Genomic DNA, 57,671 nt, shown 5'->3' with positions numbered 1-57,671 from the left:
GGTCCTAATTCTACTGGTGGAATATCTGCGAATGTACCGCCTTCTTCTTCTAAATCGCGCATACGGTGTGCCAATCGTGAAGCTGCACAAGCCGCGATGCTTCCGACTAGGTCGTCTAAAAATGTATTTACCGATTCGCCTGCTTTTGTATCAAGCTTTTCAATAATACCGATTTTTTGCTTATCCAAATGCCCGAAAGTTGTTACGGCAATACTACCATACGTAAATACTGAGCCTAATGCCAGCGTTTCATCAACACCAAACAGCCCTTCATCTGCCTCGATAATTGCTTGAAGCGGTGCCGACAGCAATCTTTTTTCCGCCAGTTCGTCAAGCTCGATTCCGACTAGTACAGCATGTTGGACTTCACGTTTATTTAATACACGAACAACGGATTGAATACAGTGATCGATTGTTAAACCTTCATTATATGGTGATTGCATCGTAAACACGATTTCAGCAATATCTTCAATTGTTACATGACGACGTTCCAACGCGTCATACGTAGCTTTTGTTACTTCGTCTGAGTGTACACGAATATTTTTATTATGCATAAGAAATCCTCACTTCTGTTTATTTTAAGCACTCATCTCCCCGTATGAACGGGCAGCAATTTATCTGCCTCAAAAGTTTAGGGACAGAGGCAAGTTTTATAGCTTTCTTTATATATTACACCTTTATTTTACTATATGATACAATTTTAGGTACATCAAAATACAGGGGTGACAACATTGGAGAGAGGCACAGTAAAAGATGTTACTTTTTTTAGCAATGCATTAAATGAAGAGTTAGAACTGTTAATTTATATTCCAGCAAATTATTCTCCACTATACGAATATAACATTTTAATTGCATCCGATGGTAAAGATTACTTTCAGCTAGGGGGCATCCCGCGTCTTGCTGATGAACTGATTGATGGCTATTTAATTGAAAATACCATCATTGTTGGCGTACCGTACAAAAACTATGAAGATCGAAAGAGAAAATATATACCGGCAGGAGATCAGTTTGAAGCGTATATGCGGTTTTTGGCACACGAGCTCGTGCCATATTTAGATGATGAATATTCAACTACACAAGTTGGCGGTGGGCGCGCATTAATAGGTGATTCTATGGCTGCAACCATTTCATTAATGACTGCCATCCACTACCCAAATATTTTCGGTAAAGCAGTTTTACAATCACCTTATGTAGATGAGCTTGTATTAGAGGCTGTTAAAGATGCGAAAAATGTCAATATTCTTTCGTTGTATCATATTATCGGCCTCCAGGAAGATCAAGTGGCATTAAAGGATGGTAGCGTCAAAGATCTCTTAACACCGAACCGTGAACTGCATCAATTGTTTGTTCAGCATGGTATTGATACATTCTATGAAGAATTCAATGGAAATCATACATGGACTTATTGGAAACCTGATTTAAAACGTGCATTAATTGAAATTTTCGGATAATACAGTGAGTTGGAAATGTTTATTCACAAATTTTTCTGTTATAATTAAAACAATTACGCCTTGATGTGGCTGTATCTAGATTTTTATTATCATTAATAGTTGTTTAAATCTATGCCATTTACAGGACGTCTCACACTCATATAGGACAGTGCTATATGAAATTATTTATAAAATTTTTAGGGGGTAATGAATTTGAAATATGGTATTGTTGCTTTTCCATCTAAAAAATTACAAGATTTAGCGAACACTTATCGCAAACGCTACGACCCGCACTATGCATTAATCACACCTCACGTAACACTAAAAGATGCGTTTGATGCGGATGAAGCTGAAATCGGAGAAATCTCCAAGCACTTGCAGGAAGTGGCATCAAGGTTTGCACCTTTACAAATTCACGCCTCTCGAATCAGTTCATTTTATCCGACGACGAACGCCATTTATTTCCGAATCGAGCCGACACCTCAATTGGAAAATATTCATAAGTCAATTCAGGAAAAAATCAATTTCGGTGCGCAAAAGCATGTGTTTGCGCCGCATATTACAATTGCGCAAAAAATGAGCGCTTCCGAGCATGATGATATTTACGGTCAGTTGCGTATGGTTGGAGTAGATGAAAAAGATTCAATCGATCGTTTCCACTTGCTTTACCAATTGGAAGACGGCTCATGGACAACTTACGAAACATACAAATTGACTGGAGCTGAGTAATACGTGTTTGATGTAAAATTAGTTGAAACCGGCGAAGATCGCGAACGTGCATTTGCACTGCGCAAAGAAGTGTTCGTCAAAGAGCAAGGGGTTCCACTAAGTCTGGAATTAGATGAGTACGATGAGACAGCCGTTCATTTTTTAGTAAATGAAGGGGAAAACTCAATCGCTACGGCACGGCTTCGGGAAGTCGAACCGAAAATCGGAAAAGTCGAACGTGTTTGCGTATTGAACAACTACCGCGGTAAACGACTTGGCGCATTAATTATGGAAGCTGTTGAACAATATGCAAAAAATGAAGCGTTCGAAAAACTTAAGTTGAATGCCCAAAGCTACGCAATTCCTTTCTATGAGAAACTGGACTATACTGTCACTTCTCCGGAATTTATGGATGCCGGCATTCCACACCGGGCTATGGAAAAGAAAATTTAATTTTTTTAACCTCATAAAAGAAGAAAAAACATCCATTTTCCGCAGGAGAAAATGGATGTTTTTCGTATTGTTACGCCACTTTTAAAGTTCCGAATTACCTCATCATTTTCTCGATTTTCGAAAAATCCAATGACTTGCCGTCCTGAATAATTGATTGGACAATTTTATCTTCAAGCTCACTCGTAATCGGTTTGTTCGCAAGACGGCTTACCTTTTTCACGATTTTCCGAACTTGTTTTTCATCCGAGAAATCTGCATACGTCAATGCATTTGCAAGCGTCATAATTTCATCGAAATCAACGCCGGTTTTGCGCTCCACTTTTTTAAAAAACGAACGGTCCATACTGTTTACTTACCTCCCTTAAATAAATGCGCTACCAACGATAATAAGTAGAATAAAGAGTACGACGATCAATACGAATGTCATACTGTTATTACCGCCATAGCCTGGGGAACAACCATAATCACAACCACCATGTTGCCAACCTTGTTGCTGCCAACCATATCCAGACATACTTATACCCCCCTTTCTATTTTGTAGTGTATGCAAACACACAAAAAAAAGGAGGGTATTCGTCTAGTCTACTTTTCCTTTTGGCTTAAATATTAATGCCGCGATAAAACCAAACAATATTGCCGCACTAATTCCAGAGCTCGTTACCTCGAACATACCTGTCAATAGACCGATCCAGCCGTGCTTTTCAGCTTCAGCCATTGCTCCATGTGTCAATGAGTTCCCAAATGAAGTTATCGGGATTGTCGCACCGGCACCGGCAAAGTTTATTAAGGACTCATATAAATTCAGTCCATCTAAAATTGCTCCTACTACAACTAAAATGGATAATGTATGACCAGGCGTCAACTTTGCAACATCCATTAATAACTGACCAATTAAACAAATTAATCCACCAACGATAAACGCCACTAAAAATGTAAAGCCGATTGTACTCACCCCATCCCGATTTCAATTGCATGTGCTGTGCATGGAATTGTTTCGCCTTGTTGAAATGAAAGCGGAGATAAAAGTGCTCCTGTTGCCACTAATAATACGCGCTTGTATCGACCACTTTTAAATTGCTCCATCATATAGCCACTGTAGACTGCTGCAGAACAACCCGCACCGCTCGCACCTGCCAAAAATGCTGTATCTTCTCCGTAAAATTCTGCTCCGGCATCACGGAATCTTGATAAGTCTTCTTTTTTCACACCGCTTTGGGCAAACATCGCAATTAATATTTTCAATCCGATTTTACCTAAGTCACCGGTCATAATGACATCGTAATCCTTTACTGTTTGCGAACGCTTTTTTAAATGCGCCTGAATCGTATCAAATGCTGCAGGCGCCATTGCCCCACCCATATGAAATGGATCTGTTGCCCCGTAGTCAATTACCTTTCCGATTGTTGCGGCTTCTACATACGGAAGCTTTGGCTGATGCTTACCGACCAATACAAAGCCTGCTGCTGTAACGGTCCACTGAGCAGTTGCAGGCTTTTGACCTCCATAATCTACCGGATAGCGAAATTGGCGTTCCACCGAGTTATGCTGGCTCGATGCACCGGCAATGGAATAATTACTTGCGCCCAGTTCTGTTAATAACGAAGCAATAACTATAGAAGATACCGATGTTGCACAGGCAGAGAAAAGACCGATAAACGAAACCGCAAGTTCCCTTGCTGCAAAATTTGTAGGCGTCATCTGATTTACAAGATCACCGCCCAATAAATAGTCAATATCCAAATTATTTAAGTTCGATTTTTTTAAAATGGTCTGACACGCTTCAGATATAAGCATGGCATTCCCTTTTTCATTTGAAACTTTTTGAAACCGTTCGTCGGCTGATATTTTGTCAAAATACGTTTGAAAAACACTCCGTTTTTCCAAAGGTCCTACTACAACACCTGAAGAAAGTATGGATGGCTTTGACTGAAACACAATTACCACGCTGCAACACCTACCGATACTAGTATTAATTTAATCAAGGTTACAAAAAAGGCCGAGACGACCCCAAATAGAATAACCGAACCAGCAAGCTTGAACATGTTACTGCCGACACCTAATACGAGCCCTTCCGTTTTCCCTTCAATTGCCGCAGACACAACAGCATTCCCGAATCCCGTTACCGGAACTGCACTTCCAGCTCCCGCAAATTGGCCGAGTTTACGATATTGCCCGAACCCTGTCAGGAGCATTGCGAGAAACACCATCGTTGCTACTGTGGGATTACCTACAGTTTTTTCCGTAAAATCAAAAAACATCATATAAAAAAAGGAGATTGCCTGTCCTACACAACAAATTAAACCACCAACTGCAAAGGCTTTTAAACAATTTATCGCAAGAGGCGTTTTCGGTGTAATCTGATCTTTCAGCGAATTATATTGTTGCTCTTTCAAGTTACGTTTCCTCCTTAGCAAGCTTTTTTAATGCATGCAATTCTTTCAGCATTTTTTTCTGGTCTTTTTCTTCCATCAACTTAGTCGATTCCCAAAACATTTTAAAATCCGCGGAAACATTCACTTTACTACCGGAAAATTTATCTTCCAACTTCTTTTTCCAATCTTGTTCAATTTTTTGGCGGTTCCATTTTTCGAACGGCTTCAATTGCATTGCGACAAATAATTCATCTTCAATCACTAAAAGATTCGCCTGCTCTATTGCATCATCTTCCTTTAAAAGCTTTTCTATTTCCTGCTGATTCTGTACATTGTCTGTCAGCGCATAACTTACAACTTTCTCCCTGTCATTGCAGCCTGCAAGAATTAAAAGCAAACTCAATGTCATGATCGCTTTCCACATAGCAATCCCCCCTTTTGTCCATTTTTCTCCAAGTATAACCTCCTGTATTTTGAATTATTCATCGCCCAAAGAAATTTGATGAAACCTGTTCATTCGCCCGATTCTTTTGAAATCCGGGTCATATTATTAGAAAGAGTTAAGTATACCGGAGGTGAAAAAAATTATGGGTTGTGGAAGAGGTAATAATGATGTAGGTGGAAGCGGTGGACATCACCAATCACGTGGCTGTGTTTGTGAGGTTGTCCGCGCGATTTTAGAAATTCAAAATGCAGCAGTACAGGACGAATGCAGTCGTTGTACAACAAACTGTTTCTTAGAACCACTTGGTGGAATTGTTAGTCCATCACGTAACAATGTCGACACACGTGTATTTACTTTATTGAACAAAGATGGATCTCCATTCTTTGCTACATTTACTGCAGAAGGCCCGCCTTGTCCTTGTGTATCAATGTATTTCCGAGTTGAAGATGTATTTGACGGCTGCTGTGCGACATTACGCGTTCTTGTACCGCAAGATGTCAATGGATGTACAGTTGATTTATTGAACGATTATGGAACAGCTATTGATTTCCGTAAAGTTTGTAAAGTGACACAATTTGAGGCATCAGATAGCTGTATCACAGTTGATTTAGATTGCTTCTGTGCTGTTCAGTGTATCGATGACGTTCACCTTGGCATTTGTGACTAATTTAAAAACACATCTCGTGCATAGAGCGCGAGATGCTGTATTTTCTATCATGGAACTACAAAAAGAGGAGCCAAAAACTATGGCTCCTCTTTTTTATAAAGTATGGTTAATCAATACAATCTCATTCGCTTTAATCCAGCGTTTTGTATCATGGCAATTCAATAATACCTGACTGCCGTTGATTTTATCGATTGATCCATGTATTTTTTCACCTGACTGCAAAATAAATACCAGTACCCTCGGCTCCTTCGTAGGCTTCGAAAAATAATGGAGCTGTCGGGCAATTAAAGCATTTTCAATTTTTTCAGCGGCAGGTCGTACATAAATTGATGTACTTTCTTCTTCTAAGTCGATTTGTTTTTCTTGTATATATACAGGACTTGCAATAAAAAGTAATGGGTGAATTTCCACATTCCACATCCTTTTTCATACAATATGCAAAGTCATTTCAAATCGTTCCTTACAGAATCCTGCTAATAAACGTTGATGCGAGACCAAGGTAAATGATAATACTTGTGACGTCATTAAGCGTTGTAATAAATGGTCCTGACGCAACCGCAGGGTCAACACCCAGCTTATGCATTAATATCGGAATAAACGAACCGGCCAGCGTTGCGACAATAATCGAGCAGCAAATCGATGCTCCTACAAGTAGACCAATCATCAGAGAGCCTTTCCAGAAGAAAATGATTCCGACAACTATTGCCCCGCTCACTACCCCCATAATAAGTCCTGTACTTAACTCCCGAATAATCAGCTTGAATTTACTTTTCCCGCCGATATCCCCGGTTGCAATCCCTCGCACAGCTACAGCCAGTGCCTGTGTGCCGCTATTACCGGATGTACCGGAAATAAGCGGAATAAATGTTGCAAGCAAGGCTACTTTATCAAGTGTTGCTTCAAATATCCCCATAAGTCCTGACGTCAGCATTCCTAAAAACAGTAAAATAATAAGCCAAGGCAAACGCTTGCCTGCCGCCCGCAATGGACCGGCATCATTATCATCCATGTCCGCGATACCTGCCAGCTTGGAATAGTCATCTTCTGCCTCTTCTTCAATGACATCGATAATATCATCGACTGTGATAATTCCTTGTAGTTCACGGTTCTCGTTGACAACAGGAATTGCCAATAAATCGTAGTCCTTAATCAGGTTCGCAACATTTTCCTGGTCATCCGTTACTTTTACCGATACGACACGTTCACTCATAATGTCGCGAACATATAAATCACCTTCAGCGACAATCAGTTCCCTTAATGACATGACACCAAGTAGTCGATGTTCCTGATCCACTACAAAAATATAATAAATCGTTTCTGCGGTTTGAGCTTCCTGACGCAGTACACGCATTGCCTCACGAACCGTTGCACTTTCAACGACGGATACATATTCTGTCGTCATAATGGCCCCGGCTGTATATTCTTCATAGCCTAAAAGCTCATTAATTTCATCGACAGTCTCGTCATCCATCATGTCCAAATAATTTTCCCGCTGCTCGGAATCCAGTTCATTGAGGATATCTACCGCATTATCGGTATACATGAAGCCGAACATGGCCGCACCGTACGATGGATCCATCTCGTCTAAGTATGTTTTATATTCATCGTCCTCAATTTCAGTTGTTTCAAAAATGATGGCCATTTCCTGAGGAGACAAGTAACGATAAATAATTTGCCGTATGTCCGGGCCCACCTCTTCGTAAAACTGTGCTTGATCATATGGATGGAGTACAAGGAAATGTTCGCGGAACGCCTCGATATTTTCTTCATCAAGCAGCATTCGCAAAAACGCTTCATCATACTGGACTTCATCATTTTTTTCCTCTATCATGCTTGCCCCCTCCTTTCAACTTTTCATAACGAGTTATTTTATGATTAATAACCCTTTCTCGTCAAGGCTAATTACGTTTTATCCCAGTTTTATCGCCTGTTCTAAAACTGGGTGAATGACTCACGTAAAATCATTCTCAACAGTATATTCCCATTTTCACCAAAAATAAAAGATGCCAATGAAATCTTGGCATCTTACATTAGTTAATCAAACGAGAAATCTCTTCCGGCAGCTTACTTTCGAATTGCACTCTTTCTTTCGTTAACGGATGTTCAAATTCGATGTAGCGGCAATGGAGTGCCTGACGGTCAATGAATGTATGAGTGCCCCCATATAAGTCATCCCCTACTAACGGGTGGCCAATGTAAGCCATATGAACACGTATTTGATGGGTTCTTCCCGTATGGAGTTTCAGACGAATATGTGTCATATTGTTTTTACGAGTCAGCACAGTAACATCCGTGTGGGCAAATTGTCCGTCCGGTCGTACTTCACGTTCAATTATGCTCGTATTCTTCCTTCCGATCGGAGCAATAATCGATTGCTGGGCTTGTTCAATGATACCTTCTGCAACCGCTTCATATTCACGGTGAATTTGTCCCTTTTTTTGCTGTTCACTCATTAAATGATGAATATGACGATGTTTCGCTATAAGCATCAACCCGGATGTATCGCGGTCAAGTCTTGTCACTATATGAACAGTGGAAGCAAGCTGCTGCTGTTCAAAATAGCCATATACAAGATTTGCAAGCGAATTATTCGGATGTTCCCGTGAAGGGATCGAGCTCATGAAGGGCGGTTTGTCGACGAGAAGCACTGCCTCATCTTCATACACAACAGCCAATTCCCCTTGTACCGGAATCAGTCCTTCACTTGCTTCTTCTATCGGGAAAATAATTGTCACAACATCGCCTTCTGCCAAACGATGCCGCACATTTCTTTCTTCTCCGTTAACCAGAAGTTCCCCGCCATCAAATTTAATGGCGGTCAATGCACGCTTTGAAATGCCCCACTGCGCAATTGCATCACGCAAAAGCTCCTCATCAACCTTATTGATAAATTGTAATTGAAATCGTTTATCCATATACCCTCATTCTATTCATTTGAGATAAATGAATCATGCACACGTTCCCAAAACGGGAATGGTCTGAAACGCGCAAAACGCACTTTTTCATTTGCCACATTAAAAGTAATCGATTTTACATCGGTTTCCGTCATGCTAATATGATCGACCGTCATATTGAACTGCTGCTCATGTACGGGTTTTAATACACAGTTATGATGTGCCGGCAATACTAAAGAAGACCCCACTGTCCGGAACACACGGTTATTGATCGATGCCATTTCCGTTATTTGCAAAGCCTGCAATGTCGGATGAATAATCGCCCCGCCCAGTGCTTTATTGTATGCTGTACTGCCCGAAGGTGTCGAAATACATAAACCGTCCCCACGGAATCGCTCAAAATGCTCGCCGTTCAATTCCACATCCATTACAAGCGTTACGTCCGGCGATTTGATCGTTGCTTCATTCAGCGCCAGAAATGTACTGGAATCGGAATGCTGGCGGTGAACCTGCACTTCCAGTAACGGATATTCCACGACATTGTATTCCTTTTTGGCAATCGACAATACTAACTTTTCCAGCTCCGAAGGTTTCCAATCGGCATAAAAGCCTAAATGGCCTGTATGGATTCCGACAAAAGCTGTTTTATCCAGACGGTGCAAATAGCGGTGGAAAGCATGCAATAATGTTCCATCGCCGCCAATCGAAAGAACAATTTCCGGCTCTTGTTCATCAAATTGTAAACCGAAATCAATTAAATAAGATTTTGCGAGCTCCATCAATTCATTTGATTGGTCATCTCTGCGTGATTGGATTGAAAATTTCATTATTTGTCACGCTCCTCTTTGTCAGTTGACTTATGGATAGCTGTATTCGTTGCTTCTTTCACTTCACTGAAATATGCCTGTGCCTCTTGAATTTCACTTCTAATTGAGGACATTTCTTCATCTAATCGGAATGCTGCTTCTGCTGCGCTTTGCAGTCGATTTTTTATTTCTTCAGGGAATATCCCTTTATACTTGTAGTTCATGGAATGCTCAATGGATGCCCAGAAGTTCATCGCCAATGTACGAATTTGAATTTCTGCCACAACAACGATGCGACCTTGAATCGTTTCAACCGGATACTCAATAATCATATGGTGTGAACGATAGCCACTCGGTTTACTGTGTGTAATATAATCTTTTTCCTCAATAACTCTCATATCATTACGCTGGCGTATTAGCTCTGTTACAGTTGCAATATCATCAACGAACTGACACATAATGCGTACACCGGCGATATCTTGCAATTCATTTCCTAAACGCGCAGTCGGTTCGAATGGTATCCCTTTATCAAGCGATTTGTCATATATACTAGCAAGTGGTTTTACACGGCCTGTAACAAATTCAATTGGCGAATTGGCACTCATAATACCAAATTGCGAACGCATCCCTTTTAATTTAATTTTAAGTTCATCCACAGCTTGTCGATATGGACTCAAAAATACTTCCCACTGCCCCAATTTAAAAACCCCCCAACTAGAAATAGTTCATACCTGTCACACTATTTCATCAACACGTTGTTTCAAACAATTATACTTCTTGTAGACGAGAAATACACATTTCACACCTAAATGACGTGAAATGGCTGTTTTTCCTGTGATAAATAAGTTTATTGCTATTTATTTAAGAATTCGGCAAATGCCTTTTCGATATTATCAACAAATTGATCTCCATAGTTGCTGTTGCCTTCAATATTATAAAGCAATCCTTGTAATTCATCAGCAAATTGTTGAAGCGGCAGCAGACCGTCCTCCACTTTCAAGTACGCTTTCTGTTCTGCCAACAGCATTTGCAATAGGTGCGGCCATACATTTTTGGCAAAGCTTATATAACTGTATGCCTCATTTTCTTCTATGATATAAAGAAACGCCTCATTATCCGAATCGACGATCACTTGTCCTGTCGATTGCAATTGGCTAAGTTGTTTCTTTTCATTTAAAATAAAATAGATTTCATTATGTACTACTTCAACATGATTGATTATGTATACGTTTCGCAATGAATTAATCTCCTTTTTCTTTTCATAACCGGAAATTTTCCGATAATAAAATTGATGATTCATCTACCCTTCACATTTTACCATAGGAAACTCGGTTGGTGGAGAAACGTTTGACTTCTATTACCTACCTGATTTAAATGAAAACTATTACAAAAAGGACGATGACAATGACACAGCAAATTGAAATAGAATTTAAGAATATGCTAACAAAATCACAGTATGAACAGCTTCTTGAAACATTCTCCATAAAAAGCGAGCAAATTATTCGCCAGGTTAATCATTACTTTGATACAAAAGAAAACCATTTAAAACAAATTCACAGTGCTCTTCGAATTCGTGTCTTGGAAGATTCGATTGAATTTACGTTAAAAGAGAAAGCTTCCAAGCACCAGCATTTAGAAACGACTGACTATTTAACACGTGAAGAAGCAGATCGCATGCTGGCCGGTGAAGGAGTACCCCCGTACACTGTTAACGAAAGACTCACGCTATTCAATATTCCTGTTGGCGATTTACATTGTTACGGAACATTGACGACCGACCGGGTGGAAATACCATACAAAGGCGGTTTACTCGTATTTGACCATTCTTTCTATTTGCACTGCGACGATTATGAGGTAGAATATGAGACACATGATGAAGCAGTCGGAAAAGAGATTTTTTCCGAATTTTTGGCACATCATGAAATTGAGCCACAGCCTGCACAAAAGAAAATTGTGCGCTTTATGACGGCTCTGAACAATCAGAAAGGCTAGGTGCTGTGATGGATATTTCATCAATGAAAACATTGCTTGAACTTCAGGCAATTCAGAATTTAAATTCATCCAATCAGTCAAGCGCAAGTGTATTACCCTCATCTACGTCGACATTATTTTCCGATTTAATGAGCGACATTTTAGACGGACAATCTTTATCAAGTTCGCTAAACGGACTTGGTGATGTAAGCACTTTCCAACAGTTAACAGAATCCGGACAGACTTCTAATTCGCAGCAGCAAAACACGGCTGCTCAAAACTATATCGCATCATTTTTATTAAATAATTCATCTAACTTGACGAATTTACCGGGCACATTCAACAGCCTTTCAACAAGTAAGGAAACATCAACAATTGAACAGTATATGACGGATTTCACAAGAAAGACCGATGTGGCAAATTTCTTTGCCGGTGCTGAAACTTATCAGGCAGAAATCGCTGCAGCCGCTAAGAAATTTAATATACCTGAAAAACTGATCACTTCTGTTATTAAACAGGAGTCCAACTTCAATGCGTCTGCGACAAGTGCTGCCGGTGCATCCGGTTTGATGCAGCTCATGCCTGCAACAGCACGCTACTTAGGTGTTTCTGACCGCTTTGACCCTGCACAAAATATTATGGGTGGCGCAAAATATATACGCCAGATGCTCGACCAGTTCGATAATAATGTGGAAACAGCGCTTGCTGCCTACAATGCAGGTCCCGGAAATGTAAAAAAATATGGGGGCATCCCGCCTTTTCAGGAAACTCAAAATTATGTTAAAAAAATAATGAATTATATGAATGTGTAAATTTTTTATAAATAACAGTGAACTTGGCGTGTAAATTTGAAAACGATAGCCAAAGGGATTTTAAGAATTGATTGTTTATGTTCCTGAGATGCTCTATTTTGGATTAGCTGGAAAATCGGTGTGGACACCTATTAAATCAACAATTCCACCGCGATGTTAAGAGATGCGGAATGTCTTTCGAATTTTTTGGCAGGGCACTTTATTTGTTAAAATGGCCCTACGTTGCTAGAATGATTGTATCGCCAAAATGAATTTTACATTACTTACATGACATTCATATTTCATATACTGGCAAAGAAAGACACAAAGGAGTATAACTAATGAATCGAAAATATACGATTCCTTATGAGGAACTCGGTGCTGAAAAGCTTTCTGAATTAATTAACGCGTTCTACTCTCGAGTGGCGAAGCATCCTTTATTAATTCCAATTTTTCCTGAAGATCTGACGGAAACAATTCGTAAACAAATACAATTCCAAACGCAGTATCTTGGGGGGCCTAACCTTTTCTCGGAAGAACATGGCCATCCGATGATGCGTGCTCGACATATGCATTTTAAAATTACACCCGATCGTGCCCAGGCATGGCTTGAATGTATGGCAGAAGCGATGGACGAAGTAGGCTTGGACGGGAAATTCCGTGAAGTCTATTATAAGCGTCTTGTTATGACTGCTCACCATATGGTCAACGCCCCAAATGATGAGGAGGGATTTGAGTGAATAATGTCCAACTTTTACAGCAACCTGTAGCACCATCTACATGTAATAAACCGATTGAGCTTTATATTTTTATTGACCCTCTTTGCGAAAAAGCATTATCCCTGCAAACGACAATGCGTAAACTGCAAGTAGAATACGGTCATTACTTTACATGTCGATATGTCCTTAGTACGGAACTCGCTGCCCTAAACAGCATGACGAGCCGGATGAAAGGCTGTGTTTCCGGAGCGGAATTGGATATTACACATCCAGCATTACCTTCAATTGCAATTAAAGCGGCCGAACTTCAAGGAAAGCGTGCAGGTTTCCGCTATTTAAACAAAGTGCAGGAAGTAGCGACACTTAATACGCGCAACATCAATTCACACGCGACACTAATTGAAATCGCACAGCAAGTTAACCTCGATATGGATGAGTTCATGTCCGACTTTGGTTCAAAAGAAGCGGCTCGTGCATTCCAATGCGATTTATACTTAACTCGTGAAATGGAAGTTGAAGAAATTCCAAGCATCGTATTTTTCAACGAGTGCATTGAAGATGAAGGCTTGAAAGTAAGCGGTTCTTATAATTATGAAGTTTACGAGCATATTTTAGCAGAATTGCTAGGAGAAGAATTAATTCGCCAACCGGTTCCCGCATTAGACGAGTTATTCGATCGATTCAGCACCCTTACAACAGCTGAAGTAGCCGAAATCTACTCGATCAATGAACAACTGGCAGAACGCGAATTGAAGAAACGTATGCTTCAGCAAAAAGTGGAACGCATCATGACTGACGAAATTACACTTTGGCGTGCAAAAGAACGCACACCCTACTAAATAAATTATAAAACGCACTTATACAATATTTTCACCAGCTATGCATACAAGCAGGCTGGTTTTTTTATGTTTTCCAAAGGTTAATTGAAACTCCGGCAGAAAAATGAATTCTTTTATAGTCGGGAGAATAGACATAGGTATATTTGCTCCTCTAGCCGGTCGCAATGGCCTGGATAGATCACTCGCAAGCATTATCAACAAGGAGAGTCTGGAAGCTGTTGTGAACGATTTAGGACCGTTTTGGATGTAAGTGCAGCAGCGTTTGTTTTATTTGCTGTTTGGATTGGAAAAGAAGAGGTTTCTAGGAGGGAAGCAAACAGTTATCTTGGAATGTAGAAAGCATCAAGTGAAGGTAGAAAGTTTCTTCTAGCATGGAGAACTTTTTCAAATTTGGAATACACGCCTGATTATGTAGAACGCCCTCTCCGTTTAAACTCGAATGCATGGACTAATAGAGAATAAAAACAAAAGAGGCGTCTTATTCTCGAGAAATAAGACGCCTCTTTTTCACAAAGGGGATGGGAGAAATGTTCACGTTCAAACAAAGGGGTGTATGTTTGTTATGTGATTTATTTCACGAGTATTACTCTATCATGGAATAATATTTCTTGCAATGAATCTTTCACAATTTCACAAATTCGCCATATAGTAAGCGTTTCCATATAAAGAAATGATGTTTAAAGTGAAATGTCATAAATTCTTCTTTAAATAACCACTATAAACACCGATATATAGGCATTTTCAAAACTTCCCCTTATAACGGTACCCACTAAAACAACCCGTTCAAATTTCACCACATTAAAGTAAATTCCCATTTTTTCAAGCAAAAAACGCACCTGAAACAGATGCGTTTTCACAAACTATTAATTATTTAATAATAACTTTTCAAGCTCTTCTAACTTTTCTTCGAATACTTTGCACGCCAATGCAATCGGCTCCGGAGATTCCATATCTACACCTGCCGCTTTTAATACTTCGATTGGGAAGTCCGAGCAGCCTGCTTTTAGGAAGTTGTTAATATAACGCTCTACTGCCGGTTCGCCTTCTTCTAAAATTTGTTTTGATAATGCTGTTGCCGCTGATTGACCTGTTGCGTACTGATATACGTAATAGTTGTAGTAGAAGTGTGGAATACGTGCCCATTCCAGACCGATTTCTTCGTCTACTGTCATTGCATCACCAAAGTATTGTTTGTTTAAATCATAATAGATTGATGTTAATTTTTCCGATGTAATCGATTCGCCTTTTGCATCCAATTCGTGAATCATATGCTCAAACTCAGCAAACATTGTTTGACGGAATACTGTTCCACGGAAACCGTCCAACCATTGATTTAATAAGTAGATTTTTTGCTTATCATCATCCAATGTTTTCATTAAGTGATCGAATAATAGTTCTTCGTTACATGTTGAAGCAACTTCCGCAACGAAAATCGAGTAATCTGCATATTGATACGGCTGGTTGGCACGTGAATAATAACTGTGCATTGAGTGGCCGAATTCATGTGCCAATGTATAAAGGTTATTCACATTATTTTGCCAGTTCATTAACACATACGGATTTGTGCCGAACGTTCCGGAAGAGTATGCACCGCTGCGTTTTCCTTTGTTTTCAAGCACGTCTACCCAACGGCTTTCCAGACCTTTTTGAACGGTTTCCTGATACTCTTTACCAAGTGGTGCAAAGCTTTCTACCATCGTTTTCTTCGCTTCGTCATACGTTACTTCCATTTTCACTTCTTTAACAAGTGGCGTAAACAGATCGTACATATGAAGTTCATCCACACCAAGCACTTTTTTGCGAAGCTCTACGTAACGGTGCAATGCCGGCAAATAGTCATGGATTGTTGAAACAAGCTGATCATACACTTTTTCAGGAATGAAGTTATTGCTTAATGCTGCATGGCGCGCCGATTTATAATTACGGACTTTTGCATTGGCATTATGCGCTTTTACATTCCCGGCTAATGTTGTGGCAAATGTATTTTTATATTGGCCGTAAGTTTTGTAAACAGCTTTAAACGCAGCCTCACGTACTTCGCGATTGTCGCTTTCAAGCATCGTAATATAGTTACCGTGCGTAATTTGCACTTCTTCTCCATCTTCCCCAATAATTTTCGGGAATTCCAGGTCCGCGTTGTTTAAAGCGCTGAATGTTTTACCGGATGTCGATGTCACTTCAGAAAATTGTGCCAGTAATTCTTCTTTCTCCGCAGATAAGATATGAGGACGGCCCAGGTTCAGTTCTTTTAGGCTTTGTTCATATAATGAAAGTGGTTCATAGCTTTCCACATAGCTGTTTAATGTCGCTTCATCCAATGCTAAAATTTCAGGAGTAATAAATGACCACGCTGCTCCTGCATTTGTAAGAACAGAGCGAATACGACCATCAAGATCCTGGTATTTACTGTTTGTAGTATCCTGATCATGCTTTAAATGAGAATACACATATAACTTGCTCAGACGCTCGTATAATGCATCGCTGAACTGCAATGTATTGTATAAGCTTTCCGCACTTTCCGCTACTTTCCCTTTATATTCCGAAGCTTTTTTAGATAATTGTTCTACTTCTTTCAGCTCAGCTTCCCAAGCCTCATCGGATTCAAAAATTGTTGTTAAATCCCATGTTAATTGCTCAGGTACTTCTTCACGCGTTAAAATTTGCTTTGCCATTTATTTGCCTCCTACTATTCCGATATTCGAAATTATAAATCTATTTAAACAATTTCAACATCCAAATGCAACCAATTCGTCGTACAGAACATTAAAAAGTTGTTGTTCGGGTATATTTTCATCCGGTTGCTCAACTTTAAGACATTTTAAAATTGTTAAATAATGTTCCACCGCCTCTTTCCGCTCATCCGTCAGCTCCATTTGATACCATTTGAAAAAATAAGGAATTGCCTGTACATTCATCGTTTCAGGTGTGAGCGCATGGCAGTTCATAAAATGAAAAAGCCCTACTTGCCATTCTATACAAAATCGATTAAAAGCATGCGTGTTGCAGACAGGAATCCCTAAAAAAATCGGCAAATCCGTCATCGTTAGCCTTAACTCATAAATAGAACGGAAAAAACGATCATTAACTCCTTTTTTGCTTAATAATAGGCGGGGCCGGATATACTGTTCACGGTATTTGCCGAAGTTTTTCAGAAGCAGATGAAATTGGGGTTTCGTTACTTTATCAGGAACTAGGAGCGGAAAACGTTGTTGATTGAGGGCTAACGGCTTAACAACTGCGAAATACTGTAATTTATGAAGATGGATTAAATTGGTGATATAGTAGAAGTTTTTGCTATTTACATCATAGGTGATGAGAAATTTCTGGTTTTTATACTGTTGCATAAATTGAGCGTTTGTATGACTGATCGAAACTTTTACAATACCTGGACTTTTAAATTTCTCCGGAGTGTGCAAAATCCAAATCGGCGTGATTCCAGCATGCAAATAGCCGCTTGTACGTTGTTGAAAAGATGGCTGTGCAATGGGGCTGCACTGAAACTCAATTGCATATTGCCGGTTTTTAAATGTGATGAGAATATCCGGTCGCTGTTGAAGCTGCGGCAAATATGGTTCAAGAACGGGACGTAGCTGAAGGTTCGAAAATTGGTGGAATAGTTGTTGTTTCCCAAGCAGATGTGCAGCAGATTCCCCTTCCGAAAACAAAGAAATGCAATCGCTGTTTTTTTGATGTGCAAAATGGGGTATTTTTATTTGGCCAGCCTTTAATAAAAGCCGTTCTTTACATTGGGGGCAGAAAAAGGATTGCTGCTTTTTTAATCTTTGCAGTTCATCCGGCGGCAGTTTCCTCGTTAAATGGAATAATTGCTGTTGTTCCGTCATGGCGACCAGCATTTGCTTCCACTCCTTTTTATCCATCTTAATGAAATGCATATTCCTTTTCAACTTATAAATAGTAACTATTGGAAACTGGCTTTTTGAAGTGTTTCCTCTTTTATTGCATGCCGTTTTACTTTCCCCTCCTTGGAATAAACACAAAAAAGCCACCTAATATCAGGTGGCTTTCGTAAACTGCTCTTCCTACTCAAAATACGTAATGATTGTTTCGAAGCAGTCTTCAGCAATGATTGTCTCCGCATACTCTTCAAGGCGGTGCGCTGTAATTTTGGAAGCCGGTAAATACTCAGTACACAAAGCGATAATATTTCTCGCTTCCTGGCTTTCCAAATCTTTTAAATCTACATATAAATAGTAGTAATCCTCCCATTTATACAACACAGACTCAATTCCTAAAGGTGCTGCACGTTTTGCAAGAGGTATTAGTTCGTCAATATCTTTAAATCGGAATCGGGCGTTTTCAAGCGATTGTTCTTCTTCTTTTGCCGCTTTGCCAATCGCATTGAAGATCGATTCTTCCATTTCATTTAATTGATCTGATATATGAAGGTCATCTTCAAAGTTGCCAGCCATTGAAGAAGTTTCGGAGTCATTACCTACAGACGCGCGTGTAACAACGACTTCCAATCCACTTTCTGAAGCGTTAATATGAATCCAAATTGGACCATCTAAATCGAAATAATCATCTGTATTTATTTCACCAATGATATCCCAGAAAAGCTCTTCACCTTTTGCGCGATTGTACCAGATTTCTTCACGTGTATAACCGCGGTCCTCGATATCACTATACGTAATAAATAATTTTAGCGTATTTTCATTAATGCGTTCGATGTCCATTAGACCTCAACCCCCTTCACAGTCATTGTATAGAACGTCGCTTTATTCCAAGTGGCATACAATATGGCGTTCTATTGCATCGGAACTTAGATACTTTTAAATATTAGAAGTATCTATAACTCTATTGTATGATGGATTGGATTAAAATGAAAAGGAAAAACATTATTCAGTAGAAATTATTTGAATTATTGAAATTGTATTGCACGAATCAATTTAAATCAAGTCCTTAAGGTCTCTTTCTAATATGTTCGAAAATAAAAAAAAGATGCTACAATTGCACAATATGCATCCGTAACATCATGAGCGGTATATTTAGTTAACCATGCGTTGGGCTTCTTGCAACTGGTACGCTCGTACTTTACGAGGCAGGAATCGACGAATTTCATCTTCGTTATAACCGACTTGCAGACGTTTTTCATCCAAAATAATTGGACGACGTAACAGTCCCGGATATTCCTGAATAAGCTCATATAATCTTTGTAATGGCAATGTTTCAACATCGACATTCAACTTCTGGAAAATTTTTGAACGCGTTGAGATAATTTCATCGGTACCATCTTCTGTCATTCGTAAAATCTCTTTGATTTCACTAATTGTAAGTGGTTCGGAAAAAATGTTGCGTTCTGTATATGGGATATCATGTTCCTCTAACCATGCTTTTGCTTTTCGACATGAAGTACAACTTGGTGAAGTAAATAATGTTACTAACATTGGCTCACTCCCTCTCTAATTGATTTCAATTCAATTACTAGATATTGCTCCTGTTAATGTAGAAGCACTAATGTATAAATAAAACTTAATTTAGAATTAATTTAATTTAAGATTATGTTCCCATTATACATGAATAACCCATGTTTGAATATACATTGTCAATAAATAATTCAACTTTCGTAATAAATTTTATTACGCATTTCTCTCTAATAAGCACATTTTCTATAATTTTGTGCCATAACAAATTTTACCCATAAAATAGTAAAATAAAACGTACAGATTTCCGAATTTTTTTCTCAATTATCAAATCTTAATTGAGAAAAAAATCAGATAATAGAGCGCCATTTCCTATAATTGAATTAACTATTTACTACTATTTCCATTTTTCCTTCGTTTTATTCCTGTTTCTTTAATAAAACGATTGCTTTCTTTTCATTAGTTACGTTATAATCCTTTCAAGATTATGAAAAAACGATGACGAAGAGTAGTACATTTAATGAGAATGCCTAGAGAGTCTGTGGTTGGTGCAAACAGATCATTCGTTAAATGGAATGGACTTCCGAGTTAGCTTGATGAACGTTTCTATTAGTAGTCCAGCTCGTCGCCTTCACGTTACGAAGCAAAGTGGCCAATTAAGGCAAGCTGGGTGGTACCGCGGATTTTAACATCATTCGTCCCTTCTATTTTCGAATAGAGGACGCATGATGTTTTTTATTTTCATTTGATTTTAAGGAGGAACACCCAATGAAAACAATCTTTTCAGGTGTACAACCAACAGGAACTATTACTTTAGGGAACTATATCGGAGCGATTAAACAATTCCCTGCTCTACAGGAACACAACAACGCGATTTATTGCATCGTGGATCAGCACGCAATTACAGTGCCGCAGGATCGTCTGGAGCTGCGTAAAAATATCCGCTCATTGGCTGCAATGTATATTGCATGCGGTATTGACCCGAAAAAATCCGTTTTATTTATTCAGTCTGAAGTCCCTGCCCATGCACAAGCCGGCTGGATGCTGCAATGTGTCGCTTCAATCGGTGAATTAGAGCGCATGACACAGTTCAAAGACAAATCAACAGGTAAAGAATCCGTTTCTGCCGCACTTTTAACATACCCGCCGTTAATGGCTGCCGATATTCTTCTGTACAATACAGATATCGTACCAGTAGGTGAGGACCAAAAGCAGCATATTGAATTAACGCGCGATTTAGCTGAGCGTTTTAATAAGCGCTACAATGATGTATTAACGATTCCTGATATTCAATTGCCGAAAGAAGGAGCTCGTATCAAGTCATTGCAGGAGCCGACTAAAAAAATGTCAAAATCCGATACAAATTCAAAAGCGACGATCCGCCTGCTTGATACAGCAAAAGAAATCGAAAAGAAAATTAAATCCGCTGTAACTGATTCTGAGGGGATCGTTAAATTTGATATTGAAAACAAACCAGGAGTATCAAACTTGCTTATTATTGAATCTGCCTTAGCCGGAACAGCAATTGCAGATTTAGAAGCAAAGTATGAAGGCAAAGGCTATGGTGATTTTAAAGCTGGAGTAGCGCAGGCTGTAATTGACCACTTAACACCAATTCAGGAACGCTATTATGCACTGATCGACTCACCTGAACTTGATGAAATTTTGGATGAGGGTGCAGTAAAAGCGAATGCCATTGCCTCTAAAACACTCAAGAAAATGGAGAACGCGATGGGCTTAGGCCGTAAACGACGCTAATCATCCCGCCGATAGCAACAAGCAGCATATACAACTCTGCTCCATGGACAATGTACATTAATACAGCATGCCATGAATAACCGAGCGTGCGGTAATTCAAGTATAAAATCATATTACTGATCGACATGACACTGAGCCCATAAAAAAATAAAAAAAGTACGAAACGTGTCACAAAACACCATCCTTCGTACAACTATACGAAAAACGAACGTGCGATAGAAGAAGCACGTTCGTTTTTTGTCATTTTATTAATCTGTATACTTTTTAAATAATAAGCAAGCATTATGTCCGCCGAAGCCAAGTGAATTGCTTAGCGCATATTCAACTTCCGCTTTTCTTGCTGCATTCGGTACATAATCCAGGTCACATTCAGGATCCGGCTCATGTAAATTCATTGTCGGCGGCAAAATACCTTCCTTCAATGCAAGTACCGTAAAGATTGCCTCAATACCGCCTGCTGCACCTAATAAATGGCCTGTCATACTTTTCGTTGAGCTCATCGCCAATTTATAGGCATGCTCACCAAAAACAGTTTTGACTGCCTGTGTTTCAAATAAGTCATTGTATGGTGTACTCGTACCGTGTGCGTTAATATAACCAACTTGGTCAGGCGATACTTGTGCATCATCGATGGCCATTTGCATTGCACGTGCTGCACCTTCACCATTTGGAGCCGGTGCTGTAATATGATGGGCATCCCCTGTTGAACCATATCCAACCACTTCGCCATAAATTTTCGCACCGCGCGCTTTTGCATGTTCATACTCTTCCAAAATTAAAATTCCTGCGCCTTCACCAATAACGAAGCCGTCACGGTTTTTATCGAACGGACGTGATGCAGTAGCCGTGTCCGGATTCAATGATAACGCTGTGTTAGCACAAAAGCCTGCAACCGCCATTGTTACGATTGGTGCCTCTGCTCCACCTGTAATCATCACATCCGCGTCTCCACGTTCAATTACTTTGAACGCATCGCCAATCGAGTTAGTTCCCGAAGCACAAGCCGTTACAGAACATGAATTTACACCTTTTGCCCCAAGATAAATCGAAACTTGTCCAGAAGCCATATCCGGAATCATCATCGGTACGAAAAACGGACTTACACGGCGAACACCGCGCTCCTGGAATGTTAAAAACTGCTGTTCATGTGTTTCCATACCACCGATTCCAGAACCGATCCATACACCTGCACGCGGCGCCATTTCTTCTGTAATCGTCAAGTTTGCATCTTTTGCAGCCATCATTGCAGCCGCTAATGCATAATGTGTAAAACGGTCCATTTTACGTGCTTCTTTACGATCAATATAATCTTCTATATTAAAATCTCTTACTTCAGCCGATACAGAAACTGGAAATTTACTCACATCTACACGTGTTAATGGTCCAATACCAGACTTGCCTGCAATTACATTTTCCCATGCTTGCTCTGCACTGTTTCCTACTGGCGATACTGCACCGATTCCTGTAACAACAACTCTTCTTTTCTCCATTATTTAACACCCTTTTCTAAGTTAAGTTCTTTTCCTATTTAAAGGTTGATTTCATTTCAGGTCGTGGGCCGGGCTGATTCAATGGTGGAATGCGTGGTCACAGGATGTTGTGACGGTTTTAGCACTCGTTCCATCCTCTATATTGCAACCAGCGTTCTTATTTACCCCACTTTAATGCAAGCGCTCCCCATGTAAGGCCACCGCCGAAACCTACTAAAACAACGATATCATCGTCTTTGATTTTTCCTGATTCCAAATCTTCAACGATTGAAATACCGATTGAAGCAGCAGATGTATTACCGTATTTTTGGATTGTTTTCGACATTTTTTCCTCTGGTAATTCAAGACGTTCTCTTGCAGCTTCCATAATGCGGATGTTCGCCTGATGCGGTACTAAATAATCGACATCTTCCTTTGTAAGTCCCGCTTTTTCAAGTACATTTACTGCTGATTCGCCCATTTGACGCACTGCAAATTTAAATACTTCACGACCGTTCATCTCAATATGATTTTTAGGGTTTAAATAAAGATGCTTTCCGCCTGTTCCGTCAGCACCAAGTTCGAACGCCAGAATTCCGCGCCCTTCTGAAACTTTGCCGAGAACAGCCGCACTTGCACCATCCCCAAACAGGACTGCTGTATTGCGGTCATCCCAATCAACAATTTTCGACAGTTTTTCAACACCTACTACTAACACATATTCATAACTATTACTCTCAATAAATTGTTTTGCAATTGCTGTTCCATATATAAATCCAGAGCATGCAGCGGACACATCCATTGCACCACATCCCGATATTCCAAGTCGCTCTTGAATTTGACATGCTACACTCGGGAAATTCTGATCCTGTGTAACCGTCGCTACAACGATTAAACCGATTTGTTGTGGTGTTATACCAGCTTTTTCAATAGCTTGCACAGCTGCTTTATATGCTAAATCCGATGTTTCTTCATTCTCAGCGATAAAACGGTTTTCAATACCTGTTCGAGAACGAATCCACTCATCTGATGTATCTAAAACTTTTTCAAAATCCTTATTTGCTATAGCTTTTTCCGGAACATATTTCCCCATCCCTATAATACCGGCATTCATATAATAGCCCCCTTGTTTTCTCATCAATCAAAAAATATAACTAATTATTAGTAGTTGGTACTAATTATAGAACATAATTATTTTGAACACAATTAAAATTTCTGGAAAAAGAGGAATCAGGGATGGATTCTTGTTTTTCTTACGATTATAACGGTTATACTATTAAGTAATACATCTTTAAGTGACCTGAACGATTCTTGCCATTTTTAATTTAAATTTTGAATGATGCGAATGGAAAAATACGTTCAATTGTTAGACACGCAGCTTCGAGCTAATTTACTCGTTTTCTTTGTTAATTCCTACTTAAAAAAGCAATAAAAACAAGCATTTATGACAACTTGAAGAATAATTTGATTCGCCCTTTTAATTTCATGAACGCTTGTGGTATGATATTGAAGATGTAATTTCACAATAACGTTATAAATAAGTTCAATGAGGTGAATTTGATGCAATATATCATTACGTTCTTTTGGTCATTCTTATTAGTTTCAATGCTAAACTATGTAGTAAGTTCTGTATTAAGTGTAGATTTTAACTTCATGAATGGCGTAATCGTATCATTAGTATTCAGCGTATTAGTTATTATTATCGCTGCAATCATTCCAAACGAATCAACTCCAGAAGCAGAAGCAGAGCATCATTAATAGATAACAAGGGGCTGTCCGGTAAAACTACTGGACAGCCCCTTGTTATTTACGCAAATTTTTGAGGGTACTGATTTTATTAGAAGACTTTTAACTTATATTAGAAGTTTTGCACATCTTATTAGACAAATCGATCCGTTTATTTGAACATTTGCACCTCTTATTAGCACAAAGGACATTTATATTAGAACTTCGGGCTTTTATTAGAACTTTCTCATTTATATTAGAACTTCATACAGCTTTATTAGAACATTGCCACCCCAAAATCGAGTAGGAGGTTAGCCATTAATTGGCTAACCGACCTCTCACACCACCGTACGTACGGTTCCGTATACGGCGGTTCAAAAGTTTTATGTAGGATTAATGATTGTAGCGAGGTTTTTCAACTTGAGTTTTAACCAATATTTATTGTTTAATGCTCGGTCGATGATTGGATTATTTGAGGAGCGCCAGTACCCTTTACGAGTATTGGCCATTCTATAGGCATCGTTATGGTTGATACCTAGTCTTTTGAGGTTTCTATATTTTGTTATGGTTCTTTTCCATTCTTTCCATCGACATGCCCTTAATCTTCTTCGAATATGGCTATCTATTTCCTTTGCGTAGGATTTTATGTCGGCAATTTTAAAATAGTTGCCCCATCCTTGAATGAGATAATTGATTTTCTGAATGCGCGATTCCATATCAATTGAGTAATTACGATTTGTAATATATTTTAGCTTTTCTTCGAAACGCTTCTTTGATTTCTTTGGCACGTATACTCTGATTACACCTCTGGCGTTATAGAAGCTCACACCTAAAAATACACGTGCTATCGGCTTTCCCACTGCTGATTTCTCTTCATTCACTTTTAATTTAAGTTTCTTTTCGATAAATGTCGTGACGCCTTCTTTAACTCGTTCTCCTGCTCTTTCACTTTTGACATAAATGTTGCAGTCATCTGCGTAACGAACGAATTTATGATTGCGTTTCTCTAGTTCTTTATCAAGTTCATGAAGGATTACATTACTCAGTAATGGACTTAACGGTCCACCTTGTGGCGTACCTTCTTTTGAGTGAATAAAAGTTCCGTCTATCATGGTACCAGCGTTTAAGAAACTTCTTATTAGCTTTAATGTCGGTTTACATAAAATATATTTCGCCATGAGTGACATCAGCTTGTCATGCTGAACTCTATCAAAGAATTTCTCTAAGTCGATGTCTACGACAAACTTATGACCTTCCTCAATATAACTTCTTGCTTGTTCAATTGCTTGATGAGCACTTTTATTCGGGCGAAACCCATAACTATAGTTACTAAACATTGGGTCTAGTATTGGGGTTAACACTTGTACAACCGCTTGTTGAATAACACGGTCTGTAACCGTGGGAATTCCTAATAGTCGTTTCCCTCCATCTGGTTTGGGAATTTCAACTCTTTTAACCGGTTGCGGTTTATATTTACCTGTTTTAATCATTTCGATAATCTGAGTATTATTCTCTTTTAAGTATTGGCGGGTTGCCTCTATATCTTTCGCATCGACACCGGCTGCACCTTTATTTTTACGCACTTTCTCAAAAGCTTCGTTCAAATTATCTCTGCTTATTATTACGTTGATTAATCCTTCCATATGTTCGCGTGTATAGAGAAATGCACATGATAGATTCCACGCTAAACCTAAACATGAGGTATTCCGTACCTTACTTTTAGGGTAGCCCTTTCGGTTCTGTATCTTCATCTCCATGTAATATTCTCCTTCACGTTCACTCCTTTCGTTCAGCCCTTCCCATTGCTGGTACTATGGCTTCTGCTGACTTCTGATGATTCAGCTGTACATCACTGCACAGGTTCCTCTGGGGTTATTCATCAGATCTCCCGGGGTAAGCCTGCCCACTTTCCTCTCATCTATCTGCCGCATTTATTGACTCATCTTCCGAGGATATTTGGGACTTCAGTTTGTTTAGCAACCTTATCCAGATGAATCAACCTCATACGATTCGTATTCCTCAGACCAAGATTTTGCCTAGGACTTCCTTCAGATTCCGCGTCGCCACGGACACCCTTGTCTTCGGCTAATGGTTCGCATATCCCAACGTCCACAGTGAACTTTCATCACCTAGTTGGCAGACATGCCCGGCACACTAAAAAAGCCTGTACGCATTCACGTACAAGCTGTCTTCAAACTTAATTTGATTTAATTACTAACTCTTCATTTTCCAATACAATCGATAAGCTTCCGCCTGCTGCGACTTCCCCTTTTAACAGTTCACGGGCAACAATCGTCTCCAAGTGTCTTTGGACGAAACGTTTAAGCGGACGTGCACCAAACTGCGGGTCAATTCCGTGTTTCACAACCCAGTCCACAACATCTCCATCAACAGACAGCGTAATTTCCTGTTCGGCAACCCGATCCTGAAGCTGCTTTACATATTTCCATGCAATCTTATGGAAGTGTTCATTCGATAATGCATGGAACATAATAATATCATCCATCCGGTTTAACAGCTCCGGCTTAAAGTGCTGACGCAATGCTGTTTGGACAAGCTGTTCCGCTTCTTCTGTTGCTTCAAGTAAAAACTGTGAGCCGATATTCGATGTCAGGATGATGACGGTATTCGTAAAGTTGACAATCCGTCCCTGGCTATCGGTAATGCGGCCATCATCAAGTACTTGCAGTAGAATATTCGCGACATCCGGATGTGCTTTTTCAATTTCATCCAGCAACACAACGGAATATGGATTACGGCGAACCGCTTCTGTCAGCTGACCGCCCTCTTCATAGCCAATATAGCCTGGAGGAGCTCCGACAAGCCGCGATACTGAATGTTTCTCCATATATTCACTCATATCGATGCGGATGAAATGATCTTCCGAATCGAATAGCTGGGCCGCCAATGCTTTTGCCAATTCCGTTTTTCCGACACCGGTTGGACCGAGGAACAGGAAGCTTCCGATTGGTTTATTCGGATCTTTAATACCGGAACGTGCACGCCAGACTGCTTCCGTTACATAAGTTACCGCATCGTCCTGGCCGACTACCCGTTCATGCAGTGTATCTTTTAAACGGAGCAGTTTTTCGCGTTCACCTTCTACAAGCTTTGTTACCGGAATGCCTGTCCAGCGGGAAATAATTTTAGCGATTTCTTCTTCTGTCACTTCTTCACGCAGCATCCGGTTACCTTCCGACTGTTTCAACTGCTGTTCCAGTTCGGCGATTTCCTTTTCAAGCTGAGGTATCTTACTGTACTGCAGCTCACTTGCCCGTGCTAAATTACTGCCTGAAATAAATAACTCATCGCGCTCGGCTTCCATTTTTTTCAGCTCATCTTTTTTGTCACGCACAATTTGCAGGCCATTTTTCTCAAGTTCCCACTGTTCCTTCATTGACTTGATTGAAACTTCCAATCCATCAATTTCATCTGTAATCATTTCAAGACGTTTTTTGCTCGCATCATCTTTTTCTTTTTTCAGTGCCTGCTGCTCAATTTTAAGCTGTGTAAGCCGGCGCGTTAACTGATCCAGTTCCTGTGGCATTGAATCGATCTCTATACGGATCATCGCACATGCCTCATCGACAAGATCAATCGCTTTATCCGGTAAAAAGCGGTCTGTAATATAACGGTTCGCCAGCTGGGCCGCAGCAATAATCGCGCGGTCATGAATGCGAACTCCGCGGTGATGTTCTTCAAAACGGTCTTTTATGCCGCGTAAAATGGACACCGTATCTTCAATAGAAGGTTCTCGCACCATTACCTGCTGGAAGCGGCGTTCCAATGCAGGGTCCTTCTCGATATACATCCGGTATTCATCCAATGTTGTTGCACCGATACAATGCAGTTCACCACGTGCAAGCATTGGTTTCAGCATATTTCCTGCATCCATTGCTCCATCCGTTTTCCCGGCACCGACAATTGTATGAATCTCATCAATGAATAGAATGATACGCCCATCGGATTCTTTCACTTGCTTTAACACAGATTTCAGCCGCTCTTCAAACTGCCCGCGATACGATGCACCGGCAATCAGCGCGCTCATATCCAGTTCATAAAGTTCCGCATCTTTTAATCCTTCAGGAACATCCTGTCTTACGATACGCTGTGCCAGCCCTTCAACAATCGCTGTTTTACCAACACCTGGCTCACCGATAAGGACAGGATTATTTTTAGTTTTACGTGACAGAATACGAATGACGTTCCGAATTTCCTCATCTCGTCCAATAACAGGATCCATCTTACCGTTTTTTACTTGTTCAATTAAATTACGTCCAAATTGTTCTAATGGCGGACGATTATCTTGTGTTTGGTTAAATTGCATATAGTACACCCTTTCATATAGTTTGACCTTTTTTGATTAATTTTATTATAAGTCAAAGTTGGTCAAACAACAAATAATTACGCCCTGTTTCCATCGCAAAAAGTTCATTAAAAAACGATCATTTTGCCTATATGCAAAATGACCGAAATCCAATTCATTTATTCAATTTATTAACGGATACCTAATGCCATTTTTGCATAGCGGGACATATTGTCTTTAGACCATGCAGGTTGCCATACGATATCAACTTTTACTTCTTTTACTTCCGGTAATTCGCTAAGTGCCGTTGTTACTTGGTCAACGATAACCGGTGCAAGCGGACAGCCCATTGATGTTAATGTCATCGTAACGATTGCTAAGCCCTCGTCTGTTAAATCCACTTCATATACTAAGCCTAAGTTGACGATATCAATGCCTAACTCAGGGTCGATTACGTTTTCCAATGCACCTAACATACTTTCTTTCATATCGTGATCAATTGCCATTTTAAATTTCCCCTTTCGCCATGGTGTTATTGTTAATCATAGCAGAACGTATGCTTTATGCCAAACAATGCGCCATAAATTGCGTGACTTGTAAAATCCCGTTTCTTGATACCGCGTGCCCTGCTTTTTGTTCTGCCAAATACGTAATATGCTCTGCTTTTTTTTCTTTTTCCAGTTGTTCAACATAATCTCGGCTCATATGATAAGGAACGACCGTATCGCGCTCACCATGCCAGAAAATAATCGGTTTGTTTGCCCATAAATCCTCATGCTGTTCCATATCGAATTTTTGCAGCATTTGAAGCAAGCCTGTTTGCTGTTCTTCTGATAATGGAAATGTCACGCCTTTTTGCTTTAAATCCTCTACTTGATGGAGAGCCAGTTTCGTATAGCTTGTCGTTCCCATGCAAATTCCTGCCGTTTCAATCCATGGATAAATCGCTAAACAGCCTGATGTGACAATACCGCCCATTGAAGTTCCGGCAATTCCGACTTTGTTCCCTGCCAAGTTTTTCAGTTTCAATTCTTCATAAATAGTATGTACTTCTTCCACCGACTTCAATACAATTTTCCAGAAGTTAAAATTCATCTGATCTTCCGTCAATTGATTCGAGCGCTCACCATGCATTAATGCATCCGGTAGTATAACGCGTACACCTTGTTGCACAAACTGATATGCGTAATGTAAATTATGTTCCTTTGCGCTTAAAAAACCATGGAGAAAAATAACGACCGGTGTTTGTTCATCCATCGTCTCATCATATACATGCAGTAATGGAATGGACTTCCATTGTTCTTTATCAACTATCAAATTTCTCACCTCTTTGTTTACATTAGCAAAAATTGGTCGATGTTTCAAAACTTTGACGAATGCTATTTTTGCACGTTACAATTATACCCAGGCTAAAGGAGGCTTACTCTTATGAACGAACATTTAATTGTATTAGATTTAGACGGCACGTTATTGACGGACGAGAAAAAGATTTCTGCGCTGACAAAGGAAACTTTGTTGAAGGCAAAAGAAGCAGGTCATCAGGTGATGATCGCAACAGGACGTCCGTACCGTGCGAGTCAGCTTTATTATCAGGAGCTGAGTTTAACAACTCCGATTGTCAATTTCAACGGAGCCCTCATCCACCACCCTAAAAATCCGATGTGGAAAACAATTCATACAACAGTCAATTTAAGTGTAGTACATGATGTTGTAGAATCCGTTCATAAATATGAATACGATAACTTAATCGCCGAAGTCATGGATGACGTGTATCTCCATCGTGAAGATGAAGGTGTACTTCAGCTGCTGCATATGGGCAATCCGAATATTTTAACAGGCGATCTGAAAAATACATTAAAAGAAGATCCGACAAGTTTGCTCATTCAAGCAGATGATGTCAATACCCCGATCATCCGCAAACATTTACAGGATGTACATGCAGAACTAATCGAGCATCGCCGTTGGGGAGCACCTTTCCCAATTATCGAAATTGTCCATAAAGGGCTGAGTAAAGCAGTAGGTATCGATTATATCGCAAAAGAAATGGGCATTCCGCGTGAGCGTATCATTGCATTTGGCGATGAGGACAACGACTTGGAAATGATTGAATACGCAGGCGTTGGTGTTGCGATGAGTAACGGTATCGATGATTTGAAATCGATCGCCAATGAAATTACATTATCGAACAATGAAGACGGTATCGGGAAATTTCTCCAGGACCGATTAAAACTGTAATATAATATAAAACAGCCTGGAAATGCATGTTGTCTGCTTCTCCAGGCTGTTTATATTTAATTTGCTTCATTCTCCGCACGGCGTTTTTTTCCGCGCTTCATAATAGCAATCATAAATGCTGTATATAACACAACAACCAATCCAAGTGCCACAATATAAGAAGTGTTAATGCCTCGGGCTTCAATTACTTGGTACACTTCCACCATTTCACGGTCTAAAATAATCGCATAGTTACCGTCCTTATTTTCACGGATGATTTCACTGTTGAACATTCCGCGAACTTCTTTTCCCTCACCTAGTTCAGCGACCGGAATATGCACACGTTTTGTTTTACTACTATTATTAATGACAACAATCCATGTTTCCTCATCGGACTTGCGCTCGAATACAACATAGCCATCATCATTTTCAAGCCATTTAAATTCTCCGTTACGCAATGTATCGGAATCATTTCGTAATGACTGGAGCTTCCCGACATAATCGGCCAGTTCCGAGTCCGTTTTAAAATTGTAGTACTGGTGCGCTTCAACACCCGCTTCCCCATTCATCGCAATTTCGGATCCATATTGTACAATCGGCACACCCGGAAGCAGGAGCGTGCTCGCAATGGAAATTTTACTGCGTGTCGGCGGATACATACCTTCCTCTGTCGCCGCCAATGTAAAGCGGTCCGACCAGATTGTATCGGTCATCGATAATACCGGAGTTCCTGAAAGCATTTCCTCGATATGAGGCTCCAGTACTGTCGTATTTAAATCAACATTTTTGAATGCATTTGTGAAGTTGGCAGCAGTATCATTGTAGAATTTCGCGTCAAAATCAGCATCGCTTTCTGCATTCGCAATCACATAGGCTCCTGCTGCTTTAAGCTGCTCAATAAAGCGATTTAAAAAAGCAGTATCCGCTTCTTCAATATTCGTCAAACGAACCCCGTCTAGTTTATATGTATTTACAAATTGTACAGCACTGTTGATCAGTTCATTCTGCACTTCTTTATTCGTTAAGTCCCACTGTAATTTCCCATCAGTTTCAGATGCCACAAATCCTTGTTTGTCTGCAAGTTCATGGTTTGGACTTACATTGGAAATCGGGAAATCGACCATCATTTTGATTTCGCGTTTCTGATAAGCCTCGACCATTTTTTTAAATTCGTCAGCTGTACCAAAACGGTGGTCAAACATTGTATAGCTTGTTGGCATCGACCCATCATATTTTTCAGTCTCAAATACAGAGCCAATCGACAGCATCGTATAGCCCATATTTGCTACATAATCGATTTTCTTCAGCAAACCATCGAAATCCCCGCCGGCAAACATCGTCGGGTCTTGCGAATTTACTGTTTTATCATCATTTTTACCGGTACCATTAAAGAAACGGTCCACTAAAACATCATATATACTTTCATCTGCAATCGTACGCTCTTCCGCATTTGCAACAGCAGCAACTGACAATGAAGTCGAAAGCAGCACACCCGCAGCTAATGTACGAAACCATTTATTAAATCCCATTCATTTCCCCCACTTTCAAATACAGTCCAACGTCATTTTACCAAAAAAGGTATAAACGTAGCTAGCTTAAATAGTTATTTATAGGAAATTCAACAAATACGTGACAGAAATGTGTATAGCGTGTTTGATATTATTTGGAATTGATGGCACGGTGTGTTTTATTAGAAGGTTTCAGGTGGAATGTGGAAAGGTCGATTGAGAAAGTAGAACAATCTGGATCTAATGTGGAACAAAACCCCACAAAAGTAGAACGATTAGTGGCGAATGTAGAAACTGCTGGGATATTAGAACTTTGCAGGTGACATGTAGAACGTTGGGCCAGAAAAGTAGAACACTCACGACCTAATGTAGAACGTCTCTCCTCAAAAGTAGAACGAATCTCTCCTAATGTAGAACAAAACAATACAAAAGTAGAACGAATTCCCGTAAAAGTAGAATCCACCCTTCTCCATATAAAAAAGCGTGTAAAAAGCCACCTCCACTTTTTACACGCCTCACTCTTTATTAGAAGTTTACACCGATACCCATGCTTAAGCCTAAGTATAATGTGATTAATAGAACGATACCGAATAGTACCCAGAACATATTGACAGATTTGCCTTTGCTTTTGCGTACTAATACCATTTCCATAAAGCCGATTACTAAAATACCGAATAACACTTTCATATCATAGTTCATGCCGCTTTCAGAAATTTTATCGCGCCATTCAAGGAATAAAGACAATCCTGTAATGATTACTAAAATATACATTAAACGCAAGATCATGTGTACTGCTTTCAACTTTTTACCGGATAATGCAGCAATAAAGAATAATATTAATGCTATTACCCACGTCGTAATGTGCATATGTGTCGTACTAGTTAAGAAATCCACGAATTTTCCACCTCTTCTATTTTTTCTCTACAGGCAATATCCTACCATGTGAAGCCCTATAAATTCAATTGAATCTTCCAAGTTCAATGAGTTGTCATAAAAAAGCTATACTTTTCTGCAAAAAAGGCAGTAGATTTCCCCTCACACCGGAAACCCACTGCCTATTAATCTCAGAAACTAGCAATCCACAGCTATGAAAATATTAAGCAAATCGGTTTGCTAAAGTTCCGATTCCTTCGATCGCAATTTTCACTTCATCGCCTGCTTTTAAATATTGCGGCGGGTTCATACCTTTTCCGACTCCGGCCGGCGTACCTGTTAAAATAACATCGCCCGGCTCCAACGTTACATATTTTGAAACTGTCTCAATAATTTCTGAAACAGAGAACAGCATATCCTTCGTTGAACCATTTTGACGTACTTCCCCATTTACTTTCGTCACAATTGATAATGCATGCGGATCAGGAATTTCATCTTTTGTTACTAAATACGGCCCCATCGGACAGCTGCCTTCCAAACTTTTGCCTAAGAAGAACTGTTTATGCTTCTCCTGTGCATCACGTGCTGTCAAGTCATTGGCAATTGTATAACCGAACACATAGTCAAATGCCATTGCTTTTGGAACATTTTTTCCGCGCTTGCCGATTACAACAGCCAATTCCCCTTCATAATCAAGGGAATCCGTCACATCTGCATGTACAGGTAATGTCGATTCATCCGAGGCAATTGCAGTTGGCGACTTCGTGAAAACAACGATATGTTCCGGAGCCTTTTCTGCACCCATTTCACGGGCATGATCACTGTAATTTTTACCAACACATAAAATATTTTTCGGTGTACGAGGAACTGGCGACAGCCATTCAATTTCGGAGTAAGCCAGTTTAAACTGAGCCTCATCTTCATGATTTTGAGCTGCCTCTACTAATTTACGAACCTGCTCAACAAATTCGTAGCCATGTGCAATCCCGTCAATAATTGTTTTCGGAAAGTCTTTTAGTACATTAAGTTGGTTTTGGATTTCAATTACATCCCAAACTGCCTCTTCTTTTTTCACTTTTGGACCAAACTTTACTTGTTCGTTTACTTTAAATGATAACAATTTCATAACGTGGAGCACTCCTTCTGTTTTTTTACATCATACATTAAAACATAAACAATTGCCTTACTTTTCTGACAAAAAGGGACTTAATTCGTAAAACTAAGCTTTAGGTGCATAAAATTTTATTCACATATTCTTTGTTCCTGCTTTACATTCTGCAGATTTACCGTAAGTAAATCTCTTCAGCAACGCTTCGATCGGTCCTTGTTTATATTTCGAGAAATAGAGTTCCGCAAACAGTACTTGGATAATGAAAATTCCTACCGCCAAATAAATCCCCATTTGCACATCCACTTTTCCGTATAAACCGAAGCCCCAATTGTAGAACAGTACCGTACAAATAACAGACTGCATCAGATAGAGCGTTAAAGACATACGGCCGGCCTTTGCGATCGGCGACAGCAGTTTTACTATGAACGGCAATTGTGTCAGCAATGTGATGACCGCCATATAGCCGATCGCCAATAGCGGTCCGCCGATATAAACTTGCAAGTATTCATTGCCGAATGTCTGTTCACCGGCTATCGGCAAGCTCTTCATATAAAGTCCGCCGCCAATACCTGCTACAGCCAAAATAATCCAAACTACGATCTTTTCTTTTGCCCGTTCGATCAGACGCCATTTCGCTAGTGCAGCGCCAAACAGCATATAAGGTAATATCGTAAATAAAGACGAAATCCACATCATCACACTCATCTGAATCGATAAATCATCAAGACGCTGCATAAATGCATCCGTCCAGTTCCCGATACCATATGCTGTTAAGGCACTTTGAATTGCTTCAATATCAACAGAGAAACTATCCGTTGACGCATTAAAAAAACCTGCCGCTGCGTAATAATTTAAATTAAACCAGTGATATAATGCATTCACTATGATTGCCACAAGCAGGAGCCATTTTGCTTTCATACGAATTAGCGCGATTAAAAATACCCCGCAAAATGCATACGTGGCCAAAATATCGCCCCACCATATGACAATCGCATGAAACATCCCGATGCAAAATAGTAAAATTAGACGCTTCGGCGCAAACCGGTAAAAATCTGCGCCCGTCCCTTTTGCTTTTACATACTGCATCGCTAATCCATACCCGAACAGCATAGAAAATAACGGATAGAAGCTGCTTTGCACATAAATATCCAAAAGCTGCTGGAGTACAATATCCTGCACTTCATTGAACCAGCTGCTCAAATCCGCTATATGCGGCATCGGTAAATAAAACCCGAACATATTCACCAATAAAATGCCGAGTAGACTTACCCCGCGCAATATATCCAGTGTTGCAACACGCTCGTTCGTACCTACTGGGCGAAAATCCACCGTCCATCCCCCTAATCTATTTTCACTTCTTGTCCAATACTGTATAAATACAAAATGCGGTCATTTATTTCAATACGCTTAATAGACTGGACAGCATGCTGATAATAGTTTAATTGAATTTGGTACGACTTTGTCATTTTTTGTTTAATTTTCTCAAAATCGTCTAATAAATACTGTTCGATATAATCCGTTTTATAATCTAGAAGCACCCAGTTACCCTGTTCATCTTCAAAAATGCAGTCGATGACACCCTGTACAATTTGGGCATCCCCTTCCTGATCTTTCAAACTAAGTGTAAACGGTTCTTCTCTTAGTACTTGCTTCGCTTTTTTAAAACGCTCCCCGACTTCTGTTTGGAAGAAGGAAAATACTTTTTCCGCTGAAACGGCATCTGCTTCAATTTGCTGCAGCAGCTTGCGATCTACAAGCGATTGGATATAACTTTCCGTCTCTTCAATCGATGTAAACCCTTGCTGCGGGATATGCTGCATAACGGCATGGACAGCTGTACCGACTTCTGTTGAAGAAAGCTTCCGTTCTTTTTTTCCTTTCAGCATAAAGCTTGGTACATCGGTTTTTACGTAGCGCTTCGCTTCCATATTATAAAGCTGCTCCTCTTCCATCCGCTGCAAACTTTCGAGACGTTTTTGCTCAGATACCGATGTTTTTGATTTTTTCGTCACCGCATTTGCATATGGATACGGTGTAGTGAAGCGTTTCGCCAGCAGCTGAACCAGATCTTCATTGACTTCCTGTTCAACCACTTCATGCTCCTCTGTTTCCGCTTCATTGGCAAGCAGGTAATCATAGTTTGGAATGATGCGGACCGTCCATTCTTTCGTTGTTGCCGCTTCATTCGAATAGCCGTAATTGGCAAACAGGAAATCATTATGACGTGCAACAGCCGGACCGACCCAGCTTAAATAGCTGTTCGCTTTGGAACGGATGTATGCAGGGAGCACCGTATCCTCCAGTTCCTGATAAAATGCCCATTCGCCCTTCTGTTTTTCCCAATCTTTAATCGAGCCGACTAAAATAAGGCGTTCTTTTGCACGGGTCATCGCTACGTATAAGACGCGCATTTCCTCAGCCTTCATTTTCGCCAGCTTTTTCTCTTTCACATATAAATGCGGTAAAGAAGTCGAAATGATATTTAAATCCGGATTGACCGATTTTATCGCCAAACCGAAATCCTGATCGAAAATATAGCGGCTGCCTAAGTCCTTCGTATTGAATGTACGGCTCATCCCCGCTACAAATACGACCGGATATTCCAATCCTTTTGATTTATGGATTGTGAGTAATGTGACAACATCGTCCGCTTCACTCGTCGATTTCGCAATTCCCAAATCATCTCCGCGTGAACTCATCCGGTCGATAAAACGCAGGAATCGGAACAATCCGCGGAATGATGATTTTTCATAGCTTAATGCACGGTCATGCAGGGCACGTAAGTTCGCCTGACGCTGCTTGCCGTTCGCCATTGCTCCGACCATTTCGTAATAGTTCGTATCTAAATACACTTGCCATACTAAATCGGCCAATGCCCCGTGACGTGAGAACTGGCGCCATTTCTGATGCATCGTAAAGAACTTATCAAGCTTAGCCTCTGTTTCGATTGGCATGTCACCCGCTGCTTCTTCTTTATACTGCTTTAATGCCTCATAAAAAGGTACTTTCCCGTTAATTAAACGGATTTTCGCCAGTTCGTTTTCCGTTAACCCGATAAACGGTGCACGCAGTACAGAAGCGAGCGGAATATCCTGATACGGATTGTCGATAACTTTTAATGTGTTGATCATAATCATTACTTCAAGCGATTCAAAATAACCGCCATCCGTTTCAGCATAGAGCGGCAGGCCGGCCAATTTGAATTCCTCCGCAAACGTCGTATACCATGTGCGAGAACGCATCAATACGACAATATCGCGGTAGCTGACAGCACGCATCGATTTCGTTTTCGGATTGTACACTTGTCCACCATGATCGACTAAATCACGGATGCGCTGAATAATGTAACGCGCTTCCTGCTGTGCCGCGCTGATGCTTTCTTCCTCGGATCCATCTTCACTTCCCGGAATGATTTGCGCTTTCGAATCGCCTTCCAGTAAAACTAGTTCAATCGGTACTTGCTGCTCATCATAGCTCGCCCCGAATTTCAGTTTTGCCTGATCATCGTATGCAATTTCACCGACTTCTTCGTCCATTATTTGCTCAAACACATAGTTCGTACCTTCAAGCACTTCCGAACGACTACGGAAATTGGCATTCAAGTCAATTTTCATTCCTGTGCCGGACGAATCCTCTTCAAATCGTTTATATTTATCCAGGAAAAGACGTGGCTCTGCAAGACGAAACGCGTAGATGCTTTGCTTCACATCGCCGACCATAAACATATTCCCATCCTGCTCACCGCCGTTTTTCACAAGCTGCAAAATTGTTTCCTGCAAGAAATTGACATCCTGATACTCATCGACAAGCACTTCTTTGAAACGCTTCTGAAAATTTAATGCCACATCGGAAGGCTGTGGCGGAGTTGACGTGCTTTCTTCATCAGTCAAAATCTCCAATGCATAATGCTCCAAATCCGAAAAATCAAGAAGGCCGCGCTCTTGCTTCGCCTTTTTAAACGCTTCACTGTATTCAATCGTCAGTTTTACGAGCGTTTCCAAAATAGGCTTCGTCGCCGCCATTTCCTGTACATACAACTTCGGATGACGTGCAAAAAATGTTTCCTTCAAATCCGTCAGCATTTCTTTTGCCGTATCACGATGATTTTTCGCTACCGCATAATATTGCTTATCTTCCTCGGTATCCTTTTTCGTCAACGGCTTGATACGTCCGAATTCAACAGCGGGAATCAGCTCATATGCCTGTTCCCATGTGCCTGCCTCCATCGCTTCAAGTACATGCTTAACTCCTGTATATTCCGCTTCAAACAATACTTTATTTTTTTCTAAAGCAGGTGTAACTGACACAATTTGCAAGCCCTTTTCAAGACGCGTGGCAATTTCTTTCAGGCTTCCGATAATAAACGGGCGCACTTCCTTCGCAATACTCAGCTCATCGATCGGACTTTCCGGATCAATATCGTATTTCTCCGGCAATGCGCGCAGCCATTCATACGGGTTCGGCTGTACACGCGATACTTTGTACATTTCCTGCAGCAGCAGTTCAATCGCCTGGTCACTGCGGTCAGAGGCAAAGCTGTCTACTAATGTGTACAGTTCCTCTTTCGTAAACAAAGTTTCCATATCGCCCCGGTAGGCCTTTTCAAGCACATCCATCAGCACATCATCCTGCAATAACGAAGCTTCCTCTGTACTCGCCAGACGGAAACCGGGGTCCAGATCAATCGTGTATGCATATTCACGGCAGATCGATAAACAGAATGAATGCAGCGTTGAGATTTGCGCCTTGTTCAATAAGCTTAACTGACGGCGCAGAAATTGGTTGCTCGGATTTTGGGCAAGTTCCTTTTCAAGCGCTTCTGCCATACGGTTGCGCATTTCCGCAGCCGAGGCATTTGTAAACGTTACGACGAGCAGCTCATCCACATCAATGCGCTTGTCTTCAGGCGCTAAAATCTTTTGGATGAGTCGCTCGATCAATACCGCTGTTTTTCCTGAACCGGCCGCTGCCGATACTAATATGTCATGACCGGATGCGTAGATGGCTTTCCACTGAACATCTGTCCATTGAACATCACTCGGCTTCGCTGGAATTGTCATCTGCACATACCACCTTTTTAATGTTTTCAAATACTTCCTGTTCCGGCTGTTTCTTGATTTCGTTGAAGCTGTTGCCTGTTTCCGACTGGTCGAACTGGCAAACCGATTTAAAACTGCAATACGTGCAGGCCTTCTGATTGCCTAAGCTGTACGGCTTAATTTCCGTATTACCACGGTAAATCTCATTGCCCGCCTGACGGAATTTATAGTGTACAAATTCCTGCAGGTTTTCCATCTGTTCCTGTTCGATTACTTTTGAGGAACGGCTGTTAAATTCCGGATTCTCTCCGCTTTTAAACGCTGCCGGTACGATAATGGATGTTTTACTCGGCTCGAGTGACTGGTCCATCAGTTGTGCCACTTCCACATCTTTTACCATATAGCCGCTTAACTTGAACTTCTCCTGACGAAGATTTTCCACACGATCATACTGTTCATAATCCTCGGCCGGAATGAGCGGATTGTGCACATGCAGGTAGAACATCCCGGCCGCCTGGACAATGATATTCTCCAGCTCCGATAAATCTTGAATAAACTTCCCTTCGCGTGCGATAATCGGGATGTTTTTCATCGCCACATCTAAATACGTCAACAGCTGCAGAGAAATCCCGTTATATACTTCGGTAAAATCAAGCTTGCGTCCGCTTGATTTATAGTCAATAACACGCAAATACAGATTTTCTGCATCTTTATATGCATCGATCCGGTCGATTTGCCCGCGCACATACATTTTCCGGTTATGTTCCAGATCTATTTTCAGTGCTTCAAGCGGGTTGCGGTCATCCTGTTCCGTATTTTTATCGTCGCGTTTTCCAAACGGTTTTTCATGGGCAATCGCTTTGAACTTCGACAGCTCACTTTGATTAATAAGCGCATAAATTGTACGGGCCACGATTTTCACAAGTTTCGTTTTAATATATTCAAAGCGGTGACTGCTTTTTAAAATACTGTACGAGAAATAATCCGCCAATTTTGAAATGGTTTCATCCGCCTTTTTATAGCATGCTACATATGTCGTAAGCGGAATCGATGGCTCTTTCTCGGATAAAATTGTCCGGATTGCCTCATGGAACAGATCCCCCATTGCAAATGTTTCCAGCTTGAATTCCGTACGCTCCTGCAGTTTCAGTCCATAGGAGACAAAATGTGAATACGGACAGCTGTAAAAGCGTTCAATACGCGACACACTTGCCAAAAAGTCTTCCCCATACAATGCAGTCGCTATGTCTTCCGTCAGCGGTTCCGCTTCATTTGTTGTGTATAAAGGTTTTTCTACGACATTCAGCACATCTTTCCATTGCTGTTCCCGTTCATAAAATGCTTTTAACGCCGCCCATTCTTCGGTAAGCGGACGTTGCTCGTGCTGCGCCTGCTTCATCTGGGTCATCAGGAAGCCGATTGCCGGGGACGGATGCTGTAAATAATTGAGCACATTGTCTTTTTGAAGTTCATCAAGCGGGTCCATCGCAATTTGACGATGTGGCAGTGTACGGACTGTTTTTTCCTCGGGAGTGCCCCGGTTTTCGGTAATCTCGAACATACCGTGCAGGCGGTTAATATAAAGCGATGGAAGCTTGCTTTTACTTTCCTCATCTGCATTTGCATACGTAATATATAAATAGTTTGTTGATGAAGAAATCGCACGGTAAAACAGGAAACTTTCCTGCAGAAGCCTGCTTTTTATACCCGGGGCCAATTCCACATCGATTTTCTCAAATGTTTCACGTTCGTCATCAGACAGCAGTCCTCCCGCTTCCATACGCATTGGGTAAACCCCATCGTTAACACCGATGACGAAAATTGCCTTTTTATTGTCAAAACGGGCAAACTCGACAGTCGAAACGGTCACTTCATCCAATGTCGGCGGCACACTTGCAAATTCAAGTGTTTCAAAACCTTCATCCAAAATTTGCGCCACTTCTTCCAACGGCATAATTTTATCGCCGAACATCAGATCAAACTGCTCCAAAATATGAATCCAGCCATTCCAGGCCTGTTCATGCTCCAATGACTGATGGAGTGAATCCGCCTGCTCTTCCTGCTCCTGCATTTTCAGCAGCTTCTTATAAATATCAAGCTGCTCCATAAATTCATACAGCGCCACTACAATTTCACGGCCTGTTTTTTTACCTTTCAGCCGGTTCTGCAATGACAGTACCGGTTTCCGGATCAAGTCACGTACTGATTTCAAAAGCTGCTCATGCTCCAGCTCATCTTCTGTCTGAACCGCATTGACTTTTTCCAGTGATTTAAAACGGCGATAATGCCATACTTCATCTTTCATCCAGCGGTCATGGACAATTCCTTTTGCAATGACGAAGTTTTCCAAAATATCCGCTCTGTCCCGCATTGCGACTAAATTGGAACCATAAGGGAAAAACAGATCGGTCTTGATGCTTCTGAAAACCGGCTCATATTTCCAGTTTGTCGTAATAATCTCCAGTACGGATCGACTAAATTCGATAAGCGGATGGTAAAGCATCGCCCGCTTCTCATTTGAGAAAAACGGAATTTCGTATTGGGTAAAGGTCGTGCCGATAATCGCATCATATACATCCGCCTGGCGGTACATTATCCCTATATCTTTATAACGAAGCCCCTTTTCCAGAACGAGCTGTTTAATTTCCTGGGCAATACCCTGCACTTCCGCGCGCGGGTTTACACCTTCCAATATTTTCGTATGTCCCGTTGATTCGACTGGTGTATCGGTAATTTTGTCGAAGCAATGTTCAATTTGCAGCAAGTCCCGATTTGTCGCACGGTAGTTTACTTCTAAATGAACACGCGGCTCCTCTTCAATATCAATTCCTTTTTCGAATCGCAGCTTTTGCAGTTCATTCTTAATTTTGTCATATGTTACCGCAGCTCTGTAAAATACGGAGCCTTCCAGTAAATCCATTTGCGGATCTTCCATCGGGAGAACAATTGTGACACGCTTTGCATAAATAAGAAGCTCTTTTAAAATGGCAAATTCCTGTCCGTTAAATGAAACAAACCCATCCAAATAGATGTGGGTATTGCGCAGGCTTTCCATTTTCGGAATACGTTCTATTAACAGCGGGAAATAGCCATCGCCATCAATATATTCCGTCCCGATGCGCTCATGCAGCTGCTTTAAAATAATGTTCAGATCATGCAGTTTATGGAGCAATACTTCACTTGCACCGTTTAATTTTAATGATTCGATCAGCGGGTCGATTGTTTCCACATCGATATGATATTGACTGAATTCCTTTAAAATCTGTTCGACTTCTTTCGTAAAACCGGGTTTACCTGCCGCCCGTTTAAATAGTAGGAACTCTTCCTGGTGTTCTTCCAAAATACGTCGCAACAGCATGCGGTACCCTGTGCCGTCAATACGTTCGTGGGCAATACCGCCTTCATTTTGCAGCACAAACCAGGCCAGCCGTTTGAATGTCATGACCTGTGCACGCATCATTCCCTCAATGTCATAATTCGTTGTCAGCTCATATTCCGTTGTAAACGACATTTGGTCAGGAACTAATATAAAAATTGGCTGTCCGAATATATTTGTTTTCAAATCATCGACGATTTCACGGTGAATCAATGTTGTTTTTCCCGTTCCTGCCCGTCCTGTTATAACTCGTAGCGTCACAATTCCCACCTCACTTCTATTTCTTTCTTCTATTATAATATAAGAATGCATGTTCGCGCATTAATTGCAATCATACAAAAAAGCCCTGCCTTTTCACTATTTGTAAAAAGCCAAGACTTATAGTTTTTCATTTATGTTTACGTAACTTTCCTATCTCTCGCAAATCTCTTTCAACACGTTTATTTAAAATGTTTTCTATTAATTTGCCGATTCCCCAAATGATTAAAATAATGACAGCTGAAATAATAAGTTTAACGGGAGAAGTTAAAATATCGCGCAGATCACTGCCTAAATAGCTGATTAAAAAGATTAAAATGGGTTTTGAAATAAGGAGTGTCAAAAAATAATATTTCTTTTTAATATTGGATAGACCGGCAACCGTGTTGACAACGACAACAGGTGTGAACGGAAGGCACAGCAGAACAAACAGCGGAGTAAATCCTCTAATATCCACCCAGTTAATCAATTTTTTTACTTGTTTCTGTTCTTTAATCCGGCGGAAGACACGGTAATTTCCAAACATGCGAATCATGAGGAAGAACAAATATGATCCTGCCACCGTTCCAAGCCAGGACAGTAAAAATCCCCAAAATAACCCGTATGCTGCAGCATTGGCAATGATTATTACGAACAGCGGCAATATCGGGATAAATGATTCTAAAAACGTCAATAAAATACCGAAAAACGGCCCTAATAACTTATATTTTTCTACAATTGTTTCTATATTATCGATTGTCAGCCAATCTAACATAACCATTCACCCCTACCAAAAACGATAAAAATTTCTGAAGTTACACAATGCTGTCTAGTACAATTTAATCTTAACATAATTTGTTTATACCCGTTTTAGCCAAAAAAAAGAACCTCGTATTACCGAGATTCTTTTGAAATTAACTTACAACCAATAACCCGATTTTGTGATTATCATCACGATGTACAACATGCTGGGCAAGACGCAATTCGCCTGAATGGTCAAGTACTTCCAAACGACAATGGGCAGCATTGATCTGTAATGCTTTATACAAATCTTCTTCTGTAAAAACATCTTGTCCATTTACACGTTTGATAATTTCACCTGCGGCAAGTCCCATTTTTTCTGCAGGGGAATCCGGTAAAATGCCGGCAATCATAACCCCTTTATCACTGCGTACAACGGCATAACTGTTACGGTCCTCTGAACGACTATAATGAATACCGATAATGGTACGGGAAACCGCCCCTAATGCTAATGCAGCAGCACCTAGTACCGGCAGAAGATAAGCGGCCAATCCGACGATCAGCACAAATTGCCCTACCATAATAATTGAGCGTCCCATTTGCGGATAAACATTCATCGGCAACTTTTGACGCACCATCTGCTGGAAGCCGATAATAAACGGGAAAACAATGATCGAAAACTGTTCAGCTCCAATCGTAAATTGCGGCCAATAAGGTGCAAAATTTTGAATGCCTTCCCCCGGAATAACAGTAAAGACAGGTAAAATCCAAAGCTGTTTACTAAAATAGCCTATCCCGTTTAATCCACGTTTTGTTTTTTCAACAATCGGTGAAGCAAACCGGGCACCATTACGGCGTATTAATATTCCTTCTGCCATCAGCAAAAGTCCTGTCATAATCGGAACGGTCATAACAAGATCGTCCGTAACATTTCTCCCTGCCAATTCAATAGTTCCGATTGTATATGACCAATCCTGCCATTGCATCCAAACGATTCCGCAAAAAGCAACCGCCATTACAATCGCCGGTGATAGTAACTGATACATATAAATGAGCAAACCTGCAAAACTTACAATAAATACAATTGTCAATAATTCGAGTGATACTGTTAAGCCTATTACAAGACTAAATAAGGAAATAATAACGGACAGCATTAAACCCATCGCAAGCATATTTTTCAGCTCGGACCAGCCACCTAGTATCCGTCGGTTAAAATACCTTCGTTCGCGCTTCACTCGGCGATATCCTAAATAAACTGCGGAAATGATGGCGATATAAAACAAAGGATTTATAAAAAATCGGCCAATCCCTTTTAAAATTTCAATCAAAACTGTTCCATCCATATTCTCACCTACCGTACGAATAATTGTACCAAATCCTTTACGGAATGCGTAGTCCCATTTGTACCGGAAATGAAATAAAGGCGTTGTCGAACTTGTATCATTCGACAACGCCTATCTGAATTGACCAAAATAAATTCTAAAGCCAGTTGATTGGAATAGAGAGGAGGCGACTCCACCGGGAAAAGCACGAGCGAGAGACTACAAGCTCGAGCCGTGCCCGGGGAAAGCGTCCGACCCGGAATGGAAATCAACACCCGATTAAGATGGTGAATCCATTATAAAGCATTATTTATAGTAATTTCATAGGTTGATTACTTTCCTAATAGAAACGTCCATCACTCAAACTGATGCATAATATAGCTGATCGCCATCTGCAGCTGCATGTCGTTTACTTTTGACTGTTTGAATGTTTGCAGTTCTTCCGTTAATTCGTGGAAAAAGACTTCATCCATATAGTCTCCTTCCGCAATATCATGCTTATGTCTGAAGTTTGCTACTTCCTGTGCTGTATCATCATCAAAGAATCCATCAGTCCGGCTGATAGCGTAACCCAGTTCACTTAAAATACGCTGACTGTAGGCAACTTCTTCACCGTATTCTCCCTCTTCATAGCGCCCTTTCAGTATTTTTGTTTCCATATTGTAAAGAGGATGCTGTGTCACTTCGACATCCGGTTCAATCCCTACATCATGGATCCATTTTTTAGAAGGTGTAAGCCATTTGTTCGTCGATAATTTTACTTCCCCGCCATTTTGAAGATCCCATGTTTGTTGGACCGTTCCTTTACCGAAGCTCGTCACCCCGATAATGACCGAACGTTTCCAGTCCTGCAGGGCACCTGCAAACACTTCACTGGCCGATGCGCTTCCTTCGTTTTGGATAAGCGTTAAAGGCGTGTCACGCAACCAGGTTGCGTAAGGCTGGAACTGTTCCACTTTCTTTGTTTTCAGTGGCTCTGTTACACCGTCATGATTCTGCATATACGCAAAGATTTTTTCTTTTTGTTCGAACATGCTCATCATTTGGGTAACACTATGTAAATAGCCACCTGGATTGTCCCTCACATCAATGATTAAGCCTTCCACTTCTTCCTTCATTACCGCGTCAAGAGCTTCTTTCCATTCCTCTGCTGTTTTTTCACCAAAGAGATTGATCGTTATATAGCCGAGTTTTCTCCCTTCTACTTCAAGAACTTCTGCTTCCACCGTATCATTTTTCAAACGTTCTCTTTTCATGACCAACTTTAAATGCTGGTCCAGTTCAGGTCGATAAATGACAAGCTCCACTGTTTCTCCTTCTTTGCCGTACATCAGCTTACGAACTTCCCCCATCGTTTTCCCGTCAAGTCGTACTTCATTAATTTGGATAAGCTCATCCAATGGTCGAATACCTGCTTTTTCTGCTGGCGATGCTTTAAGCGGGGCCACGACGATAATTTTGCCATTCGCTTCTGCCAACTCAACACCAATTCCGATTCGTTCACTTGCGAGCGTCTGTTTATGTAATGCTGCTTCCTGCTCCGAATAATAAGTACTGTAAGGGTCATTTATTGCATTGGCCATTCCTCGCAGTGCACCTTCCACCAATTTTTCAGAGTCGATATCATAAACTGATTCGCTCGTAATTAACTCATGCAGCTCATTGACTACTGCAAATCCCGCCTGTTCCTCCTGTGGTTGCGCCTTGATTTTCAACACACCATAAACAATTACACCGATACACACCATTACAACAATTAATAAAAAAATCCGACTTTTCCGCACGAATTCTCCTCCGTTCCATAAAATTTATGAAGCAAATGAAAGATTCATACTTATAAAGTCGAATTTAAACGTCACAAAATGAAGATAATTTATGTTGACGGTCTGTGCATTCCCCAAGCTTAATCAAGTTGTATCACATTTTCCCGCAATGCATCCAAATCCAGCGGACCAATAATCTGCTTTTGTATTTTCCCTGCCGAATCGATCATGTAAGTTGTCGGCATCGTCAAAATTTCATATTGAAAGGCGACTGCTTCCGTTTGTTCCAGGACAATCGGAAAGGTGATATCGTAGCTTTTTAAAAATTGCTCCACACGCTCCATTTTTTCATTGGCATACGTCATATTGACACCCACAATTTCCACATTGTCTTCTTCACGGTATTTTTCGTAATATTTTTGCATATGCGGCATTTCCGCTTCGCAAGGCGGACACCACGTTGCCCAGAAATTCAGTACGACCCGCTTCCCTCTCAGTTCAGAAAGTGTCAATGGCTCGCCTTTTAAATTATATAATGTAAAATCCGGGGCAAACTGACCTTTTTCGAGACCCACTTCTTCATCCGGTTCCACTTCTTTTCCTAACGCATATTCGTTGATTGCAGTACTCTGTTCGATTTCAGCTTTTATGTAAGTGCCAAGCATTGTGATGACAAGCACTAAAATAATACCGATTCCAATATTTTTCTTCATCAACATCACCCCACATTTCTTCCTATTAGTACATTATCATAACTTTTAGATAATTATTCAAACGAAAAAGGCAAAACTTTAATAATTAAAGTTTTGCCTTTTATATAACTTACAGTGAAATATAATTTAATGGGTTGACTGCGTTTGAACGACTGCCGTTCCATTCACCGACATGGATCTCAAAGTGTACATGAGGTCCTGTTGAGTTCCCTGAATTCCCAAGTCGTGCAATTTGCTGACCTTTTGATACAGATGCACCAACACTTGTATTGAATCCGCTTAAATGGGCATACGTTGTTGTAAATAGTTGTCCTTCAATCGAGTGAGTGACCATGACAACATTCCCGTAGCCATTCATCGAACCAACATATGAAACAACACCATCTGCTGCTGCAACAACCGGTGTTCCGATTGAGTTGGCAATATCGACACCTAAGTGATTCTTACTTCCGATTGGTCCAATATCACGTCCGCCGAACCCTGATGTAAAACGGCCTGCTGCAGGTCTTGTCCAATGTCCTGCCGAAACAACCGGCAAGTTTCCGGAGCTTACAGAACTATTACTGCTGCTGTTTTGTTTTTTCTTTTTAGCGGCCGCAGCTTCCAATGCCTTCTGACGGGCAACTTCCGCTAATCGGCGCTGTTCTTTGAGAAACTTCTCTTCAAGCTCTTTACTTAATTCTACTTTATCATGGTATTCAGCTTTAAGTTCTGTTTTCTCAGATTGTAGTTTCGCTTCTTCTTTTTCAAGCTCTGCTACTAAACGTTTCTTTTCTTTCTTTTGCTGATTTAACGAAGCCATCAAACTCTTTAATTCTGCTTTATTCGCTTCAAGATTTTCTTTCTTCTTCACAAGTTCCAGCTTTTGAACTTCAAGCTTTTCCTGGTCTTCTTTTTGCTCACGCATAATTTGACGGTCAGCATCCATAAGTGTGCTTACAGCAGAAAAACGATCGATGAAGTCTACGAAACTATTTGCTCCAAGCAGGACGTCAAGGTAGCTTACTGTACCTGATGACTGAATCGCCCGTGCACGCTCACGCAATAGTTCATTACGCTGTTCGATCTTCTCTTTTAATTCTGCGATTTCATCTTCTAAAATAGAAATTTCCTGGTTTGCAATTTCAATATCCAATTCGACAACGGCAATATTATGATTCGTTTTATTAATTTCTGCACCGAGTTGCTCCAGCTGCGAAATGATTTTTTGCTGTCTGTTTTGATTTGTTTGAATCTCATTCGATTTTTGTTCGAGCGATTTATTAATGGATTTCTTTTCTGCTTCTAGTTGACTGCGCTCTTTTTTCAGTTCACTTAATGATGCTGCAGATGCTGCCGGTATTTGAACAAATAGCACTAGCGCAAGTATTGCTGCAATGGTTTTAAATGAACGCGTCGTTAGCTTCTTCAAAAACTTTTCCCCCTAAATGCATGGGTAATAGTGGCTCTTTTTGTCTCTCTTGGGTGTAAAAATGAGCCACTTCCCACTATTTTCGTCATTGTCAATTTTGCCTTGGCAATGTGTGACAGTCGCTGAAAGAAGTTATACTTTTAAAAACTTACGAACTGACATGAAACTTCCCCATATACCGATGAACATCCCGATGAAAATAATCAATGCGTTCACTTGGTACATAAGTGGTGTTACTTCTAACAATTGGAACATTTCCCCTTTTAATCGGGGTGCCAATAAATCATAAATATTGTAATAAGCAATTGTAACGGCTGCGACTGGAATAATCGATCCAATCAAACCAAGCCACATTCCTTCCAATACAAATGGAATGCGGACGAAAGAATTTGTAGCCCCTACAAGCTTCATAATTTCAATTTCATCTTTACGTGCAATAATCGTAATGCGAATTGTATTAGAAATTAAAAACATCGCTGTAAACAGCAGTCCTAAAATTAATACGAGTCCAACATTACGAGCGATTTCCAAGAAGTTAAATAGTTTTTCTACTTTACCCTCGCCATATTTTACTTCAAAAGTATTGTCCAAGCTATCAATCTGTTTTGCGACATCAGCTGTTTTCAAAGGATCAACGGCTTTGACATACAACACATTGTATAACGGGTTGTTCTGTTCGAATAAACTTAATTCATCACCAAAATCTTTGATTAACTTACTTAATTCCTGCTCTTTTGAAGAATATGTAACTTCCTCGACATCCGGCATATTATGGATTTCGTCAAGAAGCTGTTCTTCTGCCAGTTTTGCTTCTTCCGCTTCCGGAATAATATCGATCATGACACGAATTTCAACATCGTTTTCCAAATCGGAAGCGACTTTGTTTAAATTCATCATAATCGCAGCAAATACACCGACCAGTAATAATGTTACCGTTACAGCACTGATTGAAGCGAGTGTCATCCAGCTGTTACGGCCCAATGATTTAAAACTCTCACGGAAATGACGGGCAATTGTTCTAGTTTTCATAGCCGTAGTCACCTCCGTACTCATCACGGACGATCATTCCGCCTTCAATAGCAATAACTCTTTTACGCACAGTATTTACGATTTCACGGTTATGTGTTGCCATTAGAATCGTTGTACCTTGGCGATTGATTTCCTCAAAAATATTCATGATTTCCCATGAAGTTTCAGGGTCTAAATTCCCTGTAGGCTCATCCGCAATCATTACTTTTGGACGATTCACAATCGAGCGGGCAATTGCAACACGCTGCTGTTCTCCACCTGACAGCTCATTCGGCAGCATTCGCACTTTATGCTTTAATCCGACCAGTTCGAGTACTTCCATTACCCGTTTACGGATGACACTTGGCTGTTCTTCAATTACTTCCATCGCGAACGCTACATTTTCATACACTGTTAAGCGCGGCAATAATTTAAAGTCCTGGAAGACGACACCAAGATGACGGCGTAAATGAGGTACGCGATTATTTTTGAGCGTTCTCAAATTAATGCCATTAATGATGACATCGCCGGAAGTCGGTTTTTCTTCACGGTACATCAACTTAATAAATGTCGATTTACCCGCCCCACTAGGGCCAACTATATATACAAATTCACCCTTTTTTATATGAACCGTAATCCCGTTTGCGGCGACGACCCCATTAGGATACTTCTTCACTACATTATTCATTTCAATCATTCACGAAACCACCTAAGCTCAATATCTAGTATTTTAAATTTTAGTCTTACCCATTATAGCATTTTAAGGCTCAAATTTTATTACATTTTCTTTTCAATGTAAGCCCCGCCTCGTTTTCGGGCTCTCTAGACCGTCATGACAACATTACCAAAAATCAATTGTCGCTAAATTTTCATGGAAAAACACTATTTTTTTGGTTTTCGTAATGTTTTTGTTAAAGTATGAAATGTACTTAATATAATAAAATACTCTACACTATTTTTAATTATTCGACGGTTTCAGTGAAAATCCTTCTCATTATTTGGATTATTATGGTATTTTTCGGGGTGTTTTTTAGAAAGACTATTTTTCTATGTAAGAATACGGCAGTTTGTGACTTTTAATTGAAGATTTAGCGGAAAACAAAATAAAAGGCATCCAACTTCTTTGCGAAAAGATGGATGCCTGATTTTATTAAGGAGTTTGTCGTTGCTTTTGAGTAAATCGAACCTTCGGCAACTGCCGGTAAAACTCTTAGCCTATTGCAGTGTATAACGTACCAGTACTGTACCTGTACGAGATTCCCCTACTAATTTCAGGAGTTTCGCACCTTCCAGTTCTTTTGTGAAGCGGACTGATTTTGACAGGAATTGCTCCTCTTCTTCTGTAACATGAACATCACTTAATCCGATGTCTGCTTTTCCGAAGTTCGAGAAAACCTGGCCGTCCAGAGCGACTGTTTTCGGAACATAAATTTCAACGGATCCTGCCAATGCTCGCGCCTTGATTTTATGCGCTTCCGCACTCGTTGTTGTAATGACAACATGTCCATTCATTGACTCGGCTTCGACTTCATTTAATTCGCCGTCAACGTATATGCGGCCATTTGCTGTACCGATTTCCAAATCTTCGCCTTTGATCTGACGGGCTTCTACGGCACCATTGCTCGTTTGCAGCTCCGCATGATCAAATATTGCATTTTCCAGACGGATTACCCCATTATGTGTACGCGCTTTAACTAGCTTTGCATCAACCTGTTCGATTGAAACACTGCCTGTTAATAATTTTGCAATGATAACATCATAATGTTTTTCTGGAATAGCGACTTGTACCTTCACTTGTGCAAATTTATTTGTTGACTGGATAAATAATTTGTCATTTGTCAGCTTGGACATGTTTTCCGTTGTGTGCGCAATCGTTTCTTCCTCTGTACCTTTTAACGGTGTTTTCCCCGTCACATTGACAGTAACTAAATCATCCGTAGCTCGTACGATATCGACTTTACCATTGGCGATTTCCAGCTCTACCCCTTTTACATCCGCTACAGGGTAAGCATATGTTTTAGTGAATTCCACTTTTTCCCCAAACGGTGTATCAATATCAAGCTCTTTGAACTTCGTTAATGCCGCACCGACCAATCCTGTCATGCGTGTGCTGAATTGCGTTAAATCCTGCTTAATATCGCCCATGAACTCGTCCATTTTTTTATTGAATTCTTTATCGTTAAATGACTTGCCGAAAATATCTTCAAATCCCGTTGTTTTACGTTTTTCTTTTTGCTCTTCAAAAACCGGTTCTGCATTAAGGGGCTCTTCCTCGTACTTTTCCTCAAAAACCGGTTGCTCAACTGGTGCTGCTTGTGATGGAGTGGATTCCTTTTCCGACGACAATTTTTCCAGTAATACAATTGCCTCTTCTGCCGTAATTGTACCGCTTTCAACTAATTTTAAAATGCGCTTACGTTCTTCCTGCATAAAAAAATTCCTCCCTCTGCTTCGTATATAGTTATTATACGAGGAGGGAGGACGAAAAGTTTCGTTTGTGCTCTCAGTTTTTTAATCTATTTATTTTGCGCTTCTTTAATTCTTGATTCCATGCGCTCACGGTCACGTTCCAGAATCGGTTTTAAGTAGCGTCCCGTATAGCTTTCTTCTACTTCGGCAATCTTCTCCGGCGTACCTGTCGCTAATATGGTACCCCCGCCTTCGCCGCCTTCAGGACCTAAATCAATAATATGGTCGGCAGTTTTGATCACATCGAGATTATGCTCAATAACAAGCACGGTCTCCCCGTTTTCAACTAAACGCTGCAGTACAAGCAGTAAACGGGAAATATCATCCGCATGCAAACCGGTCGTTGGCTCATCCAAAATATAAAATGATTTGCCGGTTGAACGACGATGCAATTCCGACGCCAGTTTTACTCGTTGTGCTTCCCCGCCGGATAATGTTGTCGCAGGCTGACCAAGCTTCACATACCCTAGCCCGACATCGACAATCGTTTGCAGTTTACGCTGGATTCTCGGCAAGTTCCCGAAAAACTCCAACGCATCTTCCACCGTCATCTCCAAAATATCGGAAATATTTTTATCTTTATATTTTACTTCCAGTGTTTCGCGGTTATAACGCTTCCCGTGACAAACTTCACACGGCACATAAACATCCGGCAGGAAGTGCATCTCGATTTTAATAATGCCATCCCCGCGGCACGCTTCACAACGTCCGCCTTTTACGTTGAATGAAAAACGCCCTTTTTTGTAGCCGCGTACTTTCGCTTCATTCGTCATCGCAAAAACATCGCGAATATCATCGAATACCCCTATATATGTTGCCGGATTAGAACGCGGGGTACGGCCGATTGGCGACTGATCCACATCGATTACTTTCTCCAGCTGTTCCAAACCTTCTATTGCTTTATGCTTGCCCGGTTTCACTTTTGCCCGGTTCAGTTTCGATGCAAGCGACTTATATAAAATTTCATTTATCAATGTCGATTTACCGGAACCCGACACACCTGTAACGGCAATGAACTGCCCTAACGGAATATCGACACTGACACTTTTCAGGTTATTTTCGGAAGCGCCTTTAATTTTTATTTTCCGGCCATCCGATTTACGGCGTTCCAGCGGCAGCGGAATGAATTTCTTCCCGCTTAAATATTGGCCGGTAATCGACTCTTTGTTTTTCATTACTTGCTTTGGCGTCCCCTGTGCAATAACTTGACCGCCGTGCACACCGGCACCCGGTCCGATATCGATCAGGTGGTCCGCTGCCATCATCGTATCTTCATCATGTTCGACGATAATTAGCGTATTCCCGAGGTCACGCATATTGACAAGTGTATTAATTAACCGGTCATTATCTCGTTGGTGCAGCCCGATTGACGGCTCGTCCAGAATATAAAGGACACCCGTTAAGCGGGAACCGATCTGTGTTGCCAGTCGAATGCGCTGTGCTTCCCCGCCGGATAATGTTCCGGCAGATCGTGCAAGCGTTAAATAATTCAGACCGACATCCAATAGGAACCTCAGTCGTTCAATAACTTCACGAATAATTAATTTCGCAATCTGGCGTTCTTTCTCCGTTAACTCTATTGAACTAAAGAAATCATACATTTCCTGAATGGAGTGGCGTGTCGCTTCCGAAATGTTCTGGTCTTTAATTTTCACTGCCAGCGTTTCTTTTTTCAGACGGTGCCCTTTACAAGTAGCACAAGGCTGTTCAGTCATGTACTTTCGCATCGATTCACGCACATAATCCGAAGAGGAATCAGTAAAGCGGCGCTCGATATTTGCGATGACCCCTTCAAATTCAATATTCTTCTTATGCACACTGCCATAATCATTCGTATATTCGAATAGAATCTTTTCTTTTCCTGAACCGTATAAAATTTTATCCATTTTCTCTTTAGGAATCTCTTTTACCGGCACATCCATCGGTATATTGTAATGCTTGCATACAGATGCCAGCAGCTGCGGGTAATAATTGGACGATACGGATTCCCATGGGGCAATCGCATTTTCAAGCAATGTTAAATCCCAGTTGTGGATGACCAGGTCGATATCGGCCTTCGCCTTACTTCCAAGCCCGTCACATGTAGGGCAGGCTCCGAATGGACTGTTGAATGAAAACATGCGCGGCTCAAGTTCACCGATTGAAAAGCCGCAAATCGGACATGCATGATGCTCGCTGAATAACAGCTCCTCATGATCGATGACATCGACTAGAACGCGGCCATCCGCAATTCTGAGCGCTGCTTCAAGGGAATCGCTTAAACGCGTTTCATTACCCTCTTTTACGACAACACGGTCCACGACTACTTCAATCGTATGCTTTTTATTTTTATCGAGCTCGATATTGTCATCGAGATCACGCAGTTCCCCGTTTACACGGATACGAACAAAGCCTTGTTTTTTCAAGTCTTCAAGCAGTTTTACATGCGTTCCTTTTTTCCCTTCAATAACTGGAGCAAGCAGCTGCATTTTTGTGCGCTCCGGATATTCCATCAGGCGGTCAACCATCTGTTCAACCGTCTGTGATGTAATTTCAATCCCATGTGTCGGGCAGTACGGTTTTCCGATACGTGCAAAAAGCAGTCGCAAATAATCGTAAATTTCCGTTACTGTTCCGACAGTCGAGCGCGGGTTACGGCTCGTCGTCTTCTGGTCGATCGAGATAGCCGGTGACAGTCCTTCAATTGTATCGACATCCGGCTTGTCCATTTGCCCTAAAAACTGGCGTGCATACGCGGACAATGATTCAACATAACGACGCTGCCCTTCCGCATAAATCGTATCGAATGCCAATGACGATTTACCGGAACCTGAAAGCCCTGTCACAACGACAATTTTATCGCGAGGAATTGTGACATCAATATTTTTTAAATTATGCGCTCGTGCACCTTGTACGACAATTTCTGTATTTTTCACATTGTTCACCCTTCTGCTTTCAATTCAAATATCATGTCACGTAATTCAGCCGCGCGTTCAAAGTCCAGCGCTTTTGCGGCTTCTTTCATTTCAACTTGCAATGTTGCAACAAGCTTCTCCAGCTCTTTTTTCGTCAGCTTTTTGCCGCCTGTCACTTTTGTAATATATGTTTCTTCCCCTTCCGCAGCTTGTGTTGCACGGATAATATCAGGAATCTTTTTAATAATTGTTTTCGGTGTAATACCATGTTTTTCATTGTACGCCATTTGAGTTTCACGACGACGCTTCGTTTCACCGATCGCCTTTGTCATTGAATCCGTCATATTATTGGCATACATGATGACATGACCGTTCGAGTTACGTGCTGCACGTCCAATCGTTTGAATGAGCGAACGTTCCGAACGGAGGAACCCTTCCTTGTCCGCATCCAAAATCGCGACAAGGGATACTTCAGGAATATCAAGACCTTCCCTTAATAAGTTAATACCGATCAGCACATCATATGTCCCTTTACGAAGCTCGCGGATAATTTCGATCCGTTCCAGCGTTTTGATTTCTGAATGCAGGTATTCGACTTTCAAGCCCATTTCCTTTAAATAGCTCGATAAATCCTCGGACATTTTCTTTGTTAATGTTGTGACAAGCGTTCGTTCATTACGGCGGATACGCTCATGGATCTCATCGATCAGATCATCAATCTGCCCTTCAATCGGACGGATATCAATTGTCGGATCAAGCAGCCCTGTCGGACGAATGATCTGCTCCACCATGTCCGGTGTATGCTCCAATTCGTATGGACCCGGTGTTGCCGAAACATAAATCGCCTGGCTTACTTTTGACTGGAATTCGTCAAACATTAACGGGCGGTTATCCAGTGCGGACGGCAAACGGAAACCATGTTCAACCAGTACCCCTTTACGGGCCTGGTCTCCATTATACATACCACGTACTTGCGGTAATGTAACATGGCTTTCATCAACAACAAGCAAAAAATCTTCAGGGAAGTAATCAAGCAATGTATACGGTGTCGCCCCTGCTTCACGCAAAGTTAAATGGCGCGAATAGTTTTCGATACCTGAGCAAAAGCCCATTTCCTTCATCATTTCCAGATCGTAGTTTGTCCGCTGTTCCAAACGCTGCGCTTCCAGTAAACGGTCTTCCGAACGCAATACCGCAAGGCGCTCCTCCAGCTCTTTTTCAATATTTTCAATGGCAACTTTCATCTTCTCTTCGCGGGTAACGAAATGGGATGCCGGGAAAATCGCGACGTGCTGACGGTCCCCTAAAATTTCGCCCGTCAGTGCATCCACTTCACGAATCCGGTCTACTTCATCCCCGAAAAACTCGATACGGATACAGTGTTCATCGCGTGACGCCGGGAAAATTTCGACAACATCCCCGCGCACTCGGAACGTACCACGTGTAAAGTTAATATCATTCCGTTCATATTGAATGTCGACCAGTTTCCGCAATAGCTGATTGCGCTCGATTTCCATCCCTGTACGAATGGAAACGACCATTTCACGATATTCTTCCGGATTACCGAGACCGTAAATACATGATACGGACGCGATAATAATGACATCTTTCCGTTCAAATAACGCAGTTGTTGCCGAGTGGCGCAATTTATCGATTTCTTCATTAATACTTGAATCCTTTTCAATGTACGTATCGGTTTGCGGTACATACGCTTCCGGCTGGAAATAGTCATAGTAGCTGACGAAATACTCAACCGCATTGTCCGGGAAAAACTCTTTAAACTCACTATATAATTGGCCGGCCAGTGTTTTATTGTGTGCCATCACGAGCGTCGGCTTATTCACTTCTTTAATCACATTGGAAATCGTAAATGTTTTACCCGTACCTGTCGCCCCCAGCAATGTCTGGTGACGCTTGCCTTCTTTAACCCCCTGTACGAGCTGTTTAATCGCTTCCGGCTGATCCCCGGCAGGCTGATAGGCGGACTTTATTGTAAAAGTTTCTGTCATATTCAGATTGTCCTTTCTGTCGCTTATGTTATGTTCTATTTTAACATACCCGTTTTTAATTTACGATAAAATTGCGAACGTACATTCGAATTTAGTGTTGTGGGGTGTTTGATAGGTGCGCCGGATTTATTGGAACTTTGGTGGCGGATATTAGAAAAGTTCGGTCACTTATTTGAAGTTTGGGGCCGGTTATTCGAAAATCTCCAGCACTTATTAGAAGAATTATCCTTTTTATTAGAAAATAACCAA

General features: G+C 40.8%; 51 protein-coding genes and 1 other annotated feature (1 of these 52 cut by a window edge). Of the genes, 11 read left to right on the top strand and 40 right to left on the bottom strand.

The genetic code is table 11. The features are described from left to right. Nucleotides 1–554: the 5' portion of a phosphatidylglycerophosphatase A family protein gene (locus MKX73_RS10965; protein ID WP_340717459.1), read on the bottom strand. The gene continues 28 nt to the left of window position 1, outside the view; the window shows 554 of its 582 coding nt (coding positions 1–554); the start codon lies at nt 552–554; the stop codon falls past the left edge of the window. Nucleotides 555–731: 177 nt separating this feature from the next. On the opposite strand from MKX73_RS10965, the gene MKX73_RS10960 reads away from it, so the two are divergent. The 3 genes from MKX73_RS10960 (at nt 732) to MKX73_RS10950 (ending at nt 2,591) form a co-directional block, all read left to right on the top strand. Then, the gene (locus tag MKX73_RS10960; RefSeq protein WP_340717458.1) at nt 732–1,451 is read left to right on the top strand and encodes an alpha/beta hydrolase; all 720 of its coding nucleotides are present in this window, start codon (nt 732–734) and stop codon (nt 1,449–1,451) included. Nucleotides 1,452–1,643: 192 nt separating this feature from the next. After that, nucleotides 1,644–2,159 (top strand): YjcG family protein, encoded by a 516-nt coding sequence (locus MKX73_RS10955; RefSeq protein WP_340717457.1) that lies wholly within the window; start codon nt 1,644–1,646, stop codon nt 2,157–2,159. Nucleotides 2,160–2,162: 3 nt separating this feature from the next. Beyond that, nucleotides 2,163–2,591 (top strand): GNAT family N-acetyltransferase, encoded by a 429-nt coding sequence (locus MKX73_RS10950; RefSeq protein ID WP_340717456.1) that lies wholly within the window; start codon nt 2,163–2,165, stop codon nt 2,589–2,591. A gap of 94 nt (nt 2,592–2,685) precedes the next feature. Here MKX73_RS10950 and MKX73_RS10945 read toward each other — a convergent pair whose 3' ends face one another. The 6 genes from MKX73_RS10945 to MKX73_RS10920 all read right to left on the bottom strand — a co-directional run bounded on the left by MKX73_RS10945 (nt 2,686) and on the right by MKX73_RS10920 (nt 5,387). Then, nucleotides 2,686–2,934, bottom strand: a complete 249-nt coding sequence (locus tag MKX73_RS10945; protein WP_079524802.1) for a stage VI sporulation protein F — start codon at nt 2,932–2,934, stop codon at nt 2,686–2,688. A gap of 18 nt (nt 2,935–2,952) precedes the next feature. Further along, nucleotides 2,953–3,105: a YjcZ family sporulation protein gene (locus MKX73_RS10940; RefSeq protein WP_340717455.1), complete on the bottom strand. Its 153-nt coding sequence runs from the start codon at nt 3,103–3,105 to the stop codon at nt 2,953–2,955. A 63-nt stretch (nt 3,106–3,168) separates the two neighbouring features. Then, nucleotides 3,169–3,543, bottom strand: coding sequence for a stage V sporulation protein AE (spoVAE, locus tag MKX73_RS10935; protein WP_445783312.1), 375 nt, complete (start codon nt 3,541–3,543; stop codon nt 3,169–3,171). Then, nucleotides 3,540–4,535 (bottom strand): stage V sporulation protein AD, encoded by a 996-nt coding sequence (locus MKX73_RS10930; protein WP_340717454.1) that lies wholly within the window; start codon nt 4,533–4,535, stop codon nt 3,540–3,542. The genes spoVAE and MKX73_RS10930 overlap by 4 nt, the downstream gene beginning before the upstream one ends. Next, on the bottom strand, nt 4,529–4,984 hold the full coding sequence (gene spoVAC, locus MKX73_RS10925) for a stage V sporulation protein AC (RefSeq protein WP_340717453.1): 456 nt from the start codon (nt 4,982–4,984) through the stop codon (nt 4,529–4,531). Before spoVAC ends, MKX73_RS10930 begins: the two co-directional genes overlap by 7 nt. Before the next feature lies 1 nt (nt 4,985). Continuing rightward, nucleotides 4,986–5,387 (bottom strand): YhcN/YlaJ family sporulation lipoprotein, encoded by a 402-nt coding sequence (locus MKX73_RS10920; RefSeq protein WP_340717452.1) that lies wholly within the window; start codon nt 5,385–5,387, stop codon nt 4,986–4,988. A gap of 163 nt (nt 5,388–5,550) precedes the next feature. Between MKX73_RS10920 and MKX73_RS10915 the strand changes: the two genes are divergently transcribed. Next, entirely contained in the window at nt 5,551–6,075 is a 525-nt protein-coding gene (locus MKX73_RS10915; RefSeq protein ID WP_340717451.1) for a CotY/CotZ family spore coat protein, read from the top strand. Nucleotides 6,076–6,168: 93 nt separating this feature from the next. Here the strand turns inward: MKX73_RS10915 and MKX73_RS10910 are convergent, their stop codons facing one another. The 6 genes from MKX73_RS10910 to MKX73_RS10885 all read right to left on the bottom strand — a co-directional run bounded on the left by MKX73_RS10910 (nt 6,169) and on the right by MKX73_RS10885 (nt 11,012). After that, complete coding sequence (locus MKX73_RS10910; RefSeq protein ID WP_340717450.1) at nt 6,169–6,495, bottom strand: 4-diphosphocytidyl-2C-methyl-D-erythritol kinase; 327 nt, start codon at nt 6,493–6,495, stop codon at nt 6,169–6,171. A 40-nt stretch (nt 6,496–6,535) separates the two neighbouring features. Then, on the bottom strand, nt 6,536–7,906 hold the full coding sequence (gene mgtE / locus MKX73_RS10905; protein WP_340717449.1) for a magnesium transporter: 1,371 nt from the start codon (nt 7,904–7,906) through the stop codon (nt 6,536–6,538). 199 nt (nt 7,907–8,105) lie between these two features. After that, nucleotides 8,106–8,990 carry an RluA family pseudouridine synthase gene (locus tag MKX73_RS10900; protein ID WP_340717448.1) on the bottom strand — a complete coding sequence of 295 codons (885 nt, stop codon included), beginning with the start codon at nt 8,988–8,990 and terminating at the stop codon, nt 8,106–8,108. An 11-nt stretch (nt 8,991–9,001) separates the two neighbouring features. Then, nucleotides 9,002–9,796, bottom strand: coding sequence for an NAD kinase (locus MKX73_RS10895; RefSeq protein WP_340717447.1), 795 nt, complete (start codon nt 9,794–9,796; stop codon nt 9,002–9,004). Then, entirely contained in the window at nt 9,796–10,473 is a 678-nt protein-coding gene (locus MKX73_RS10890; RefSeq protein WP_340717446.1) for a GTP pyrophosphokinase, read from the bottom strand. The genes MKX73_RS10895 and MKX73_RS10890 overlap by 1 nt, the downstream gene beginning before the upstream one ends. Nucleotides 10,474–10,628: 155 nt before the next feature. Continuing rightward, a complete protein-coding gene (locus MKX73_RS10885) occupies nt 10,629–11,012 on the bottom strand; it encodes a UPF0738 family protein (protein ID WP_340717445.1) in 384 nt (127 codons plus the stop codon). Between the two features lie 167 nt (nt 11,013–11,179). On the opposite strand from MKX73_RS10885, the gene MKX73_RS10880 reads away from it, so the two are divergent. From MKX73_RS10880 to MKX73_RS10865, 4 genes are all read left to right on the top strand, one after another. After that, nucleotides 11,180–11,767, top strand: a complete 588-nt coding sequence (locus MKX73_RS10880) for a CYTH domain-containing protein (protein WP_340717444.1) — start codon at nt 11,180–11,182, stop codon at nt 11,765–11,767. A gap of 8 nt (nt 11,768–11,775) precedes the next feature. Continuing rightward, nucleotides 11,776–12,558 carry a lytic transglycosylase domain-containing protein gene (locus MKX73_RS10875; protein WP_340717443.1) on the top strand — a complete coding sequence of 261 codons (783 nt, stop codon included), beginning with the start codon at nt 11,776–11,778 and terminating at the stop codon, nt 12,556–12,558. 320 nt (nt 12,559–12,878) lie between these two features. Continuing rightward, complete coding sequence (locus tag MKX73_RS10870; RefSeq protein WP_008403570.1) at nt 12,879–13,277, top strand: globin domain-containing protein; 399 nt, start codon at nt 12,879–12,881, stop codon at nt 13,275–13,277. Next, entirely contained in the window at nt 13,274–14,095 is an 822-nt protein-coding gene (locus MKX73_RS10865) for a DsbA family protein (RefSeq protein ID WP_340717442.1), read from the top strand. The genes MKX73_RS10870 and MKX73_RS10865 overlap by 4 nt, the downstream gene beginning before the upstream one ends. Before the next feature lie 863 nt (nt 14,096–14,958). On the opposite strand, the gene pepF is transcribed toward MKX73_RS10865, so the two are convergent. The 4 genes from pepF to spxA form a co-directional block, all read right to left on the bottom strand. Beyond that, entirely contained in the window at nt 14,959–16,767 is a 1,809-nt protein-coding gene (pepF, locus tag MKX73_RS10860) for an oligoendopeptidase F (protein ID WP_340717441.1), read from the bottom strand. 54 nt (nt 16,768–16,821) lie between these two features. Beyond that, nucleotides 16,822–17,949: a competence protein CoiA gene (locus MKX73_RS10855; protein ID WP_340717440.1), complete on the bottom strand. Its 1,128-nt coding sequence runs from the start codon at nt 17,947–17,949 to the stop codon at nt 16,822–16,824. Nucleotides 17,950–18,135: 186 nt separating this feature from the next. Continuing rightward, nucleotides 18,136–18,789 (bottom strand): adaptor protein MecA, encoded by a 654-nt coding sequence (gene mecA / locus MKX73_RS10850; protein ID WP_340717439.1) that lies wholly within the window; start codon nt 18,787–18,789, stop codon nt 18,136–18,138. Nucleotides 18,790–19,101: 312 nt separating this feature from the next. Next, nucleotides 19,102–19,500: a transcriptional regulator SpxA gene (gene spxA, locus MKX73_RS10845; RefSeq protein WP_008403575.1), complete on the bottom strand. Its 399-nt coding sequence runs from the start codon at nt 19,498–19,500 to the stop codon at nt 19,102–19,104. 465 nt (nt 19,501–19,965) lie between these two features. Continuing rightward, nucleotides 19,966–20,182, top strand: a binding site (T-box leader). Between the two features lie 62 nt (nt 20,183–20,244). Between spxA and trpS the strand changes: the two genes are divergently transcribed. Continuing rightward, on the top strand, nt 20,245–21,234 hold the full coding sequence (gene trpS, locus MKX73_RS10840; protein ID WP_340717438.1) for a tryptophan--tRNA ligase: 990 nt from the start codon (nt 20,245–20,247) through the stop codon (nt 21,232–21,234). On the opposite strand, the gene MKX73_RS10835 is transcribed toward trpS, so the two are convergent. The 3 genes from MKX73_RS10835 to MKX73_RS10825 all read right to left on the bottom strand — a co-directional run bounded on the left by MKX73_RS10835 (nt 21,188) and on the right by MKX73_RS10825 (nt 23,817). After that, a complete protein-coding gene (locus MKX73_RS10835) occupies nt 21,188–21,406 on the bottom strand; it encodes a hypothetical protein (RefSeq protein WP_079524771.1) in 219 nt (72 codons plus the stop codon). The two genes, trpS and MKX73_RS10835, sit on opposite strands and share 47 nt — an antisense overlap. 76 nt (nt 21,407–21,482) lie before the next feature. Then, nucleotides 21,483–22,724: a beta-ketoacyl-ACP synthase II gene (fabF, locus tag MKX73_RS10830; RefSeq protein ID WP_340717437.1), complete on the bottom strand. Its 1,242-nt coding sequence runs from the start codon at nt 22,722–22,724 to the stop codon at nt 21,483–21,485. Nucleotides 22,725–22,881: 157 nt separating this feature from the next. Then, nucleotides 22,882–23,817 (bottom strand): beta-ketoacyl-ACP synthase III, encoded by a 936-nt coding sequence (locus MKX73_RS10825; protein ID WP_340717436.1) that lies wholly within the window; start codon nt 23,815–23,817, stop codon nt 22,882–22,884. Nucleotides 23,818–24,263: 446 nt separating this feature from the next. Here MKX73_RS10825 and MKX73_RS10820 point away from each other — a divergent pair, with 446 nt between their 5' ends. Beyond that, nucleotides 24,264–24,461, top strand: coding sequence for a YjzD family protein (locus MKX73_RS10820; RefSeq protein ID WP_008403579.1), 198 nt, complete (start codon nt 24,264–24,266; stop codon nt 24,459–24,461). A gap of 350 nt (nt 24,462–24,811) precedes the next feature. Here MKX73_RS10820 and ltrA read toward each other — a convergent pair whose 3' ends face one another. The 4 genes from ltrA to MKX73_RS10800 all read right to left on the bottom strand — a co-directional run bounded on the left by ltrA (nt 24,812) and on the right by MKX73_RS10800 (nt 30,060). Then, nucleotides 24,812–26,071, bottom strand: a complete 1,260-nt coding sequence (ltrA, locus tag MKX73_RS10815; protein ID WP_340718855.1) for a group II intron reverse transcriptase/maturase — start codon at nt 26,069–26,071, stop codon at nt 24,812–24,814. Nucleotides 26,072–26,625: 554 nt separating this feature from the next. Continuing rightward, the gene (locus MKX73_RS10810) at nt 26,626–28,755 is read right to left on the bottom strand and encodes an ATP-dependent Clp protease ATP-binding subunit (protein ID WP_340717435.1); all 2,130 of its coding nucleotides are present in this window, start codon (nt 28,753–28,755) and stop codon (nt 26,626–26,628) included. A 170-nt stretch (nt 28,756–28,925) separates the two neighbouring features. Further along, nucleotides 28,926–29,234, bottom strand: coding sequence for a metal-sulfur cluster assembly factor (locus tag MKX73_RS10805; protein ID WP_039966323.1), 309 nt, complete (start codon nt 29,232–29,234; stop codon nt 28,926–28,928). Between the two features lie 61 nt (nt 29,235–29,295). After that, the gene (locus MKX73_RS10800) at nt 29,296–30,060 is read right to left on the bottom strand and encodes a prolyl oligopeptidase family serine peptidase (RefSeq protein ID WP_340717434.1); all 765 of its coding nucleotides are present in this window, start codon (nt 30,058–30,060) and stop codon (nt 29,296–29,298) included. A gap of 102 nt (nt 30,061–30,162) precedes the next feature. On the opposite strand from MKX73_RS10800, the gene MKX73_RS10795 reads away from it, so the two are divergent. After that, the gene (locus MKX73_RS10795; RefSeq protein WP_340717433.1) at nt 30,163–30,969 is read left to right on the top strand and encodes a Cof-type HAD-IIB family hydrolase; all 807 of its coding nucleotides are present in this window, start codon (nt 30,163–30,165) and stop codon (nt 30,967–30,969) included. Nucleotides 30,970–31,025: 56 nt separating this feature from the next. On the opposite strand, the gene MKX73_RS10790 is transcribed toward MKX73_RS10795, so the two are convergent. From MKX73_RS10790 to uvrB, 16 genes are all read right to left on the bottom strand, one after another. Then, entirely contained in the window at nt 31,026–32,477 is a 1,452-nt protein-coding gene (locus MKX73_RS10790; protein ID WP_340717432.1) for an alpha-amylase family glycosyl hydrolase, read from the bottom strand. Between the two features lie 504 nt (nt 32,478–32,981). After that, on the bottom strand, nt 32,982–33,350 hold the full coding sequence (locus MKX73_RS10785) for a YisL family protein (RefSeq protein WP_340717431.1): 369 nt from the start codon (nt 33,348–33,350) through the stop codon (nt 32,982–32,984). A gap of 202 nt (nt 33,351–33,552) precedes the next feature. Continuing rightward, nucleotides 33,553–34,455, bottom strand: coding sequence for a fumarylacetoacetate hydrolase family protein (locus tag MKX73_RS10780; RefSeq protein WP_340717430.1), 903 nt, complete (start codon nt 34,453–34,455; stop codon nt 33,553–33,555). A gap of 120 nt (nt 34,456–34,575) precedes the next feature. Then, entirely contained in the window at nt 34,576–35,769 is a 1,194-nt protein-coding gene (locus MKX73_RS10775; protein WP_340717429.1) for a DUF418 domain-containing protein, read from the bottom strand. Between the two features lie 11 nt (nt 35,770–35,780). Next, a complete protein-coding gene (gene addA, locus MKX73_RS10770; protein ID WP_340717428.1) occupies nt 35,781–39,500 on the bottom strand; it encodes a helicase-exonuclease AddAB subunit AddA in 3,720 nt (1,239 codons plus the stop codon). Further along, entirely contained in the window at nt 39,475–43,116 is a 3,642-nt protein-coding gene (gene addB / locus MKX73_RS10765; protein ID WP_340717427.1) for a helicase-exonuclease AddAB subunit AddB, read from the bottom strand. Before addB ends, addA begins: the two co-directional genes overlap by 26 nt. 127 nt (nt 43,117–43,243) lie before the next feature. After that, on the bottom strand, nt 43,244–43,867 hold the full coding sequence (locus MKX73_RS10760; RefSeq protein WP_340717426.1) for a TVP38/TMEM64 family protein: 624 nt from the start codon (nt 43,865–43,867) through the stop codon (nt 43,244–43,246). A gap of 139 nt (nt 43,868–44,006) precedes the next feature. Beyond that, the gene (locus MKX73_RS10755) at nt 44,007–45,176 is read right to left on the bottom strand and encodes a PDZ domain-containing protein (protein ID WP_340717425.1); all 1,170 of its coding nucleotides are present in this window, start codon (nt 45,174–45,176) and stop codon (nt 44,007–44,009) included. A gap of 335 nt (nt 45,177–45,511) precedes the next feature. Beyond that, nucleotides 45,512–46,939 (bottom strand): S41 family peptidase, encoded by a 1,428-nt coding sequence (locus MKX73_RS10750; protein ID WP_340717424.1) that lies wholly within the window; start codon nt 46,937–46,939, stop codon nt 45,512–45,514. A 119-nt stretch (nt 46,940–47,058) separates the two neighbouring features. After that, nucleotides 47,059–47,631, bottom strand: coding sequence for a peroxiredoxin family protein (locus tag MKX73_RS10745; RefSeq protein ID WP_340717423.1), 573 nt, complete (start codon nt 47,629–47,631; stop codon nt 47,059–47,061). 109 nt (nt 47,632–47,740) lie between these two features. Next, nucleotides 47,741–49,042 (bottom strand): murein hydrolase activator EnvC family protein, encoded by a 1,302-nt coding sequence (locus tag MKX73_RS10740; protein WP_340717422.1) that lies wholly within the window; start codon nt 49,040–49,042, stop codon nt 47,741–47,743. Between the two features lie 132 nt (nt 49,043–49,174). Next, complete coding sequence (gene ftsX / locus MKX73_RS10735; RefSeq protein ID WP_340717421.1) at nt 49,175–50,071, bottom strand: permease-like cell division protein FtsX; 897 nt, start codon at nt 50,069–50,071, stop codon at nt 49,175–49,177. Continuing rightward, nucleotides 50,061–50,747: a cell division ATP-binding protein FtsE gene (gene ftsE, locus MKX73_RS10730; RefSeq protein WP_008403596.1), complete on the bottom strand. Its 687-nt coding sequence runs from the start codon at nt 50,745–50,747 to the stop codon at nt 50,061–50,063. Before ftsE ends, ftsX begins: the two co-directional genes overlap by 11 nt. A gap of 518 nt (nt 50,748–51,265) precedes the next feature. After that, nucleotides 51,266–52,480 carry a DUF4097 family beta strand repeat-containing protein gene (locus MKX73_RS10725; RefSeq protein WP_340717420.1) on the bottom strand — a complete coding sequence of 405 codons (1,215 nt, stop codon included), beginning with the start codon at nt 52,478–52,480 and terminating at the stop codon, nt 51,266–51,268. A gap of 86 nt (nt 52,481–52,566) precedes the next feature. After that, nucleotides 52,567–55,434, bottom strand: a complete 2,868-nt coding sequence (gene uvrA / locus MKX73_RS10720; protein WP_340717419.1) for an excinuclease ABC subunit UvrA — start codon at nt 55,432–55,434, stop codon at nt 52,567–52,569. A 5-nt stretch (nt 55,435–55,439) separates the two neighbouring features. Further along, nucleotides 55,440–57,422 carry an excinuclease ABC subunit UvrB gene (uvrB, locus tag MKX73_RS10715; RefSeq protein WP_340717418.1) on the bottom strand — a complete coding sequence of 661 codons (1,983 nt, stop codon included), beginning with the start codon at nt 57,420–57,422 and terminating at the stop codon, nt 55,440–55,442. Nucleotides 57,423–57,671: the final 249 nt, after the last annotated feature.

It is taken from the genome of Solibacillus sp. FSL W7-1436 (genome assembly GCF_038007305.1).
Lineage (GTDB): Bacteria > Bacillota > Bacilli > Bacillales_A > Planococcaceae > Solibacillus.
Note: the sequence above shows the minus strand (reverse complement) of the source record. Positions and strands in the feature narration are given on the sequence as shown.

Coding starts and splice junctions, on each gene's coding strand:
- pepF (WP_340717441.1), bottom strand. CDS start 16,767: ATGGCAAAGCAAATTTTAACGCGTGAAGAAGTACCTGAGCAATTAACA.
- MKX73_RS10825 (WP_340717436.1), bottom strand. CDS start 23,817: ATGAATGCCGGTATTATAGGGATGGGGAAATATGTTCCGGAAAAAGCT.
- fabF (WP_340717437.1), bottom strand. CDS start 22,724: ATGGAGAAAAGAAGAGTTGTTGTTACAGGAATCGGTGCAGTATCGCCA.
- MKX73_RS10895 (WP_340717447.1), bottom strand. CDS start 9,796: ATGAAATTTTCAATCCAATCACGCAGAGATGACCAATCAAATGAATTG.
- MKX73_RS10725 (WP_340717420.1), bottom strand. CDS start 52,480: ATGCAGGAAGAACGTAAGCGCATTTTAAAATTAGTTGAAAGCGGTACA.
- ftsX (WP_340717421.1), bottom strand. CDS start 50,071: ATGAAAACTAGAACAATTGCCCGTCATTTCCGTGAGAGTTTTAAATCA.
- trpS (WP_340717438.1), top strand. CDS start 20,245: ATGAAAACAATCTTTTCAGGTGTACAACCAACAGGAACTATTACTTTA.
- MKX73_RS10875 (WP_340717443.1), top strand. CDS start 11,776: ATGGATATTTCATCAATGAAAACATTGCTTGAACTTCAGGCAATTCAG.
- MKX73_RS10870 (WP_008403570.1), top strand. CDS start 12,879: ATGAATCGAAAATATACGATTCCTTATGAGGAACTCGGTGCTGAAAAG.
- MKX73_RS10855 (WP_340717440.1), bottom strand. CDS start 17,949: ATGCTGGTCGCCATGACGGAACAACAGCAATTATTCCATTTAACGAGG.
- MKX73_RS10780 (WP_340717430.1), bottom strand. CDS start 34,455: ATGAAATTGTTATCATTTAAAGTAAACGAACAAGTAAAGTTTGGTCCA.
- ftsE (WP_008403596.1), bottom strand. CDS start 50,747: ATGATTGAAATGAATAATGTAGTGAAGAAGTATCCTAATGGGGTCGTC.
- MKX73_RS10745 (WP_340717423.1), bottom strand. CDS start 47,631: ATGAAGAAAAATATTGGAATCGGTATTATTTTAGTGCTTGTCATCACA.
- MKX73_RS10900 (WP_340717448.1), bottom strand. CDS start 8,990: ATGGATAAACGATTTCAATTACAATTTATCAATAAGGTTGATGAGGAG.
- mecA (WP_340717439.1), bottom strand. CDS start 18,789: ATGGACATCGAACGCATTAATGAAAATACGCTAAAATTATTTATTACG.
- MKX73_RS10755 (WP_340717425.1), bottom strand. CDS start 45,176: ATGGATGGAACAGTTTTGATTGAAATTTTAAAAGGGATTGGCCGATTT.
- mgtE (WP_340717449.1), bottom strand. CDS start 7,906: ATGATAGAGGAAAAAAATGATGAAGTCCAGTATGATGAAGCGTTTTTG.
- addA (WP_340717428.1), bottom strand. CDS start 39,500: ATGACAATTCCAGCGAAGCCGAGTGATGTTCAATGGACAGATGTTCAG.
- MKX73_RS10790 (WP_340717432.1), bottom strand. CDS start 32,477: ATGGGATTTAATAAATGGTTTCGTACATTAGCTGCGGGTGTGCTGCTT.
- spxA (WP_008403575.1), bottom strand. CDS start 19,500: ATGTTAGTAACATTATTTACTTCACCAAGTTGTACTTCATGTCGAAAA.
- ltrA (WP_340718855.1), bottom strand. CDS start 26,071: ATGGAAGGATTAATCAACGTAATAATAAGCAGAGATAATTTGAACGAA.
- MKX73_RS10910 (WP_340717450.1), bottom strand. CDS start 6,495: ATGTGGAATGTGGAAATTCACCCATTACTTTTTATTGCAAGTCCTGTA.
- MKX73_RS10945 (WP_079524802.1), bottom strand. CDS start 2,934: ATGGACCGTTCGTTTTTTAAAAAAGTGGAGCGCAAAACCGGCGTTGAT.
- MKX73_RS10820 (WP_008403579.1), top strand. CDS start 24,264: ATGCAATATATCATTACGTTCTTTTGGTCATTCTTATTAGTTTCAATG.
- MKX73_RS10940 (WP_340717455.1), bottom strand. CDS start 3,105: ATGTCTGGATATGGTTGGCAGCAACAAGGTTGGCAACATGGTGGTTGT.
- uvrB (WP_340717418.1), bottom strand. CDS start 57,422: ATGACAGAAACTTTTACAATAAAGTCCGCCTATCAGCCTGCCGGGGAT.
- MKX73_RS10920 (WP_340717452.1), bottom strand. CDS start 5,387: ATGTGGAAAGCGATCATGACATTGAGTTTGCTTTTAATTCTTGCAGGC.
- MKX73_RS10810 (WP_340717435.1), bottom strand. CDS start 28,755: ATGCAATTTAACCAAACACAAGATAATCGTCCGCCATTAGAACAATTT.
- MKX73_RS10760 (WP_340717426.1), bottom strand. CDS start 43,867: ATGTTAGATTGGCTGACAATCGATAATATAGAAACAATTGTAGAAAAA.
- MKX73_RS10915 (WP_340717451.1), top strand. CDS start 5,551: ATGGGTTGTGGAAGAGGTAATAATGATGTAGGTGGAAGCGGTGGACAT.
- MKX73_RS10880 (WP_340717444.1), top strand. CDS start 11,180: ATGACACAGCAAATTGAAATAGAATTTAAGAATATGCTAACAAAATCA.
- MKX73_RS10795 (WP_340717433.1), top strand. CDS start 30,163: ATGAACGAACATTTAATTGTATTAGATTTAGACGGCACGTTATTGACG.